Raw genomic sequence first — 57,671 nt, 5'->3', positions numbered from 1 at the left:
AAGAGGAACATCCCATGTAATTACCGTATATTCTTGTTTAAAGTATTCCACCTGTTTTTCAAACATGGAGTGATCAGCGGTTACACCATGCGTAAAAACGATACATTTTGTGTGCGGATTTTTGTTACGACTAATCCAATAATAAACAGTCCCTCTTCTTGTCTTTAACTCCTTACCATTCACCTTACACAACCTCACTTCCATATAAATAAAACATTACAATCATTTCAGATAAATTTACTATTTATCTTGTAAATCTATAGTTGAATCCAAGGAAAGGATGTCAACAGATTTATTACTCCTTTTATTGAATCAAGAATAAATTTCTTTATATTAATTTCGTCTTTACCAATCTCTATACCTTTTAACTTATTCTTTATTTCAATAAGTGTATTCTTTTTTGTTACATCATTATTAAATTTATTCTCTAAATTATCAATTATCTGTATCAATTCTTCTTTTCTTTCTTCTGTTATTGTTTTACCACTCTCAAGTTCAAAATATATCTTTTCCAATAATTCTTTATCTTCATTTAAATTATTCATATTATAATCCTCCAAAATCTAATAACTTAGTATGAAATTTTCTTATACATAACTCTCGTTGCATTTCAATTCATTACGTGTAATGTTTCCTTGAAATTACCTCATATCTCCTATCTAATATAACTTGAAACTTTTTATAATCCTTCCAGTGAAAATCAAACTCACAAGGAATCTCATTCAGTTCATTAAAAATAAAATCTATGTAATCTTTCAATAATTATCCTATTCTGTTCATCATTAATATTTTTAGGATCTATTTTCTCTGTAGAACAATAAGCCTTCATTGCTCTATCATAATAATTATCGTAACTATCGAAAGCAGCCATTACATCATTCATCCTTTCAAATTTACTATTTATAATACTTAACCTTACATTGGAATTTATTGTTCCCGCTTCAAATAGACCATATCAACAAGCTGTTTACCGTCTTCAAACATCGGATGATCATAGTTGTCCGTGAAAAAGTTTTGTATTCGATGTGATTCTGAAAATCCGCATTTCTGATAAAAACTGAGTGTAGAAGGAACGTCGCCTGTTCCGACAAGCATAGTATTACAATCGGTGTAATGTAAAAACACAAAATCTATCAGCATCTTTCCATAGCCCTTTCGTTGACAATCAGGTATAACCGCAATATTCTTAAGCTCATAAATACCGTCCGACTCTTTAGTAACAACGCATTCAGCTTTTACTCCATTGTCGTTAAGGACAAACATTTCACCACGTTCAAGGTACTTGTCTATCATATTTTCTTGTTCGTCAGCCAATAACAACAAGTCAATATATACTTTCTTATCATTTGAAACTTTCTTTATATTCACAAGTGGCCCCCTCCTATAGATTACTATTTATTATACTCAATCTTAAATTGGAATTTATGGATTAAAACTTTATTTAAGCAGATGAAATTATGGAAAATTATTCAAAATTCAGATGGTAGACATATTTACCCTCTGCCCTTGTGTAAATTTCCTATATGTAACTGCGCCAGATGACATTGCCTGCATAAATGCTTGTTCATCTATTTCATCTGATTTTAATGTATTTAAATTAAACAAATTCAAGATTCTCTGACTATTCACATACATCTGCCTTGCATACTCTTGCTCATCCTGTGCCTGCTGTTGTGTGTTTTTTTGTTGAGGCTTATTTACCTGTTCTTCCATTTTTTCATGACGTTTCTGGCACCATGATTTTTGATTACTCTTAGATGTAAGAAAATTACTACCATTATCCATTGGCACTGAATAGCCATAACATTCTGCTTCCGATGCACCAATAACCTGTATACAGTAACTTCTCTGCGGTAAACCATTCACAGAATACATTTTTCTAAGCATATTCAGCACTGTTTTTTCCCATTCCGGATCACTTTTCATTTTTTTAAATGCTTCTTCCTTAATTATTAAAGAACCTGAAAAACTTGCCTGATAATAAGAGCTAACTGGTATTTTTGACATTTCATTCATAATGTACTGTTTATACTCACCCATTGTCATTTCATCTTTTGATTTATTCAAAATAGCATTATCATAAGTGAGATTACTGTAATTAGGCGGCTGATTAATAATCATATCACCCTCAAATTTTGGAGTATAGACTGGAATGGCTGTATTTCCAATGTCCGATGCTCTTTTTACTTCATTTTCAAAACTTTTAATGTTTGTTGTTACCTTTCGATTCATATTCTTATAACTATACGAATTATCAACTACACTGTTCACTCCTAAACTACTCATATCACTGTCCTCCTTATATTTTGATACATTTTTCATTGTAATAAAGTTCTAAGCCACCATTTATTGAGTTGTTTTATATCTTTTATATTTCTCGTTGGTTTACTATTGTTTAATTATCACTATTTTAAAGTCAATAAGCATATTAAGAATATAGCGAAACAAATTACTATTTATATTACTTAAACTTAATTAAATTGAATTATGATAGATTTTTTTAAATTTGCCATATGGAAGTTTCTTATTTATCCCACATTTATTTCTTGAAAAGATTAATTATTTTTATACTGCCACAAAATTCATCTAGAAATTACTACTTATCTTTTACTAAATTATAACATAGTTTACAAATATCAAACTTTACTTTACTCCAATAAAAAACAAAGTGTATCCATAATGAAAAACACCCCAAAATTCAATTTATGAATAATGAGGTGTTAGAGTAAATTATTCGTTTTTTAATTGTCATGTTAAAAAAGAAGATTTCTCTTCTTTTTATTTTAACTTTCTGATCCAATTATTTTTTTTAATATTGCTTCTTCTTTGTCATTACATGCCTTAAGAACATTATCTCTATATACTGGATCGGTTATAAATTTTTCATCCATCTTAATTCCATTTATGTATCCAACATATATATTTGAAGTTCCTTCCTCTTTAACAAACTTAATTTCATCGTGAGCTCCATTACTGCTTGTCTTTACTTTCTCAGAATATTTTTGTTCTGATTCTGAAGAATTATTTTTTATAAGATTCTTTGTAGGATATTTAATATATGGATTTTCATTTCCTATTGTTAATCCCATTAATATTCCCTCCCTTCTTACTATTCTAATTAGTTTTTAAAACCTGAATATTTATATTTTATCATATTTGTATATTTTTTAAAATAAGTATAAAATGTTATAAATAATAATTAATTTTCCAATAAATATAAAGTAGTTTTATCTTTTAACACCACATTATTCACTTATTAAAGAAAATCACTCACATTTTCAACTTCAATAGTTATATCTAATAATTTTCAAATTTTAAATTAAGCTGCCATCAATCAATACTAAATAAGGCCTCTGCCTGCTTGTATACCTATCAAATTCCTCAAGAGCTTCGACTTCATCTTCTTTACAGCCACCAATAAGTTTTGCTCTAGCAGAATTTAGCAAGGACTTTATAATATCTTGATTATTGTTATTTATCAATTCATTATTCATAACATCAAAATCACTCTGAATATTTAAATCACTAATGAGTAACTTATCAATACTTTTTTATTTATTTTAGTGAAATTTTTATGTGGTAATATTTTCAAATTCGAGGCAACTTACATATACACGATCCATATTTATTTTTCTCCGTAAATTACCATTTTTATTATAGATACTTTGATGGTTTAGACAAAATTTCTTGAAAATCACTAAAGAACTGGCCACCATGTATTCCGTCAACCAATGCATGGTGTGCTTGTATAGAAAGTGCTAACTTAATCTTACCACATTTTTGACCTAATTCATCATAAATATCAATCATTTCCATACAATACAGTACCCCCACAAATTTACTATTTATAATTCTAAACCTTAAATTTCAATTTATTGCTTAGCTTTTATATCCCTTTGCAATAACTTTTTTCAAATCTTCTTTTAAATTATTGCTTTTGTACTCTCCACCATGGAAACATATAATTTTTTCAATATCCAGATTAAGAATTTTCTTTAGTGAATTTATTTCTGCCACTTTGTCTAACACAAATTGTTCATCAGCAATACATAATACACCATCTTCTAAAACTAACATGTCTCCACTTATTAAGGTTTTCATTGATTCAATATAAATAGAGATATGTCCTGGCATATGCCCTGATGTTTCAATAACTTTTACTCCATCACAGATAATTTCATTATCTGCTACTTCTAAAACAGAATCCAAATATTCTACACTTTTTATGGTTTGTATAAATCTATCATCTGCCCCAAATTTCTCTGCCTGTTCTAACCTAAGTGATTTCTTTTTTCCTAAAACATATGGAATTTGCTCTGCAGAACACTTCACCTTTACAGAAGGATATTTTTTTACAAGTTCCTTTACTGCTCCCATATGGTCATGGTCGTGGTGAGTTAAAATAACTTGTTGAAGCTTTCTGATATCTAACCCTTTTTTCTCAAAAGCTTTTTCTATTACTGGCAAAAACATAGGAAATCCTGTGTCAATTAAAATTAAATCATCATTATTTTTAATTACAACCGGATAAATGTAGAATTTTATTTCTCCCGCTTCAAACAATAATTGTAACGTTATTAGTTCAGTCATTTTATTTCCTCCTTTTTAAACAAATTACTATTTAGTAAATTATAACATACTTACAAATATCAAACTTTGCTTTATTGCAACAAAAAATAAAGTGTACCCATCTTAAATTTTCAATAGATACACTTTATATTTAAAATATGACGCAAAAACACCGCATAATTCAAAATTAAATAATGCAGTGTGCAGAAAAATTATTCGCTTTTTCGATTATTTCGTTAAATAAGAATTTAGTATTATTCCAGCAAAAATTTTATTCTAGGATCATCTTTTACAAAATCAAGTTTTTTGTCTTTTTTAATTCTCTTTTTTGCTAAGCTTTCATATTTATCTTTGTTCCAACTATTGGATGACTTCCATTTTTTATTCTTAAAAATTAACTATTGGTTAACTTAGTTTTTTTCTTTTGATTTTAAATATTTTTGTGTCCAAGGGCAGATAAACATACACTTTCCACAAATTCTTTCTTCTACTCCAAGTTTATTACTTCTTTTTCGGCCTTCATCTCCGCACTTAAAAGCATCGAAATAGTTATCTCTATCCATATTTACTTTCCAATTAACTCCTAACACAGCATTACTAGGACAAAAACTTGTACATATTAAACACTTACCGCATTTTGATTCATTTATAGGTGATCCAACATTTAGTTGTGCATCAGTTAATATAGTTGATAATCTTACTGCAGAACCAAATTCTTTTGTAACAAGTAACGCACATTTTCCAATCCAACCAATTCCAGCCCTAGTTGCTACAGTTTTGTGAGGTAAAATCGTTGCTAAAGTTGTTTCATCTGTTTTGATGCTTCTTTTTACTTTTGGTAATGCTCTAAATCCATGCTGTGTTATAATCTTTGCTGCATATTCATCAAGGTCATCTAGCAGATTATTTACTCTTATATATTCACCATAATAATCTTTTGTTGGTCCATTCTCTATTCCTGCAATTATATATGGATTCAATGCCACTGCAATTGAGATTCCGTATTTATAACTCTCCCTTTGACTTTCTGGAATATCTTTTAAGTCTGCGAATCTAACAATTGAGGCACCCTTTTCAATAAGACGTTTCCTAAGTTCTGTACTTAAGCAATCCACTTTTATCCCCCTTTTCATCAATTCCATAATTATACAATTAAAGAATATACTACATTAATGAAACTCTATGTAGAAAATATAAACTTCTTAAATAATTCAATAGTTTAAAAATAGTAATCTGACTTGTTTATCATATAACTTTCTATTTCAGGAATTACGTGAGACCATCCTGCTCCTGCAAATGCTACATTACAATTTCCACCAAAAAGTTTCTCCTTCTTTATACTTTTTGAATCCACAACGCTCTAAAATTTTTTGTGACGCCAAATTTTCTAAATAAGTTTCAGCAATTACACTTGTAACACCATTTTGCTTTAATGCCCACTCACACATTGCATTTACAGCTTCTGTCATATATCCATTATGTTCAAACTCTTTACCTAAGCCATACCCAATCTCAACTTCGCCATTTTCGTTAGGAATATCTTTGAAATCTGCTGAACCTACTACAACCCTATCATCCTTGCGAATTAATAGAAAAAAGCTATGCCATAAATAATTATTAAGATCTTTTTGGATTATTTCATACTGTTTCTTTACTATTTCAAGAAAAAATCCTTCCATTGCTTCTGCCTTATAAAAACAATCTAATTCTTTTTCAAGTTCAGTAATATCTTCAATCCATAGTTCTAATTGATTAAGTGTTAATGGAATAAGCTCCAAGCGCTCAGTTTGTATTATCATTTTGCTACCTCCATTAAGTAAAATTTTTCTGTAAAACATCTCTGCAAATTACTAATTTATCTTTTACTAAATTATAACATAATTTATAAATATCAAACTTTGCTTTAAATTAATAACTTCATTTCCAATTTTATTTATAACTCCTGCATGACAAAAATATTGTTGGTTGATGTTATCTGCCTAAAGCATTTTCCTGTACATTATCACCAATTAACTGCTTTGAAAATTTGAAATGAAAGTTATGCATACCTTCTCTAATATAAAAACGATGTGTATCCTTACGCAGTTGGTTGCAGTCCACTTCGATTTGTGAACAGCCGTTATCTTTTGCAATCTGACAACTTTGAGAAAGCATTTCTTTTCCGATTCCCATGTTTCTATATGTAGTGGCAACTGCAAATTCAAGAATTTCAGCTATCCTTTCTGCGTGATGCAGTTGATCTTCAAATCGCATGTTCAAAGCACCAATTACCATATTATCATGTTCCAAGACAAGGCAATAATAATTGAAGTCATTAATTTGATTATGATAGATTTTTTCAAATTTGTCATATGGAAGTTTCTTATTTTCCATGTCACATATTAGATCATAAACGGCTCTACAATCCTCTAAAGTACTTTTTCTATACACCATAAAATCACCTCTACAAATATTAATAAACTTAAATTTGAATTTTGTCTGTGCTTAAACACTAGTGTAAATTTTAAAATGTGAGCATAAGTCCTTTCTTATCATTCAAAGCAGATTGGAAAATGAAAATCAAATTTTCTAAAACACTTTTTAAATCTTTTTCCTCAATTTCAGTAAAGATTTTTGATTTCTTTATATTGATTTCATCTAATTTATTTTTAACAGTAATTAATTTTTGATAAAGTATAGGTATGTCTTCTGCATAAACTAATCCTAACCCGCATCGCCCAGGGTCTATTTTAAAATTTTCTTTTTGAATTGATTTTCCCAATATACAATACTCTGCTTCTATGAAATCTAACTTTTTTAAAGCTTTTAGCAGCATATCCCATTCATAGGACAGTCCAATATCTTCATATGGAGCATAATAACCTGTCAAAGCGAAATCTGCATACTCTTGTATATCACCTTTTTCTATTTCTTCACCCCAGTTCTCATCCAGTTCCTCACCAGTATAAGGGGATTTCATATTATCTAGATGTTCCTCAATGAACTGTCTAATAGCTGCAATGTCATCATTAGCACCTCTATCAACTATTAAATCATTCAACTGTTTCATATAATTTTTTGTATCAAAAACAAAAGCTTTATGTTCCATACTCATGATTTTTGCCCTTCTTGTACATTTTAACAATATTATCCCATATATATTTTTTGAAAAGATTAATTATTTTTATCCTGCCACAAAATTTACCTAGAAATTACTCCTTATCTTTTACTAAATTATAACATAGTTTACAAATATCAAACTTTACTTTATTACAATAAAAAATAAAGTGTATCCATCTTGAATTCTCAATAGATACGCTTTATCTTTGTTATGCGACATAAAAACACCACACAATTCATTGAATAATGCGGTGTTTCGATAAAATATTTAATTACTTAATGCTCTCACAATTATATCTGCAACTAATTTAAGTTTTGTTTTGTCTACAATTGAAATTTTATCTTCTGGTCCATTTATGTTTAAATTTTTATCATAACTTTGTCCTATACATAATGATGGTATTCTACATTTATCAAATTCAACATAATCACTTATTTCACGATTCATTTTTTTTATGATTATATCTTTGTTTTTAGAATTATTTTTTAATAATTCTGTAGCAAAATTTGATTTACCATCTACTGTAAAAATGTATGGATTATCATGATTTTTCTGTGCTATTGAGTCCATGTTTATATTGGCTTTTATATCTTTTTTATCATTATCTGATAACTGACTTAAGTAATATCTAGAACCAATAGATGCAAATTCTTCACCTCCAAAGAAAATAAATCGTAATTCATAATCATTGAATGATTTGTTTAATAGTCTAGCTACCTCCATAACTACAGCAACCCCAGAAGCATTGTCGTTTGCTCCCATAGAATCTTGTGCACAATCGTAATGAGCACTAACAATAATTGTGCCTTTACTCTGCTTTAAAGCACTTCTCTTAATTGCAATTAAATTCTGACTTTCTTCTATTTTTTCTTGTCCTTGCTCATTATGATATTTATATGGAACCTTTTGAACTTGAGTTTCATATCCATAAGATTGTATTTGATTTTTTAGAACTTCACAAGCTTTTTTCTCACCATCTGAACCAAATTTTCTATTAGTAGTACATATTGAATTAATAGTATCCATCATAATTTTTTCATCAGATAAACTTATCTCTTTATTGTTATTAATTGGTAACTCTTTTTTGTTATAAAAAAATGAATTACATCCTGTACAAAACTGAGAAAGTATTAATAAAAATAATACTAGTAATATATATACTTTTGTATATCTTTTTTTTAATATTTTCTTAATCATTTATTTACCCCCTAATAAATACAAATACGTAATATATTATAATTTTAAATTACATATTGGTAATTATATCATATTTTTCATATTGGTATATTAAGGCAAATCAAAATGAATAGAAATAAAATTATTATTAAACACCAAATTATTTAGTTGTCAAAGATCATTAATATATTTAGATTTATTGATTAATTCGTATAATTTTCAGAAAGAGTATATATCGTAAATTTAAAATAGATACAAATAGTCTTTGAAATGCAACACAAAAACACCACATAATTCAACTTTGAATAATGCAATATTTTTGCAAATTGTTCATTTTTTCAGTTGTTGCGTCAAATAACAAAGTTGCAACTTAACTCTAAGTTCAGGGAACTGTTTAAAGAGTGGGTTTATAGTGATACGTCATCCCTCTCTTCAGGAACAGACTCTAATACTAATTCGCCGTTAAAATCTCCAATTTTCCTTTTTTTAATCCATCTACTTATTTTAGCTAAAAATTAACTATATCTTTGCTAATTCTAAAGCATTTTCAAAGTTGTTAACCAAATCCATAACATCAGTAATGATTCCTATATCAGAGTATTGGGATAAGCCTAGTCCATTAAAATATATCTTAGGTATACTACCAAAACCACCATATAGTTCATTAATAAAATTATAGATCTCTTCATTTGTATATTCCTTCGCTTCTATAAACTTTTGGTTAAAGACATTTTTATGTTTATCCTTCACGTAAGTCATTACCATCATTCTGCATGTTTTTGAAATGCATACATAGCCATTTTCTTCATATGGAGCCACGAAAGGAAATTCTGATCCAAGAAGAACATTTTTTGCACCAAACAGCTTTCTAGCAAAGTCATCAAAAGCACGTTTTTCAATATCTGTAACTTCTGTTACATCATCTGGTATAAGTAAACAAATCTTCTTTCCAGAAACTATCTTCATGAAACTACTGCCAACATTTAAGTTTTTTTCAATAAAGGTCTTTAGATCTTTTATGATATTATCATTATTAAAAATTCCATAATACATAGGTACGTTAGGATATGTTGTTGGATTGTTTAAAGTATATTCTATAATCTTTCTACTTTTGTTGGACTTAATATAAATTTTATTACCCCTAAATAACATATAATACTTTTCCATCATCTTCACTCCAAATCTTTCTATTGTACTTATATTATTTAATAATCTGAGGTAACGTATGCATGATATCACAGTTGCATCGCAGCATAAGAAAGAGATAACACATTTTAAGGTACTGTTCCTCAAGGTGCATCATCTCTATTTACAATTGTGATATTATTTATATCACAATTGTATCATGTTTCCTAATATATTTTCACAATTATATAGAAAGTATATGTATCTTTAACACTGGAGTTGTCCAGGTTTTGTAGACACAAAGTTAAGTAAATTTAATGTTTATAGCGATAACGACATCCTTTAGGAAAAAGTTTCATGTTTCTCATTAGGCGAGATACTCTTTTTCTATTAACATGGTGTCTACTTGACAGGGTGCAGTTCAGAATAATACGGTGTTTTAAATTTTAATCTATTCTGTTTGAAACCCAAATTTAACTGGATCTTCTTCATCAATGACAAGATGATTGAATCCTATAATATATGCACTTCCAGTGATTTCAACAACAATTGCATTATGTTCTCCTACTTTTGTTTCCTCAATGATTTTTCCTTTAAAAGTAGTACCGGTTATACTCTCATTTACAAAAGTCTCACCAACTTTTAATTCTCCTTGTTCATAAATCATTGCTATTTTTGCACAAGTTCCTGTTCCGCATGGGGATCTATCAAACTGACCTGCCCCAAAGATAACAACACTTTGACTATTAGCCTCAGAAGTTTTTGGCGGGCCATAAAATTCAATTGAATCAACAGATTTAATATGTTTTTTCTCAGAATGTTCCACAGGTATCTTTTCATTTATAAGCTTTAGCAGTATCATTGCTTTTTCAATAAGTTTACCAATATTTTTTTTGTTAATCTTTATTCCAACTTCTTCTGCATTTATAACAGCAATAAAATTGCCTGCAAAAACTATATTAAAAGCAATAGTTCCAACATCAGCTAAATCAATCTTTACATTTCTCTTATATATAAATGAAGGAACGTTAACAAAGGATACTTCCTTTGCTTTACCATTCTCTACTTTAACTTTTGCAGTTACGAGACCTGCTGGTGATTCAATTTTAATTTCAGTATAAGGCTCTCTTACATCTACAATGCCTGTTTCCACTGCAACAGTAGCAACACCAATGATACTGTGACCGCACATATTCATATAACCTGTACCATCCATGAATATAACCCCAATATCAGCTTCTGGCATAGTTGGCTCAGTGATAATGCAACCGAACATATCTTTGTGTCCTCTAGGTTCTAACATAGTAGAAGTTCTAATATAATCCATATTTTTAGCAATATAATCTTTTTTTTCAGACATTGTATTGCCTATTATTTTAGGAGTACCGTTCACTATTATTCTTGTTGGCTCTCCTACTGTATGTGTATCTATTGCATTAATACTTTTCATGAATTTCATTTTACAATCCTCCCCATATCTTATAATCATGCATTAATCTAATAAGTGATAAAATAAAAAAAGCATTTCTGTTCTTAATTTAACACATAGTCTTTGTATTGCGACGAAAAAATACTGTAAAATTTAAATTCGAATAATGCAGTGTTTTTATAAATCATTTACTTTTTTTAATTGTTTTGTTAAATAAGAATATTATTATCATATCAATAATACTACTCATTTTGTTTGTAATTTTATCTTATTTATAAAATCACACTTTTTTATTGTAATAGGTGTAACTGGCTCACCATAAAAATCTATTGGTTCTTCTACTACTTTACAGCCAAATTGTTCTAACATTCTCACAGTTATATCCCTTGCTTCAACAAAAACTTTCTCTACATCAAGGTTAAAAATTTCATTTAACGACAATATAAGCATTTTTTTGCCTATTTCTAAGCCTCGTAGGTTTCTATCAACTGCAAATCTTCCCAGATGCCATTGATTATTTTCATTCCAAGCAGCTATCACTCCAACAATATCTTCCCCTACTCTTGCACACCACCAAATTTGACTCAACTCCGCATTTATAGGTATTAATCTTTCAGGAATATTTTGCTCATAAGTAAATACTTCTGTTGCTAGCTTAATTGCATCATCCATAAAATTTGATGAAACTCTTTCTATTTCTATTCGAGAATTATTTTTTATAAGATTATTTTTTAATGCAAGTATACGAAACTCTCTAAGTGATTTTACAATGTTATCATTTGCATCCGCATATCCTAAATCTAAGATTTGATTAATAAATTTATTCGCTTCACAATCTCCATTTATTATCGCTTCCATACCTAGTGATAGGATACTAATGTATTTCACTCTTTTATCAGTATGGGATTTCTCTATTTTTATAAATTCTTTAGCTTCTAAGTTATTAAGAATTCTGCTTAGAGAAGCTTTATCAATTCCCAATTGCATCACCAATTCGCTAAAAGAAACGATTCCATTTTTTTTAAGATAACTTAGTATATGTGCTTGAGATAATGTTAATCCTGAATTTAGACAATCATAATTAAGTAAACCTAATTCTCTTATAATTAGTCGTAATTCTTTCCTAACTATTTCCGCTTTATTCAATTTAACTCCCCCTATTTGTTGATATTATCAACAATTATACCATATCAAGATATACACCGCAATATATGAAAATATACACTTTTATTATTTAGGAAAGATTTATATAAAGACAATAGTTAAAATACTATAGATTTCTATTTTTTAACACTGCGTTATTGCATTTTCAAAGACCATCGTTCGTGTTTCCTTCTTCAGCATTTACGTCGTATAATTTTCAGAAAAAGTATATATCGTAAATTAAAAATAGATACAAATAGTCTTTGTATTACGACGAAAAACACCGTATTATTCATTTTCAAAGAGCATCGTTCGTATCTTCACTTTCAATAGTTACGTTGCCTAATTTTCAGAAAAAATATATATCGTAAATTTAAAATAAATACAAATAGTATTTGTAATGTGACACAAAAACACCATATAATTCAACTTTGAATAATACAGTGTTTTTTGAAATTGTTCGTTTTTTCAGTTGTTGCGTCAAATAAGAAGAGGTCGAAATTGACGAGCCTCATAAGAATGCGAAAACAAGCATCCTCTAAGATTCACACTTATTAAATATAAAAAGGAATACTAGGTGTTCCAAGGGATAATGAATATTTAGGTGTCTCCTCCAAAAAAAATTAAAAGGGATAGTAAATGACATTTGCCATTTACTACCCCTTTGTTTATAGCACCCAAGCACAAGCAATTTTTATATTATTTTTCATCTAACCATGTCTCAAAATTTGACGATAATTCCTGTACCTCATTAAAAAATCTGCTGGTATGGTAACCGTCGCAAACCGCATGATGCACCTGAATGGACATAGGTATAAAAATTTTATTATCCTGATGAAAAAACTTACCCATAGTAAAAATAGGGATTAGATATGTTGCATCGTTGTATATATTTAGGTTGAATCCGGTAAAATTCACCCATGGAATGCTGGACACATTAAATGTATTGCCAGGTTCATCTGGCTTAGGCATGAACTTTAAAACGTCGCCATAACTTTTGATATCATCAAGGTAATTATCGTAAAAACGTGGAAAGCTCTCGTCATACTCTGTCCAAATACTTGAAAAAGTTTCGTCCTCCTTATGAAAGACAGTATAACTTGGGCTCATACTATCCCAATATCCTAACTTGCGGTTTTCATCAAAACAAGTGCGGAACTCCTTGTGACGATTAATCACAGCTGTAATGATATAAATAAGCGTAGGATACAGTTTCAGCCCCTTAAGTTTAATTTCACGCAGTAACCCAGTTATCTCTATATTTGCAGTCATACTGTAAGTGCACCTAACTGCATTTAAATAGTGCTCAAAGTATGGTTTTCTATTCCAATTTTCAATATCTATCAAATTAAATTTCATAAATTAGCCTCCTAAAATTTTATTTATTAATTTTAGAAGGCCAATTTAACTGCCATCATCATCTTGCAACCTCCTGCTATCCAAAGCATCTTTATTTATAAGCAATCCTATCATATCCTATAAAATTATGTAAATTAATAAGTTAATAGCTCTATCCACTCTCTTTTCAGAATGGCATATTGGTAAGTATTTTCATAATACGGAGTTCCATCTGGGTTGTTCACAAAAGATATAAAATCAATAAAGAGTCCTTCTTTTCTCATTCCAAGTCTCTCACAAAGCTTTTGGGATGGAATATTATCGTCTTCAGCATAAGCATATATTCTCCTTGCATCCTTATTGAAGAGAAAGTCCATTAACGCTTTTGCCGCTTCAGTTGCATAACCACTCTTGCCATATTTCAAGTTAAAATTCCATCCCACGCTATATGTATCAGGCTCCTCTTTCATGGCAAAAACATCCCCTATAATTGAATCTGTATCGGACAAGCAAACAGCAAAGTGTTCACCTTCTTTGGCCCTTTGCTCTACTTCTTTTTCTGCTTCCTCAAGTGAATCTAATTTTTCACTCATGAAACAATGTACAGGTGGGTGCTGAAGATATTCATACAATCCCGCAGCATCTTTTTTATCAAAATCACGAATTATCAGTCTATCTGTTTTTAAATACATCTAGTAATTGCCTCCTCTAACTTCTAATTTTCACTTGAATTATATTCTGCATAGACACATCAAAATACAATCAACGAAGTTGTTAAATATAGTATAATGAGCTAGAAAAAAATGGGATAAGATCTTTTCGGATCTTATCCCACTTAAATAATCTTTTGATTACAAGTCCTCTGATAAGTTTAATTTATTATACCATATTCAGGCAAAAAAGCAACGACAAATTGGAGTTTGTTATTCACTTTATAACATCCTGATAAATTATATCCATTATTTCATTTAAACTTAATTCTTTATGCAGGCATACTCTACAGAACTCTGGGTTTTATTGTAGAGTTTCAGCTTCGTCATTTTAATTCTCCAAAATTAAGAAAAATATTGAATTTTAATTAAAAGCCCTCCAAAACTCTCCTCTTACATTTATAATATTCGAAATTTCTCTGTATGGAATCTTAAAAGTTGGAAATCCAGCAGCATACGGAGCTATTTCGTATGGTTCAAAATAAATATATAAAGCATTCTCATCTACATAAAAAGGTTGATCTTTCTTTATTCCTTTATAGCTGCCCGAGAAAACATAGAGGTGCTGCGCTTTCTTTATCTGCTCTCCTATGATATCGCTTAGTACCTGCACATAGTTGCTGCTTACTTTAAACAAATCCTTAAGTTCATAAAACCTCCCGGTAACAAGGTCTATATGTGAATAAATCTTTATTGGCATACCATGAGCTGCACACAAAGGATAACGATACCCATCAAGTTCCAAAACCAATAGCTTCTTTTTGAAGAACTCTATAGAAAAATCCCTGCCATAGCTATAATCAAGTTGTGCGTTAGGATCAACCTGCTTCACCTGTGATAACTGTTTTAACCTTTCATTAACGCTATTTTCTAAAACTAAATTTTTCATTCCTTCTACTTGAGGGTAGTATATAATATAGTTCTTGTTAGGCTTATATTCTTCTTCCCTTACTCTGTACATATAATTTAGTGGGATTATGATATTTTGCCTATAAAAGATCCTTCCGTTCATATCAAAGTAGGTAAACCTGTTATCTACAATAGCTCTAATCAGTTTTCCAATAAAGGCAAGGCTGCCGTTGCCTCTAACAATAGGCAGGCTCCTTACTAGTCTCCCTCTTTTATCTATGAAAAAAGTATTTTTACTATCATAGGCAGAAGCAAGACGATTATTATAGCTGGAAACACCTAAATAAATAAAATTGGTTAAAAAATCACCTTCGGTATCTGCAATGGCATATAGGGAGCCTATACATGGGTTTTCCTTTTCTATAGCTATACCTACAGCTGCTCTATTTTCACCCATAAGAATTATGTCATTGTATTCTGGCTTTATTTTATAATTACCAGCTTTATCTATGAGCCCATATTTACTTACAATGCTGTCAGATCTGGTGTTCACTATGGCTCTTTCTTGGCTAAAAGGCTGTGCCATGTTAAACTGTGGTTTTATTATTACTCTTCCTTTTTCGTCGATATAGCCAAATTTGCCGTCCATTTTTTCTTGAAAAACTAAAAGTCCCTCGCCCAAGCTGCCCACAAGGTAATATTTATAACTATTGAAGACTTCTCCATTTGGTCCTATTAGTGCGTAATCCTCATCCTTAATTTTAACTACTGCCTTTCCTTCCACAAAATCGCTGGCGGATTCATATTTGAGGGGTATTACCTCTTTTCCATCTCTATCTATATACCCATAAAAATATTTACCTTTCTCATCAAAAGCTGAGGCTATTGCCCTTCCGTTTTTAAAATTCCCTACGTAATCATATTTTTTTGTATTTAATATACTTCCGTTTTCATCAATTAATTTATATTCTCCATTATAAGAGGCTACTGCGCGACCTTCGGAAAATTGATTAATGTAATTGTACTTAGGCAACACAACAAAGTTCCCCGTGGTATTTATAATTCCAAAAGAATTATTAACACTTACTACAGCGAGTCCATTATCCTGAAAATCTTCGGCATAATCAAAATTGGGGCTGATTGCAAAATTCCCTCTATTGTTTATAAATCCCCACTTATTTCCTGCTAAAGTTTTTATCTTTACTGGATATAGGTTTATAGCTCTCATACAATACGAACAAATGAATCTAGGACGAAATCTTTGATTATAAATAGAAACCACCCCAATTTATATATTACTTTATCATAATATGTTTAAGTTTAATATTTGGTGAAGTAAAAAGCATTAAAACTTAGCTGCCTGAAAACATCTATTTATTTCTCTAGTGTACCTCGCTTATTCCAGGAGTCTTAAAATAACTTTTAAGATTCTGCAGGAATTGATCATATAGTTCTTTTTGTGATGAAGGATACGCAAATACAGGGGATTGAGTTTATGAAGAGATATTAAGATCACTTATTGATAACAGATGTTTTTTTAAAATATCCATTTTTTTTATCATGAGCTCTTTTAATTTAATTGGCTGTATGAATAATATATTCTGACCATAACCAATTAAATAAGTCGCAATAAATTCTTCTTCTCCCTTATTATAGAAACCTCGAATAAAATTTCTTTCCTCATCTATATAAAGCTTCATTGAAGGATAGTGTTCTTTATAAAATAAGTCCACTCCCTGTTTTGATATTTCAATTTCAAAATCAGTTGCATCAGGAGCTTTATATAGCATATCAGCAGTCTTTACAAATTCCATAAACGGTTTTGCTTCATACTTTGTGCTTTCCTTAACATCTAACACTTTATCACATCGAAATACTTGTGTACTATCCGTCTCAAAATTATACCCAGTAGCATACCATTGACCATATACCGATGAAATATCAAAAATTTGTACGATGTATCTATTCTCAATACCTTTTTTACTATATTTAATTTCGCAAACTCTTTCTTCCATAGCAAATTGTAAAATATCTTTTAAAAAATAGCTATAATTGTTATGTTGAATAGCACCTAAACTAAATATTTTTTCTATTCTATGTAGCATTTTCACCTTTTCAGTTGATAAACAATTTTCAAATTTATTCTTCAATTTCTCTATACTTAAATGAAAAGGAGTTGTTTCATATGCTCCTAAAGTCAGCATTGAAAAATACATAGCAAATACTTCATCAACAGTAAATACTATAGGTGAAAGCAATCGATTTTGAAGAATGCCATAATATCCATTTCTACCTGATTGGGAGTATATTGGCATGCCTATTGATTCCAATGCCTGTATATCCCTTATAGCTGTACTCTTTGATATTGAATACTTATCCATTAAATCCTTTAAGTTAAATAAATTTTTATCATTTAAAAATAGCATCATATCATTTAATCTTTCTGATTTATTCATAACCATTTCCTTTACTAATAAAATTTAATTGAAAATTAAAAGGTATCAGCATTTGACACCTTTTCAAAGTATACTATGATTATAAAAGAAAGAAAAGGGGAAATATTAATGATAACTAAAAATGATTTTATACGAATAATGGATACACAGAATGAAATTGCATTGGCAACAAGTCCAGATAACTGTCCCAATGTCAGAATAGTGAATTTTTATTTTGACAGCAATACAAACATTTTGTTCTTTACTACTTTTGGAGATAATAATAAGGTAAAAGAGTTTGAAAATAACCCTAATATTGCTTTTACTACAATTCCTCATCATGGTAATGAACATGTTAAAGCAAAAGGAATTGTTAAAAAAAGCTCTCGCACAATTTTTGATGTTGCTGATGAGTTTATAAGAAAAATTCCTGAATATAAGTATACCGTGGAACAAGTGGGACAATACTTAGTACTTTTTGAAATTGAATTTCATACTGCTGTAGTAACATTAGATTTTGAAAATATTGATACTATTATACTAAATAAATAAAATAAAGTGTACCCATCCTAAATTTACAATAAATACACTTTATCTTTGCATTACAATTATTTACTACAAAAGCTATACGAATAACGGTATTTCATCAATTGAGTGAAGTTTTGAGTTTCTTGACATTTCATCAATTAAAATTTCCTGTGAACCTTGACTTATAGCTAATAATGAATCATAGGCCACAGAATATGGTGATAACTTTTTCCCATTGAAGCTTGCCATCATATCTGTGTCAATAAAACCAGCATAAATAGCTTATACTTGAACCCCTTTGCTATTTAGGGATAATCTCACATCATTTGTCAATGAAAGTGCAGCTGCATATACTTTTTTTGCTCCCATCTCCAAGAGTACTTGAGTAAATGCAAATCCTCTATTTGCTCCTGTTACCAAAACTATTGAATCTTTTATTTTCATAACTAAAACTCTCCTTTTCATATTTGTAACTATAATAAATGATAGAATTTATACATTACTTAAACAAATAAATAATCTTTAATTCACATTTTTTTACTATTTTGCCTTTATTAATAGTGATTATATCATAACTTTTACAAATAAAAGCCGATTATATCCCAGCAAATACAAATAGTCTTTGAAATGCGACGCAAAAACACCACAAAATTCAACTTTGAATAATGCAGTGTTTTTGCAAATTGTTCATTTTTTCAATTGTTACGTCAAATAAGAAAATTATTCATTAAGACTACTCTACAAATTGAAATTTGTACACTACTATTCTTTTAAAAGTTCGTATGGTGCTTTTTTATATTCAATATCTCCAACAGCAAATTTCTTTGGATTCACTTTACTACTTAACTGTCTTGTCTCAATAAATTCTTTTGATACAGATACAAAATATTGTTGATTTTCTTTTTCAATCAAATAATACTCATTGCGGTCTTTTAGTTGATACGCTATATCAAAAATTCCAGGTTGCGTAATAAAGTCCAAAACATTTTCAATAGGAGTTAACTTCTTTTTACGCATAAGTGGATAAATAAAGTCTGCATCATTAAATTTATTTAATACCACCGCATCTTGCTTACATCTACAACGTCCACTTTTTATAAAGTCATCCAAATTGATTGACTCTTTGATTACTAGTTTATCTATATTACTATCATTGTCTAGCAAATAATCAATACTTATATTAAGCAAAGTTGCGATTGCTTTTAGATTCCCTATATCGGGCATCCCTTTATCTGATTCCCATTTAGTAACTGCTTGTCTAGATACACATAATTTTTCTGCTAATTGTTCTTGCGAGAATCCAACTCCTCTTCTTGCCTCTTTTAATTTTTCTCCTACCGTCATAATTATTACCTCCATATTCTAATTCCTACATAGACTCATTGTAGTAATTTCACAGTAAACTATGAGACTCAAAAGTACAAGAAACTGTTGTTTTCCTTAACGCAACGTATCGTAGCTAAAGATTTATGTTATAAAAGATGTTGTATCATAAATCCTTTACAATAATATAATTTCCATTTTATCAATATATATTCAAATTCTGATTTGTACATTTCATTTTCTATAAATTTTCTTCATAATTTATAACCAACTCGATACATTACTATTTATCGTTCACAATTTATTACAACTGCGATTTAATCATTATGAAAATTATACTATAACATTTACATATTTTCATTATTTTACAGAAAACATAAGAATTTTTAACACTGTATTATTCAATTATCAAAGACCATCGTTCACATTTCTAATTTAAAAAGTTGTGTCGCATAATTTTCAAAATGCCAAGCAAGGCTTCACATTTAATTTCAAACTCACCTATTGGTATATCTATTACTCAATAAAAAAACGCAATCCCAATATCTTTAAAATGAAATTTTACAATCTGTTACTTATTTTTATTAATTCATCACATATCTATTCAACTAAATTTTTCCCATCTTTAAATGCTCTTGAAGATAACTCATTAAACACCTCATCATTATTTCCACAGTAGTGGATGCAATCCTCTAATTTCCAACCAAATACAACAGCATCTGCCTCAGCAATAGCTTTATACATTGGTTGTAAATAATCATTACTAGCACATCAATCCTGGATGATTCATGTAACATATGGTTTATGTCTAGAATGCGTAGCAACATCATATCAATGTTTAAAGAACGTGAAAAATTGCGAAGCTCTTTCATTGTAAGAAAAGAAGACTGCCCACCGGAGATACAAGAAATGGCGTTCTTATTTACCGCTAATGCTTTAATCGGTACTATTGATTGGTGGTTAAAATCAAATTGTACTCCTGATTCAGAGAAAATGTCTTATTTATTTAGATCTTATTTTAAAAATGGCCATGTAGGAATGCTGAATAAAAATTAATGTTGTGATTCAAATTTTGCATAAAAAAAGGCTATACATTTCTAATTCACTTGAAATGTATAGTTTATTAAGTTCTTCTTGAAAAGTTTCACTATCTTTATTAATTATTGCAGCATATAAAACACTTAAATCCTTTGTTTTTATCTTTTCTTCAAACCACTTTAAGATTTTTGTTCTAAAAATATACTTCACTTCTCTATTTGGTATGCTTAATTCTATATAACGATTATCTTCCTCATCCATTCTTTCGCTTTGGATGCTTCTTCATATGAAATAACTTCATCTTCAAGAGTAAAATCATAAATAAGTATTGACTAAAAGTATAAGCGGGTATATTATAGATAAATACAGTCTGTAATATCTGATTAATGATACATGGAGGATTAATATGAAATATACCAAAGCTACTAATTATGCATTACATATAGTTGCATATATGATTAAGTATGATAAAAAAGATAACTTAAGTTTACAGCCTTTGGCAAATCATTTAAATATTTCGCCGAGTTATTTGTCAAAGATTTTAACACAGTTAGTAAGAGCTAACATAATTCAATCAACCCCAGGTGTAAATGGTGGTTATGTTCTGCGAAAAAACAAAGAAGATATTTCACTTTTAGATGTAATTAAGGCAACTGAAGGAAGTAGTCCTATGTTTACATGTGAAATGGATGAAAATCATGAGTGCAAAATCCAAAAAGCAATGGACGAAGCGGAGAATATAATGGAAACTTATCTCAAGAATAAAAAACTATTTGAAATTATATAAAAACGCCTTAATTTCATTGGTGTTTTTATAATTCAATTATAGATAAATACAGTCTGTAATGTATTTGATTAAAATAATTATATTTTTGTTATAAATAGCTTATTGACAATATTTGTACTATAAAATAAGGCTTATAGTAATAATAAAATTATAAAAAATTTTAAAGGAGATGTTTATATGTCAGAATTTTGGGAAAAAAGTTTTGCAGAAAAGCAAGCAATGTGGGGATTCGAGCCATCAAGCACTGCAATTATAGTAGCAGATTACTTTGCTGAAAATAACCTAAAGGATATCTTAATACCAGGTGTTGGATATGGAAGAAACATAAAACCATTTATTGATAATAACATGGAAGTTACAGGAATCGAAATTTCTCAAACCGCAATTAATATAGCAAGGCAAAATGGAATTAATAATAAAATTTATCATGGGTCAGTATCAAATATGCCTTTTGAAAATAAACTCTATGATGGTGTAGCTAGTTTTGCGCTTATTCATTTATTAAATGAAGATGAAAGGAAAAAATTTATTAATGATTGCTATAACCATTTAAAACCATGTGGATATATGATTTTTACGGCAGTTTCGGAAAAAGCTCCAATGTACGGTAATGGCACGAAGCTTGCTGAAAATTATTATGAAACAACCTATGGGGTAAAACTATTTTTCTATAATTCTAAGTCTATAGAGAAAGAGTTTGGAAATTATGGGCTTGTAGATTTTGTAGAAATTGATGACATACATAAGGATAATCCAGATAAACCTCCAGTAAACTTTTTAATGATAAAATGCAGAAAAGATTTATAAAGCTGATAAAGTTCTCAAATAAAACCTATGATAGGGTAATCATATAATAAAATAAAAAATAGAACTACCATTTGTTCTATTTTTTTATTTTATTTTAAATCTATCCGCTAAATTACTATTTTACTGCTGTTTTCCATAGTGGTACATCTATAAATGTAGTCTCTTTTACGTTTGGAAGAATATCATATATTGAGCACTTCATTTGTTGTTCAAAATACTCCTTCATTTCAAATGTTGCATTCCAACGTTCCACAGTAAAAGGAAATGTTCCATATCGTCTTGTTGTATTAACAAACCTCTTTTCTAACATACAAAAACCTTGAGCATCTGCAAGTGCATCACAAACAATAAGCAATCTATCATAGTCGTCATAAACTATGTCATTAATATACTTTCTAACAAATTCACTTTCTTCATCACTCATATCATTTTTCCCTATTTCTTTGTCAAAGTCAGGTACTGGGAATGAATGTGTCAAACAAATTCTACTCACTTCATCCCAACCTTTTTCCATCACAAATTTATATCCGTCAATACCATGTCTTCTTGCACTTATACCATATCTTCTACCAATGTCATGAAGAAGTCCTAACGCATATGCTTTGACTGGATTAATATTACTACATTTTTCTGCAATCATTTGAGCCGCTAATGCTACATTGATAGAATGTTCTATCCACGGTCCAGGATTTAATTGTCCTGCTATTTCTAATTCCTTTTCAGCCATTTCTTTATTTGGAAACATATTATCCTCCTTGTATAATGTAAATTAACGGGATCAATTAAGATTACTTCGTTATAATTTATACAATATATGTTTTCTATCTTACTCACTTACTCTTAATTAATTTTATAGTTTATAATTGTAATTCTTTCAATTCTGATATTGGAATAACTGGTTTTGGATTTGCAGAATGTTCTCCGATTATTTTCTCCATCCAAATCATATCATACCAGTTTTCGAACTTGTATCCACATTTTGAAAAACAACCTACTTTCCTATATCCTAAATGTTCATGAAAATACGTGCTGGCATTGGTAAGATATGCATTATCAGTAGCTGTATAAGCTATACATGCATTTAAGTTAAGGATATTTTGTCTCTTTAATATTTCTTCCAAAGCTAAATACAATTTTTTTCCTACACCTTTACCCCGACAATTCTGACTTAAATATATAGTAGTTTCAACAGCCCAATCATATGCAACTCGCTCCTTAAATGATGAGGCATATGCATAACCAATAATCTGATCGTTATCTATGGCTACTATATATGGATACTTTTTCAATATATTATTAATTCTCTCAGTAAATTCTTCAACAGATGGAACTTCATATTCAAAAGAGATTGCAGTATTTTCTACATAAGGTTTGTATATATTTAAAATTTCTTTTGCATCTGCTTTAGTTGCCATACGCATTGTAACATTTATCATTATATCACCTTCTTTTATAAAATTATTTTAATAATCTCTACAAATTATGACATTTAACTTTAAATTAGAATTCATAATAATAGAATCTAAATTCAAAACTTATCAACTTATTTTATATTCATTATTTTCAAGAACGTTTATTGCCTTCTCGAAATTTTCTTTTTTAGTAAATATGTAATCTGTATTATAAGTTGATACTGTAAATATTCCAATCTTATTTTCCGCTAATAATGTAGCTATTTTTGATAAAATCCCAATAAGAGAAAAATCTAATATACCTTGTATCCTGAATCCTTTCCAGCCATTATCACATTCAACTGTATTTTCAGGCACTAATTTTGTACTACACACTAATGATAATTCTTCGTCCGTCTTACCAATAAGACACATCCCTTTCAAATTACTATTTTATCTTTTACTAAATTATAACATAATTTACAAATACAAAACTTTACTACAAATAAAAAAAGTATATCTATCTTAAATTCTCAATAGCAACTATATGTTAATCTATTAATAAACCTTTGGAACTTTCAAATAGCTCCATTGTTTTTTGATAAATATGCATATCTCCATTAGGTAAATATTCTTCAAAATCATTAACAAATTCTAATACTGCAGAATTAATAACTTTCTTTCTTGCAATATCAATGAGTATTTTTAATATACTTGGAATATGAAAAAACACGGCACACATATTTGAATATTGAAAATCATCTGACCAATCTATTTTTATATGTTGTAATATTTTTTCAACATTTGTTTCTATCCAATCATTTGGAATCTGCCATAATAATCCTCGAGATGAAACCACCCAAATATCATTATCAGTGCTAAAACAGTTTTCCCATAAATACGCAGTCAGTAAAATTGCTTTTTCGTATGGGATACTCTTTATATTATTTAATTTCTTGATGCTTCCAGGATAAATATCTTCCAAATCTTTTTTTATTTTATCATGAATCCACATAAACCTCACCCCAACATTGAATACATAATCTTTGAAGCTTTCTATGTAAACAGTTTATCAAGTCAACAAATTTACTATTTATCTTTTAGTAAATTATAACACAATTAAAAATACCAAACTTTACTTTATTACAAATAAAAAAAGTGTATCCATACTTAAATTCTCAATAGATACACTTTATCTTTACCACTATTACAAGCTTAAATATTTTCTCAATTTTCTAAGTGCTTCTCTTCTCACCTTAATAGCCCTCCTGTAATTTATACCGCAGTCAGCTGCAGCTTTCCTTAAAGTAGTGCCTTTAATATATACACTTTCAATGATACTTTTCTCCATACCCTGAAGCTTGTACAAAGCTTCTTTAAGTTTTGCTGATTCCTCATATGCAATAACTTCATCTTCAAGAGTAAAATCATAAGCCTCCATATTAATAGCATTTTCATCTTGAATTTCTCTATAATGTTTTATCTGTCCTTTTAAAAGTGCCTTGAAATTATTTATAACTGCATTTGTGCAGTATGTAGTAAATGATCCTCCACCAGTATTATAAAGATTTACTGCTTTTATTATAGAAAGATATCCATGCTGTACTAAATCTTCAAAGTCATAAGATGGTATGCTGTACTTAGATGCTTGTTTAATTACAAAATACTTAAACTTTCCTATGATTTCATCCACTGCAGCTCTGTTTCCACTCCTAGCTTTTTTAACAAGTTCCTCTATGATAAACACCACCTTTATTTACTATTGCTATTCTTCTTAGCATCATTAATAACATTAGAAAGATTATTGATACTCTGAGTAAGTATTTCCATCTTACCTTCAATTCTCACTAGAAGGTATATAGATACTGCAATAGGGAACCCCACATTTCCAATCAAATTTACCAAATCTCCCAAAACTATTACCTCCATATTCTTTAATATACAATGGACAATCAATGCTGATTTTCATTACAAAAATCAACATCAATTGTCCATCTACAACAGCAAACTTTAAGTATATAAAATAACCTGCTGATTAGTTATTTTTATGAATAACCATAACTATTTAACTGATAAACTAGTTTTATTTCTGTCAATTATATGTGCAGAATCTATTGCTTTTAAATCTCCACCTGATGAGAAAAATATATTCTTAGCTATTATTACCGTTGCATAAACTCTATAAATGCATATAAAAACCTTATATAACTTTATAAATTTCACTTATGTTATTCATTACTAAATAACCTGTCCTATTCACAGAGTTCTATTTTGAATAATTTCTCATTCTACTTTAGTTTGGTGTAACTCTCCCAGGACTTAAATTCTCCCACAACGCAGGATACACATAGTATAATTTTTCAAAATCACCATTTATACTATTTTGTAATTACCAAGATTTATTGAAGCATTTTTATCTCTATCCATTTCTAATCCACAGATATCACATACATACATTCTATCTTTAAGTTTTAAATCTTTTTTAACATTTCCACAACAAGAGCAGGTTTTACTACTAGGGTAAAATTTATCTACTTGGACAAACTCTACTCCATTAAACTTACATTTGTATTGCATTTGCCTAATAAATTCAAAAAAACCTTGTTCTTGTATAGCTTTTGATAAATGTTTGTTTTTTAACATACCACTAATATTTAAATCTTCCATCACAACTCTATAAGGTCTTAGTTTTATTATCATATTAGTAGTTTGGTGTATGTGATTAGCTCTAATATTATTGAGCTTTCTGTATACAAGTTTGATAACTTTTTCTAGCTTAATAATATTATTGGTTTTATTATATTTACTATCTTGTCTATTTGCTTCATATTTTCTTGATACTTGTTTTTGCAATCTTTTTAATCTCTTTTTCAGTTTCCTAACCTTAGTACATTTATTAATGTTTTTAATAGGCTTATCTATACAATTTACTACAGCTAGATTAGAAACTCCTAAATCAATCCCAATAGATAAATCTTTATTAAGCTCAACTTGATTTTCGTTATGCTCAAATCCTAATGTTAGATACCAGTACTTGCCATCAAAATGACATCTTGGATTATTATAATTAGGTAAAATAGGTATATCATAATTTGTTTTACATTTTACTTTACCTATTTTTTCAATATAGACTATATCTTCTTTAAAGTATAGTCTATCATATCTAACATAAAAAGATTTTCTAGATTTTCTTTTAGTCTTAAACCTAGGGTATTTAGCTAATCCTTTAAAAAAGTTCTTATAAGCATTGTTTAAATCCTCAAAAGCCTGTGCTGTAATTTGACCACTAACTTCTTTTAACCATTTATAATTTTCTTGATTCTTGATAGTATTGTTAAATTCTTTTTTTATTTTAGCTTTTGAAGGTTCTAAGCTTTGCTTATATAACTCCTCCCATCTAGCTCTGCCCCAATTATAAGCAAATCTCATTACACCACAAGATTTAAACATTAATATTTCTTGTCCCTTGCTTGGAAATAATCTTATCTTTATTGCCTTTATCATCATTTCTCACCTCTCTTTCCATAATTTTATTATAACCATATAATAAAATCATATGAGATGATTAATTATGATTTTAAAAGATTGCATTTATTCTCTTTAAAAGAGTGTTGTTTTATAAAGTTATATAAAGTTTTCAAAGAACATTTATAAAGTTTATTGTATTTACCATAGAACGCTACTCTATGATGCCATTTCGCTTGCGCTAGTAGCCTCGACCTTTCGGATACGAGCGTAGACTATATCATTACCTTTTATACTGAACTAGTACAAATTAGGTATCCTCCACTTCCACTACCAATAGCTTGTAGTGTACTTCCTTTACGAAATAGTCGTTGAACTTTACTCTATTCGAGTCTTAGCTGCTGATTATCCATTGTTTTAACACTTAGGATTTAACCCTATGCCATCTTAACTATTTTTTCTGCTTTCGCAACCTTCACGGTTAGGCTTATTTCATCCTTACGTTGTAGTTAGTTAAGCTTTAGGAACTTCCAGCAATTCAAAGGATTTTGGTATCCTTGTTGGATACACTCCACACTCTTTACGAATGCGGGAGGCTTAGTTATAAAAAACTTCTAAAGTTTTTTAGACTTTATGAAAGTTTCTGTAACTGTTTAGTTACCCCCATAGCAGCTTTAACCTCGGCATCTGTTAAATCTTCCTTTACATTATTTACAGTTATAGAAGCTTTCTTCCCTTCATCAGTTAAAAAACTCATTGATAATGATTTTGCCATTTAAACATCCCCTCCTTTTAATTTTTAATTGCAGCATTTGATTTTTAAGCGTTTGTTATTCCGTTTTGATCAACTCTTATAAGCTCATCTAAAGTTTTGCCAATAAGAATTTCAATTGATTTTGCCACATCAAGAACATCCTGATCCACTGCTGAAGTCTTAACCTTTGAAAAATTTAGTTTCTTAATTTTGTCCTTTCCATTTTTGTCTGTTCCATCTTTGTATTTAAGAACCATTGAACTTTCAAGCTTTGTTGATTTTGCAGCCATATATATCAACCCCTTTCACTTAATATATATACTCTACTTGGAAAAATGGTCATGCCTAAAAATAATATTTTTCAAAACTATTAGAAAAGTTATATACTCAACTTTTACACATATAAAACTTTGATTTAATAATATTTATCACTAAAATAATTTAGGACCTATGATTAAAATTATAGATTTCTTCTTTGATAACTATGTTTAATTCATATAATTTTTGAATTACGTACAAAAAAATATCGCAAATTCATTATGAATAGTGCGATATTTAAACCTATTATTAATTCTTTGTATACTAATAAATATTTATATCTTTTAAATCTTACAAATTGAAGTTTAATTTACTTTGTATATGCTTGAACAAATTTTACAGGAACATCCATTCTTTTTGCTATTTCTTCTACAGTAAGTCCACTATCCAAAAAACGCTTACATACGACTTTCATATTTTCACCAACTTCAATGATATGCTTATCTAAATCATAGAAGCGAACCACCCTCTGTCCCCATTTATGTTCATAAACATGATGTACATATTCAATATAATTGAATGAATTTAATTTATTAATAAAGCTGTCAAAGTTATCTTCTTCAAAATAAAGTTCTGATTCATTTCCATTAAATCTAATTTCATTGTCATTTTTCTGAATAAAATCCTTCCAGCTTTCTTTTGTTTGCAGAGCAACACCACCTGTTAAAGTAACATTAGCTCCAAAATCCATAATAACTCTTAATCCTAAAACATCTTTATAGAATGTTTTTGCTTTTTCCATATCGGTTACAACTAACATAGGATTCTTAAATTTCATATATTTCATCCTTTCAAATTTGATTTATTTTTTAATAAATTATAACATATTTTACAAATATCACACTATTCAATTTTCAAAATCCGAAAGCTGAGTTATACATTTTTTGCACTAAAAAACCTCAAGAGTTTTATCTCTCAAGGCTGTTTTTCTCTATTTATAACTTTCTACAGTTTAAATTATAACATTGTTTTTACGATACATTCAATGGACACCCTTAGTCTTTCTTCTAACCGTTGCCTTACACACTTTAAGCCATTTTATTGAATTGAGTTCATAAGCTTAAAGAAATATTTTGGCTCTTGGGTTTTATAAAGATTGTACCAGGAATCTAAGGTTTCCGGTAAGAATACATCTAGAATTTTCAATATATGCAAAGCAAATTCAAGGGGAGCTATTCCAGAGGCAGTAATCAAACTTCCATCAGTTACTGCACATTCCTGCTTATAATACTTTTCTCCATGATAGCTTGGGCAGACCATTTTAAGATACCCCAGGTCATTGCTTGTATGAGCTCGTTTATCCAATACTCCCCCCATAGCAAGTCCTATTGTAGCACCACAAATTGCCCCTACAACAATACCTTTCTCTAAATATTTTTCAGCCATTGTTATAATGGGAGCATGAATTGCTTCTGTCCATGTATTCCCACCAGGTAGAATCAAAGCAGCAGCATCATGAGCATTACACTCCTTAAGTTCAATTTCTGGCAATACTTTCAAGCCTCCCATTGTAGTAATAGGGGCCTTGGTAATTCCTACAGTTACTACTTTTAGCGGCATTAATCCCTTTTTGTAGTACCTTCCTGAATTAATTTCAGCGCTTAAATAACCTATTTCCCAGTCTGCCATTGTATCAAATACATAAATATATACTATATTCTTCATTTTCTATTCCTCCACATTCATTTTATCTGATGTCTAGCTGATATAAGACTTCATCTCGATCTATTATATATTATCTTCACTGACAAACTCAGTCAGTGAAGATAATAGTCCATCAAATCTTTAAGAATTGCTACCATAGCATCTTTAAAACTATTTGGTTCAAGCACCTTTATTGATTTACCATATGGAAGTAGAATATGAGGAACATAGGTATGGATTGAGTTTTCATCCATTAAAAAATTAGCTCTGCATTCAGTTCGTTCTGTCAGATGATATCCTAAAAACCAATGTGCACAAAGGTCATTCAATGCTTCTGATTTGCCCTCAATTACTAAAGTACAAAGTCCTGCTTTGCTTTCTGTATTGGATAATAAATTTTTTGTAAAAAACTCACGTGCCGAAAAAGCTTCAGGACGCTTAAATGTATTTTTAGTGCTTATAATATTTACTATTCTATCTACCCTAAAGCTGCGAATTTCATTCCTAAGATGGCAAAATGCAATAACATACCACTTATCATTCCAGTAGAGCATGCCATAGGGGTCAACAACCCTATGCTTAGGATGTCCTTCATAACCTGTACAGTATTCAATTTCCACAGAGCATTCATTAGCAACAGCCTGCTCAATTATCATTAATATAGGTTTCACAGCTGGATCGCAAATACGACTCACTACTTCAAATCCCATTAAATGACGGTTGAGAACTTTTTCTTGTTCTTGATTGGAGAACATCTTTAACTTTGATGTTGCTCTATTTAGTGCTTCCATAAAAGGATATCCTGCTTCCATTGCAAAAGTGGCAGCATGCAAAAGTGATTTTTTCTCTTCAAGGTCAAAAAACAGAGGTGTTCGGATAAAGTTGTTAAGCAAACTATATCCGCCGTTATGACCAGGCTCCGATATTATTGGCACTCCACTAACACACAATGCATCCATATAACGATAAACTGACCTTATGTTTATTTCTAACCTTTCAGATATTTGCTTTGCAGTTATCTTTGCACCTGAATTCAGCATCCATAAAATTGCTAGCATATTATCATTTTTTGACATAATGCGTCCCACTTCCCTAGATTTTTAATAGTATCATTTACATTGAAATGTGACATAAAATATTTAATTACTTAATGCTCTCACAACTATATCTGCAACTAATTTAAGTTTTGTTTTGTCTACAATTGAAACTTTATCTTCTGGTCCATTTATGTTTAAATTTTTATCATAACTTTGTCCTATACATAATGATGGTATTCCACATTTATCAAATTCAACATAATCACTTATTTCACGATTCATTTTTTTTATAATTATATCTTTGTTTTTAGAATCATTCTTTAATAATTCTGTAGCAAAATTGGATTTACCATCTACTGTAAAAATGTATGGATTATCATGATTCTTCTGTGCTATTGAGTCCATGTTTATATTGGCTTTTATATCTTTTTTATCATTATCTGATAACTGACTTAAGTAATATCTCGCACCAATAGATGCAAATTCTTCACCTCCAAAGAAAATAAACCGTAATTCATAATCATTGGATGACTTATTTAATAGTCTAGCTATCTCCATAACTACAGCAACTCCAGAAGCATTGTCGTTTGCTCCTATAGAATCTTTATTTTCTATTAGTAGTACATATTGAATTAATAGTATCCATCATAATTTTTTCATCAGATAGACTTATTTGCTTATTGTTATTAATTGGTACCTCTTTCTTGTTATGATAAGAAGGACTGCATCCTGTGCAAAATTGAGAAAGTATTAATACTATTAATATATATATTTTTGTATACCTTTTTTTTAATATTTTTCACTAAATAAATACTTATTTATTGCCTCTATACCAGCATTTAATATTCTATTAGAATCTATATCATCTTTTTTAAATACAATTCTGTTTATAATTGAATTACTAATCTCCTCTATAATAATAATTGCTGAATCTATATCCGTAACTTTAATATCATTTTCGTGAAAACATAACCATTCCCTAATAATATTTCTTATTTTTTTATGTTGCTCATCAACCACAGATGCTACTTTAGTATTTGAATTATATAATATATTAAGTTCTCTGTTTAGGTCTTTTGAAGATTCATGAATCATTATAAGTTTATTTGCAATTAGAAGCATCCCTTCTTTTTTGTCACCTTTGCTTATTTCTGCAATATTTGGTATATTATTGACTATTTCTAAAAAATTTTTATTATACAAATCTAAAATTTCATAAAATACTGCATCTTTATCTTTGAAATAAGAATAAAAACATCCTATAGAAATACCAGCAATTTTAGCTATTTCAATAGAATTAGTTTTATAATATCCATTCTCACAAAAAAGCTTATACGCAACTTCTAATATCTTTTTTTTGGTATTAAAAGCTCTAGTTTGTTTTAAATTCCTAGATTTTCTTCTATTCTCCATGAAGATTTTCATTCCTTTCGTAGTTTTTAGCTAAATCATATACTTAATATTTTATCTTACAAAATATTTTTGTCAATAAAATGTGAATAATTATTCGATTTATATTGACATCCAATATTTTCTAAGATAAAATATATTTATCAATTAAAAGTGAATAATTATTCGATTTTACTCGTATCTATTATTCTTAGGAATATAAAAAAATCAACTTATCGCTATTATTGAAAGGAGAACAATAATTATGATGAATTTAGTTTTTAAAGATGATCAATTCGAATTCCAAACATTAAGGCTCCTTGGTGAAACAGCATTTGGTGCTGCTGATATAGCAGAAGTTATTTCTACTGCTGAAAAAATAGAAGAAGGTAATTATGCTAGCTGGTGTAATGAATGGAGTAAAACAGCAAAAAGACTTCATAAAATTGCTAATGACAATTATTTAAAAGGCCATACTATTAGTGCAAAGAAGGAATACCTTAGAGCTGCTAACTACTACAGAACAGCCGAATTTTTTCTTCACGAAAATCCTAATAATACAAAAATAGATGAACTATATAATGCAAATCTGGAATGCTTCTCGTACGTTATGAAACTTAACAAACCTTGTATCAAAAATATTGAAATTCCATATGAGAATACTGTACTTCCAGGACATTATTATCAACTAGAAAATTCAAATGAACCAAAACCAGTTTTAATAGCTATGACTGGTTTTGATGGAACTAAAGAAGAATTATATGGAATGGCAATGATAGCTCTAGAACATGGAATGAATTGCTTAACTTTCGAAGGCCCTGGGCAAGGTGAAGTTATTAGAAAAAAGAAATTATTTTTTAGACATGACTATGAAAAAGTCATAACACCTATTGTAGATTACCTTCTTACAAAAAAAGAAATAGATCCAAATAAAATAATTTTATGGGGACAAAGTTTAGGTGGTTATCTTGCTCCTAGGGCGGCAGCTTTTGAACACAGACTTGCTGCTTGTATAGCAAATGAAGGCATTTATGACTTTTTAGGAGGATTTATGAGCGAATTAAATGTTACAAGAGAACAATTCCTCAATTCTTTGCTCCTCAATACAGAGAAATTTAATAAATCTATATATGATCAAATGAAAATTAATTCAACATTACGTTGGGGAGTTTCACATGGAATGTATGTGTTTGGAGTAGATAGTCCTGCTGAATTTGTATTAAAAGCCAAAAATTATTACCTAGAAGAAATACCAGAAAAAATTCAATGTCCTACACTTATTACAGATGGAGAAAATGAAATTTTTTTTAAAGGACAAGCTAAGTGTCTCTATAACACTCTTACTTGCAACAAAGATTATATTTTCTTTACCTCTGAGGAGGGAGCGGGATCTCATTGTCAAGAAGGAGCAAAACTAATTGCAAACGAGCGGATTTTTAGTTGGATTGAAACAATTCTTTAAAATATATAGTTGTAAAAAAACTGATATTGACTCAGGTTACTTAACCTGGGTCAACTATAATATATATAAGAGGTAAATTTATGAAAAATTCATTATATAAATGCAATAAAAGAATTGGAATATTTTACAGTGCTGCAGCTTCTACAATTTGGGGATTCTTGCCGCTTTATTGGAAATTACTTAGGAAAATACCAGCTGATGAGCTATTAGCTCATAGAATTATTTGGTCTTTTGTTTTCGTTATATTAGTTTTAACATTCACCAAAAAGTTAAGAGTTTTTATAAAACAATTTTCAGACAAAAAGACAATCTTACTAATTTCAATATGCTCCGTTCTGATAAGTATAAACTGGTTTATTTATATTTGGGCCGTCAATTCTAACCATGTTATAGAAGCCAGTATGGGGTATTATATAAATCCATTGATTTCCGTACTGCTTGGAGTAATCATATTCAAAGAAAAATTGAACTTCTATCAAAAAGTATCTTTAGTTTTTGCTGCTACTGGGGTTCTTTTCATTATTATAGAATATGGTAAAATTCCATGGATTTCAATTATGTTAGCTATAAGCTTTGCTTCATATGGTTTATTTAAAAAGATGGTAACTATAGAATCAATAATTGGTATTGCCCTTGAAACACTTATTATGACTCCCATTTCTTTAATTTATATAATATTTAAACAAATTAATGGACTAGGATATTTAAGCATGATAAACCTACAAACTATGTGTCTACTTTTAAGTTCTGGAATTGCAACAGTTATTCCTCTACTACTCTTTGCAAAAGGTGCAAAGAGAATAGAATTATCAGTGATTGGCTTCCTCCAATATATATCTCCTACAATAAGTCTTATACTCGGTATATTTTTATTTCATGAAGAATTTACAAATTATGACATTGTAAGTTTTGGACTTATATGGATTGCTTTAATTATATTCTCTTTATCAAACTTTTTTACTGTGCAAAATAATCATTCATAATTTTATATTGGTGCTTCAAGAATAATAGGTATTTTCAAATTTATTATGTCTTACCCCTTATACCCAAATATCAATATTATTCAGGTTAATACCAGCAACTCTGTAACCAGGGGTAAAGTAAAAAAGTCCTTAAAGGACTTTTACTTTTAAAATACCTATTTTATTTTTCTAATAACTCTTTTACTTTTATATCAGTATCTGTTCCTGAAAAAGGAGTGTTCACAATCAACATTTGAGTAATCGAAGTCAGTCCAACTAGCAAAGAACTGAATAGTAGCCACCATATGTTTGAAGTAAAGGAGAGAGAAAGTAGTGCTATTGCCGAACAAAATAGCATTGTCATCATTAAGCTACGACGTTCTTTAAATTCTCCTGAATTACGAAACAAGTAAACTTTACTTTGAATTAATAACTTCATTCCTTATTTTATTTATAACTCCTGCATGAAAAAAATATTGTTGGTTGATGAATTGGTTAGTTTTAATTTTTTCATCTGATAAGGCTTGTACTCTCCATTGCTCATATATCCTTTTATTTTCATAGATAAGTTTAAGTTTCTTTTTCTCAGCTTTCTTCTTATCGTCATCATTATCGTAATATACTTTTTTGTTTTTTCCATTCATACAATCTGCACATACCCATGTTTCAATCTCTCCATCATCTCTTACTACTACCTTATATTCATATATTGTAGCATTACCAAATCCCTCTGGAACAGCAGCTTTCTTGATTTTTTTCATCATTTGTTCTGCATATTCAGGATCTTTTTCCATTTTTTCTAACACCTTAGATGAAACAACTATATCATGTTTAAATCCTGAATAATCATTTGGTTGACCCTTCCACTCTTCGCGATAATCTCCAACTTCTTTAGCAGTCATGGATCTTACTGTTACTGTTGTTTTAGGAAAACAATTTTTAAGATCATTGATATATGTATCAGATTTTTTTTCATTTTCAAGCTTTGTTGCAAATAAATTACTATCAGTACTTTTAGAGTTGATTGTCTTTTCAGTAGACAACCTCTGTGTATAACTAGTATTGTTAATACATGAAGAATATATCGAATTTAAATTAGCGCTCACAATATTACCTCCAAATATAATTTTACAATTCATTCCTAATATCGTGTAATTAATGTAAATCTTAACTTATTTAGTAACTAAAATATCTTATGTAACAATAATACCGGAATATGGACATAAAATCATTTCTTATGGAATAGAAAAGAAAACTATAAAATATAAGAATGGTATCAAGTTCAATATCGTTAAAACAATAGTTAAAATCAAACTTATTTTACCCAACTTACTGGGAAACATCTTTTTAGATATAAAAGCTGCAATAATCCCTAGTATACATATAAATAATGTGAAACTAGGTGTAATACCCTTAATAGTTTTGGCATGGAAGAATTCAAACATCATGGTAATAAATGTAGCTAGAGGAACTATAATAGCAACAATACTAAGTATTCTAGCACGGTTTTTAGTTAAATTTGTGTTATCCATGTTTTATCTCCTTTACATTAAAAAATTGGTTTTCTATAAACTTAATGGCTTCTTGTTCGATTCCATGATTTTCATAATATCTAATTAGGTATTATTTTTGTATTGTGACGCAAAAACACTGCAAAATTCAATTTTGAATAATACAGTGCTTAAATAAATTGTTCGTTTTTTCAATTGTTACACTAAATATGAAAGTTGCCAACTAAACCTTACTTCATTAAATTTAGTTTTTTCAGATACTTTAAAGATTCCAACTTATCATTTTGGTAGCCTTCCAAGATAAAAGCACCTTTATAATTAAAGCTATTTAAAAATTTAATTTCTTCATCCCATTTAATTGAGCCCAAGTCTGCATTTCCAATTGGCCAGTGGATATCAGTTAGTTGGTCATTGTCATGTGCGTGTATACTTCCTAGCCTATAGTAAAAATTACGAAGTATGTCAATGCCATTCTCATCTAAATTTCCATGTCCATAATCATAGCAAAGCTTTAACATTGAGGAGTCAATGCTTTCAAATATTTTTTGAAAATCACTTAATCTATCTCCAATTTTACAAAAATCACTATTCCTTTGTTCTGAATATAAGTTTTCTATGTGAATTTCTATATTGTTACGCACCCCTAAGTCTGTAATTTTATATAACACTGGTATTAATTTTCTTACAACTTCATCATGCTGTTTTCGTTTTCCAGCGTCAATGCCATAACCACAATGAAAATTTACAAAGACTGCTTCTATGTTATTAGCGAAATCAATAGTTTTATGGGCTAGTTCTATCCATGTATTCCTTACCACTTCAACTGATTCAGCAAAGTTGAACGGATAAGCATGAATACTAATTTCAATACCCGGGTTTTCAATTTTATATTTACTTATCATATTGCATATATCATCACTAATCATATCAATATTTGCTGGTAATGCAATTTGTATATGTTGAATATTATATTCCTTAAATATATCCTTAATTAAATGAAGTTCTTTAAATGAAACATTAATACCAATTTTCATTTTTATCTCCCCTAAAAATATGCTTTTTCAAATAACCAAATGTAAATGAACAATAATTTACTATTTTGGTTTTATTAATAGCAATTATATCATAACTTTTATAAATAAAAGCTGATTATGTTTCCAATAAATACAAATCATTTACTTCTTCACACTGTATTATTCAATTTTCAAAGGCCATCGTTCGTATTTTCGTATTCAATAGTTACGTCGCTTTATTTTCAAATTACTCATAAATTATTTAAGTATTTTCTCAACTTTATAAGCGCTTCTTCTCTCAAGTTAATAGCTTTTCTGTAATTTATACCACATTCAGCTGTTGCTTTATTAAAGTAATTCCTTTAATAAACACAGATTGATTTTTAACCAATTATTACTTTTGCGTTTTTCTTTAATTCATTAATACAAACATAAATTGATATTTACATTATTCAGCCTTAAATTGGAATTTGTCATAGTAAATACGAAATCAAATCCTTGTAATAGACTAAATTTACCTCCTACCTAAGGCTGTTAGTAAAAAAATATAATGTGTTTTGTAAGGCATAAGCATAGTAGAATGTGTTTCTACCATTATTTTGAAATTATCAAGTGAAACATATGATACCTCTTTTACTTCATTATCGTAGAAAGAGTAATCCTCTAAAAGAATATCCTTTCTATAAAGAAACACATCATCTATTTCATTTTCAATATATCCATCAACCTCACCATACTCTCGACACGAAAAGAGATACTGGAGTTTATCTATTTCTAAATCAATACCAAGTTCTTCTTTTCCCTCTCGTATAGCTGCTTCTAAAGATGTTTCACCGGCTTGGATATGCCCTGAAAATGAAATATCCATCATATTTGGGAACATAACTTGACTATTTCGGGTTTGTAGTAGTATCTCATCATTAGAATTAACAATCCATACACAGACACCTTTATGAATAAGTCCTTTTTTATGAGACTCGTACTTTTCCTCGATCTTACCACATTTTTGACCTAGTTCATCATAAATATCGATCATTTCCATATAATACAGTCCACCCACAAATTTACTATTTATAATTCTAAACCTTAAATTTGAATTTATTGCTTAGCTTTTATACCCCTTTGCAATAATTTTTTTCAAATCTTCTTTTAAATTATTGCTTTTGTACTCTCCACCATGGAAACATATAATTTTTTCAATATCCAGATTAAGAATTTTCTTTAGTGAATTTATTTCTGCCACTTTATCTAACACAAATTGTTCATCAGCAATACATAATACACCATCTTCTAAAACTAACATATCTCCACTTATTAAGGTTTTCATTGATTCAATATAAATAGAGATGTGTCCTGGCATATGCCCTGATGTTTCAATAACTTTTACTCCATTACAGATAATTTCATTATCTCTTACTTCTAAAGCAGAATCCAAATATTCTATACTTTTTATCATTTGTATAAATCCAGCATCTGCCCCCAATTTTTCTGCCTGTTCTAACCTAAGTGATTTCTTTTTTCCTAGAACATATGGAATTTGCTCTGCAGAACACTTCACTTTTACAGAAGGATATTTTTTTACAATTTCCTTTACTGCTCCCATATGGTCATGGTCATGGTGAGTTAAAATAACTTGTTGAAGCTTTCTGATATCTAACCCTTTTTTCTCAAAAGCTTTTTCTATTATTGGCAAAAACATAGGAAATCCTGTGTCAATTAAAATTAAATCATCATTATTTTTAATTACAACTGGATAAATATAAAATTTCATTTCTCCCCTTTTAAACAATAATTGTAACGTTATTAGTTCAGTCATTTTATTTTCTCCTTTTTAAGCAAATTACTATTTATTTTTTAGTAAATTATAACATACTTACAAATATCAAACTTTACTTTATTGCAATAAAAAATAAAGTGTATCCATCTTAAATTCTCAATAGCTACACTTTATCTTTGAAATGTGACTCAAAAACATCGCAAAATCCAAGTTTTAATAATGCAGTGTTTAGATAAATTGTTCGTTTTTTCAGTTGTTACGCTAAATATGAAAAATACATCTCTTCTCATATTATGATTTTTAAATGATTCTGCTTATTATCTACTCTAATTAAAAATAACACCATTATTTGCTTCAACAAAATCACTTATAGCATTTGCAATCCTGTATATTTGCCCATAATCTAAAATATCTGGTGTATCTGTAGGTTTATGAACTAATTTTTCTATACCTTCTTGTACAATAAAAACATTAGGTATACTTGCTCTTTGAAAACTCATGTGATCACCCGAACCTTTTACCGCAGTATCACCAAATCCAATATTGTCTTTTTTCAAAGTAACTTTTATAGAATTATATAGCTTACCAGATATTTTACTTTTATCCTTTAAAGCAAGATTAGTTCCTCCTTTTTTACCACCTATACAATCTATGTTGATATTATACATGTTACTGTACACAGATTTCGATTTAATGTCGTTAACAAAGGCTCTACTTCCTGATAAAGCTTCTTCTTCTCCATTAAAAGCACACAGAACTATATCCATATCAAATGGTTTCTCTTTGGAATATTCCTTTAATGTGTGAGCTATTTTAATTAAGGCTGACATACCAGAAGCATCGTCTAATGCTCCTCTAATAATCTTTCCATCTTCGTATCCTACATGATCAAAATGCGCTGATATAAATACTGCATCTTTACTATCCTTACCTTTTATAACTCCTATAACATTATGAACTCCTTTATTTTCTGATTTATCATTTTTATCAATTACACCATATTTTTTATATACTTCTTGTGCATAGGGTTCATAATAGCTGTCTCCAAATAATGAAGTTAACCCAATATCTTTAAAAGTCTTACTAATATATTCTCCAGCCTTCTCATTTCCCTTTGAGACAACTAACCTACCTTCAAATTCATCTGAACACAAAGTATTAACTGTTTCTTCAATAGTTGGAATCTTTACAGGAGCTTGAACTTGAACTAATTGTTCGTTACTTTTAGTTTCTTCTTTAGTATTTTGCTTAGATACCCCATAAGAGCAGGATGAAAAAGCCAAAGATATAGCTATAATAGTACCTAATTTTAATATGAGTTTCATGGTAAATCCTCCTAAATAGTTCATGACTATAATTCTTTATTACTATCACTATAGCTATTCAAAAATCCTGAAGAATATTCTTTATAAATAAAACTAATACCTTTGCTTAAAAGCTGTTTCATACTAAAGTTAAAGTTATTACATAATAATTTATGATTGTGATTTAATAGATATAAAAATTGTACCCCATTTTTTCATGTATTTTCACGGTTATATAAAAAGTATAGGTGTCTTTAACACTGCATTATTCCATTTTCAAAGATCATCGTTCGTATTTCAATTTTCAGCATTTACGTCGCATTTTTTCAAACTACGAAAGCTAAGTTATATATTTTTTCTACTGAAATACAATTAAGGAAGCATTTCTTACTGATAAATGATATTCTGATCAATTGTCAAAACATATGTTTAAAAGGACTAATATTTATAAGGTTGCATCGTAATATTTTTAACCTCTGAAAGTTGAATTATTTATACTATTGCTGCCTTAAAATATTTATTAAATCATAGAAATAATATTTTTTATTTCTGCTCTTGCCATCTGAATAAATAATTTGCTTTTCTTCTAACTTATTCAAATACACTCCTAACGTACTACTTGGTATATCAACCATTTCTAATATCCTTTTCTTATTAAATATAGGTAGTTTAAACATTACATTAACTATATCTATTAATTTGTTTGAATTTATTATTTTTCTGCTCTCATCTATAGTTATATTATATAATTCATCTATCTTCTCAATTAATTTTATATTTTGATTTGCTTGATTTATAATAGCAGTTATGAAAAACTTTATCCATGTATTCCATCTTTGTGATGCTAACATTTTGCATTTATCATCCTCATTACAAACTTCAATTCTTATATCATTTAACAACTTATAATACTTAAACTTATCTTTTTCTAAGCTTTCACTTATAAAGAAATTTGGTGAATCAATAACACCCTTATCAAATAAATATAATGGTATAAGTATTCTTCCTATTCTTCCATTACCATCTAAAAATGGATGTATAGTTTCAAATTGAGCATGGATAATTGCTATTCTTATTAAATCATGTAAATTGTCCTTAGGTTCATTTATGTATTTTTCTAAATTACTCATATATTCAGGAACAAGCTGTGGTTCTGGTGGTATATACGAAGCAGTTTGAATTGTACATCCTTCTGGTCCTATAAAATTTCGAATTCTTCTAAATTCACCAGGATTTCTATTTTTTCCTCTTACATCACCAGATAATAATATTTCATGCATTTCCCTAATTAATCTTGTTGATATAGGTATTCTTCCTATCAAACCTTCACCAACTCTTAAGGCTTCAGAATAATTTAATACTTCTTGAATATCATTTGTTTTTTTATTTTCATCAGCTCCATATTCAAGCATGTCATCTAAAGTAACCTGAGTTCCTTCTATTTTAGTTGATTGTATTGCTTCTTGTAATGTTATAGGTGTTAATAACAATTCTGGATCTATTTTAGATCTATTTAATAACACCTGATATACTCCAACTAATTTGTTTGCTTCTAATAATTCATTAATAAATTCATTAATGTTAATTAAATTATCTATGGGTGATTTGAAAGGCTCATATGCTTTTGCCATATTCTCCACTCCAATATAAATTTCTTGATTTTTATTATATACTATATATATTATAATATTTGCAACAAAAATAAACCTTTTTTGTTGTAAAATTTAAATTTCATCTTTTTAAAACAGTATTTATTAAAAGACTGGTAATTAACTCACCAGTCTACTCAAATTAAACATAGCTGTAATTTCATCAATACCTTTATTTTTATACTTGTTTAAAGTTTTTTCAAATTACTCATAAATTATTTAAGCATTTTCTCACTTAATAGCCTTTCTATAATTTATACCACATTCAGCTGCTGCTTTTTTAAAGTAATGGCTTTAATACACAAGGATTGTCTTTTTTTCAGTTGTATCACTAAATTAAGAAGTTTTAGAAACTATCTAGCATTTCCTTAACGGATTTAACTGCTAACTCAAGATTATAAGCTTTTATGCCTACCATATTAATAGAAATATTATTTTTACATAATTCATCCTTTAATAGTTTGATAAACACTCCATTTTCATTAGTTTCTATGCCTTCTGCCCATGCTGTTTCTATACCACAGGTAGGAGAACCATTAATCCCTATAAGTCCAATTACTTCAAAGTTATGTTTTTGGTATTCTTTAATCTGATAAACAATATTATTAGCAATTTTTTTGCATAATGCTTGTGAGTTATCTTCAGACATACGTTCAAATACTCGAGAATCCTCTGACTCAACAGTAGGCTTTGTTGATTTATCTACTTCTCTATCGAGTCCTAAATAAAGCATTTCAGGACAAGGCATCTGTATTATACCAACTCCATTATTTATCAAAATCTCTGCTACCTCCTTAATAGCACCAAGATAATGAGCACATTGATCTATTTTAGCATTTTGATTTAATACACAATGTGCAACAAGAACAACTTTTTTGCCTCTCTTATCATTAAACATAATACTTCATTCCTTTCTTCATACGCTAGATTTCTCTGATCTTATAAAATAAGTCAACATAATTGAGGTTTAATTAATAAGAAAATTATACCACAATATTCTATATTTTTTATTAATTTCACAAAAAACATTCTATATTTTTATTGATTTTTCAAAAATTGCATAAATCCTAACACCACATTATTCGATTTTCAAAAATCATCGTTCGTAGTTCCATTTTCAGCACTTACATCGCATAAATTTCATAATGCAAAGCAAAGCTTCACAAGTTAAGAATTAATAATGAAGAGTTAATAGTAAAGGATGATTTTTAGCTATCGCAAAAACACCACATAATTCAACTTTGAATAATGCAGTGTTTTTGAAAATTGTTCGTTTTTTCAGTTGTTGTGTCAAATATAAATATTGTAAATTAATTAGGTAATCTTTTAAATAGGTAATGCAAAAATAAACTTGCTACTGCTAACTTATATTTTTTCTCAATGGAAATAGAATTGGTGTCGTTCATAAAATTTTGAACATCCTCTAATTTAAGTTTTGCACATATCGCTAAAGTTTCATATTTAATTTCAAACTCACCTATTAGTATATCTATTACTCCTTTAATTCTGTCATCTTCACTTATCATCAATACCCCATCAGATAACATAGGAATTATATTTAATAAATATGTAGGGTTTGAGGTATTTGAATTATTATTCTCATTAAAATTCTTTAAATTTATAAAAAAGTCGAAGAAAATATTTTTTCCATCCATAAACTCTTTTAACAATATGTCATCTATTCCAGTTATTTTGCTCAAAGATTTTAGTTCAATTTTATAGTTTTTCATTAGATTCTGTATATCTTTCCTAATAATATCATCAATTTGATTTAGATTCTTACTTACACTTTGTCTTATAATTTCAATATCCATATATTTTCACCTTAACTTTCATAATATATTACAATTGTTCATAGATAAAAGAAAAACTAAAATTTATTATCTTTGTCTTCCTTATCCTCTAATTTATTTAAAATAACATCTATATATTTATATTTATACATTTATATTGTATTTACAACTAATAAGTGTATTATTAGAAAATTTTAATAAAAATGGACAAATTTAAATATTAAGTTTATATATTTGAAATATGCTTAATTAAAACTTTATTTTAAATCTACATTGTGTTTTTTAATCTATTAAGAACTCTCTCATGACAAAAATAGTTCCCATAGCACTTATAATTATTCCAATAAGAATGAAGCTCCATGACATTATGGTAAGTATAAAATAAGGATTTATAGAGATAATAAACATTGTTGATAAATATGGATTTACTTGTTTATATATATAACTGTATAATAAATAAATTATTATTACTGCTAAAATTGAACCTAAAAATCCATTTATCACTTCTTCAAGAATAAATGACCATCTTATAAACCAATCTGTTGCACCAATATACTGCATTATACCAATCTCACTACGTCTTGGGTATATAGCAATCTTTATTGTATTTTTAATTAAGAAAAATGATACTACTATAAACATAATAAGAAGTATTGCTCCTACCAATTCACCTATTTTAGAAAGTGCTAAAATTCTTCTTGGAACACTTTGTCCACCTTTAATTTTATTTATACCTTGTAATCCATTAATTTGAGAAATTATTTTTGGTATATCATCTGGTCCATTTGCTTTAATTATATATGATACTGATGTAGTAAAATTATTTTCAAGAGTAATATCAATTGCACCATTTATCTTCTTTATTTTATTATATATTTTTTGCTGTTCTTCAGCTTTTATATTATCTTTTAAAGTTACCTGCACTTCAAACTCAGAATATATTCCAATCATTCCTGCTTTAACATTTAACATGAATAATAAGAATAATTCTAAAATAAATAATGTTAAGGTAACTGTGACAATGGAAGAAACACTATTATTAGCATTTCTTCTAATACTTTTTAAAGCATTTATTAAAAATAAATTTAAATTACTAATCTTCATAAATTATTAATACCTCTTTTTCCGCCTTATCCTAACATTTGATTTAATCAACTGTAATCTTTAACTTTTATAACGATATTATGTTTATCAGCAAAATGTTTAACAATATCTATAGTTCTTTTATATGGACTCGACAAAACTATTTCTATGTTTTTATCAAAAAGATAATTTGTAACAAGTTCACGATCAGCCAAGCTTGTGGTAATTGACTTTATCTTATTACAAATACAAAAATTGAAAATCCAAAAATAATTATCGCAGCACATAAACTAATTTTAGCAACCGATTTATTTTTCTTCCAATTCTGAATGGTCTGAATTACCATTAACACACCCAACAGTGGCTCAAATACATTTATTGCAGTTTTCCAAACACCTAAAATCTGCATACATACCAATATTATTATGCTTATAGAACAAATACTGCTAAGTATATACAGCACTTTCTCATCTGTTTGTTTTTGATCCCATCTACCTATCACTTTTTTAATTGTACCTCCTATATATTCCAATTTACAGCTTACAATTTAAAACGATTGTTTAATACCATATATTATTATTATAAATAATTTATGAATCATAATTCTAGTAGTTATGTAAATAAAATCAATCTTATTTACATATTGGTTGTCTTGTCTTAAAACCCTTAACCATAGTATAACTATGTGGTATGTTACTGTGAACTATCAAATTTTTAGTTTAGATTGTTTCTCTTATATTTTATTACTTTTCCATTGTCCATTACTAATTAACTTACCAACCTACTCAAATTAAACATAGATGTAATCTCATCAATACCTCTATTTTTATACTTATTTAAAGTTTTTTCACTAATTGAACATTTTTGACATACATTACTCCATGAAAGCTTTTCCATAAATATTTTCTTTATAACTTCTCTAATCTTCGGTTCTAATCTTTCTATACAATAATTCAATCTTGTAATCTCAAACTCTGCAGCCTTCATCATCTTATAAATTTCTTGTCTGCTTTCCTTATTCATTCTCTTTGCAACCTCATTATATACTAAAGCTATCTTACAGGTTTTATCTGAAATATTACTTGTTATAACTCTATCACCACTTGCTGATGAAAAATTAAGAACTTCTATAACTTCCTCTGATTCTAAATCCTTAAATGCTTTGTACTCAAACTTTAATTGATCTATATCTTTCAATATTTCATTATAATTTTTCAAAAGATACTCCACATATTCTCTAGTTTCCACACTCTCATCCCCCAATCTCTAACTTTATTTTTTAACGCAACTTTCACAGTTTTTTCAAATTACTCATAAATTATTTAAGCATTTTCTCACTTAATAGCCTTTCTATAATTTATACCACATCCAGCTACTGCTTTTTTAAAGTAATGGCTTTAATACAAAAGGATTGTCTTTTAACCAATTATTATTTTTGCTTTGGACAATCTTATCGGATGTGACCCTGGAGGAATACTCCATTACTGCAGCTAATAAATTTGCCCAAAGCTTTCTTAACTTTAATAAACAAACCTCAATAATATAATTTCTTTTAGGCTCTACTAATTAATGGGAAGAAAATTTAAAATTTACAATAAGTACACTTTATATTTGTTATGCGACGCAAAAACACCGCAAAATTCAAAATTGAATAATGCAGTGTTCATAAAAATTATTCGCTTTTTCAATTATTTCGTTAAATAAGAATATAGCAAATCAACTTTTCATGGATATTTTCTCTAATTTATTCAAAAACTCAACTTAGCTATTCTCTATCATCTATTCTGAATGGGAAGTGGTGCCTTAATGTATTTTTTCGCTTCCTCATATTTATCAGGAGGTATTGGTATTATTAGTCTCTTTATATCCTTCACATTCAAATACCGTTTATTAGAGTATTTATCTGAATATCTAGCAGGAACTGCATATTCAATTTCAATATTGCCATTCCTTATTTGCTTTTTCATCAATTCTTTTTTTAATGGAATATCTAAATTGAAAATCTCTCCGTTTATAATAATAGTGCCTCCCATCAAGATAACGTTGCGGTTTGTGAATAATATATGGTCAATCATACTTATTTTATTTCTAATCATTACTGGTATAAAATATATAAGAAAACTTGCAACTGCAATTAATATATAAACTACAATACGCTTTGTATCTTTAATGTTTGTTAAAAAATATAGCAAAAAAGCAATAAATACAACAACACTAAAATATACTGCGGCTTTTTTAAAAGACTTAACTTCAATCCTAGTATTTACTTTATAATTATTATTAATAAAACTTGTCCATTCACCTCTTGAATAATGCCATTCACCATAATGCTTTTCTTTATAATAAACCTTATCATATCTTACTGCCTTAACTATATGATAAATAGAGACTGCTATACATGGAATTATAGCTAATATGATAAAGGTAACGATAATGACAAGAATTATATCACCAACACTTATGTTCCTTATATCTCCAGTTAGTAAGTGATATTTTCTTACAAAAAATATTACTAGTACCATCATTGCAGTATAAAAAAAGTATAATATAGAAATTCTAATCTCTCTTAAGTTTATCAATTAATCACCACCATAGTCTTTATTAAATACCTTTATAAATGAAATAATCGAGTTAACTTTGTTAAAAAATATTTTACAACTGCGATTTAATTAACATGAAAATTATACCATAACATCTATACATTTTCATTACTATATAGAAAGATAGGAATTTTTAACACTGCATTATTCCATTTTCAAAGACCATCGTTCGTATTTCTTTCTTCAGCATTTACATCGTATTTATTTCACTTTACGAATTAAAGTTCATTATAAACTTTCTCTCCTACAGACTTTTCTAATACATATTCAACGCCTTGTCTACTTAACCAAAAGTATATGCAACCATTATTAGGTTCTTTTTTACTCTTAATCGCCAATCCTTTGTCCACAAGTTCATTCCAATCTTTATCACCTGGACAAGTACAAAAATAATTTCTATATGGTTTTTTCTTGTAGTCTAATCCTATACAGTGCTTCATTAGTTCTAATTGATATGGAGTTACTTCAATCCACAGATTTTTATATAATCATGAAAATGTTTCAGCTTTTTCTTTTGTATTAATCATTGGATATCTACCAACTAAATATTCTTTTTCAAAATTATAATGGTGATTATCTACACCATATATAGGTGGTGATGTCCAATAACTATTTTGCCCATGAGTTCCTATCAAAACAGTTATTATATAGCCTCTATTTCTTTGTTCTTTAATAACCTTCAATTCAATCACTCCTTCACATACTTTTCATATTGTGAAGCAACTTTTAAAATATAGACCCCTCTACCAAATGGTATCCACATATCCATAAAACTCCTTCTCTATTACCCTTACCCCTATATAAATATAAGGTATATACCTATTTCTATATTTCACATATCTCTATATAATAATAATAAGGATATATAGGATACCAATAAGCCCAAATTCCCTGTATTTACTAGCTTTCAGGCGTATCCTTAACCGTATCCATGCTGCATTTTATGGATACTATATTTTTCTTTAAGGATACGTTTTTATAAATGCTCTTTGCAATCCGTAGGTTTTTCCAAATTTAAGTTTTCCTGTTCCTTTACAATAAGGTTTCCATCCTTCAATTTTTCTTAAAATATCATTAATTTCTCTTGCTTGAACAGGTGTCATCTGTTTTGGATCTGCTTGAAAAAGCTCTACCCATATTTCCATAGCACATACCTTATCCCTTTGAATAGTACCTTCTTTAGCTTCTCCAAAATCAGTACCATGGATAAAAAGTCTGCGTGCTCCAATATCGAGATCTTTCCAGTTTTCAGGTAGCCTCCTATTAAGATATTCTCTAATTAAGCCTTCCTTAGAACTTTCTTCTGTATGCTGTGCTTGAACCTTAACAGCTTCTTTTTCTATATCGGGTGCAAGGAATAAATCCTCCCCATCCTCCCAAAGCTTCAAAGCTTCTGCCCATATTTGATCTATTTCATATTGATTCATTTCTTTCCATAAATTTTTATTAATTTTATTTATTCCTACAAGCACAGGCCAATAACGTCTATTTCCTGTCTTATCTCTTAAAAAATCATTATCATTAGTAGTTCCAAAAAATACACATTGCCTTGGAAATTTTGTTACACGCTTACCATATGCAACTCTGTAAATATCCTCTCTTTTAGATATAAAATGTTTTACAGCTTCCGTTTCTGCTCTTTTAGTAGCAGAAAGCTCTGCCATTTCAATAATCCATGCATCTTGAAGCTGTTCATAAGCTTCCTTTCCCTGCACTGTATGAAAAGAATCTGAATACCAATTTTTACCCAGCAAGCTTATAATATGACTTTTTCCTATTCCCTGTCTGCCAACTAAAACAAGCATATAATCAAACTTTATTCCAGGTACAAACACACGGGCAACTGCTGCAGCCACAGCTTTTCTTGTCACTGTTCTTGTATAAGAACTATCCTCTGCACCAAGATAATCAATAAACAAGGTCTCAACCCTCCTTGTCCCATCCCATACAGTTTCTTTAAGATAATCCCTTATTGGATGATATTTATTTTTTTCTTCCACAATTAAAAGTGCATCATCTATTTTTGTAGGTGAAGTTATTCCATATATTTTTTCACTGTAATACCTTAATGCAGCATCATCACTATCTTTCCAGGGATCACCCTCTTCTGTATTATTTAACTTATGCCAGGGAAGATTCCCTCTTATCATTGTTCTGTGTGAAAACTCATTTAAAGCTATTTTTTCTTTTAAATATGGATCATTTTCAAGAATTAAAACTAAATTATCTATGGTTGGTCTATAAAAACCTCTTTTATCAACCTCAAGAAGCTTCAACCATTCTGTGTCCATATGTTCTAAAGCTTCCATGTCTGTAAAATCTTCTTTTGCTGCTTTTAACCTTTCTTCTCCAATGGTGCTCTTTACTTCTTCATCCTTTCTACTAAAATCCATCATAGCTTCATAAGAAGGCAGCTTTCCGGCTGGTGTTCCTTCTTTAACATCTTCATCTAAATGTCCAAACTTATGAATTCTTACTAAATCAAAGGCATTGCAAAGTTTACCTGATACCGGGTCTGTTCCATGATGTGAATAAGCAAAATCACCCTTTTCATAAATAACTAAGCCTCCACTTGTTGAACCCTTTCCATAGGTATATCTATTTTTATCATCACAGGGTACATATATATCACTTAGAAACTTTTCAATGACATCCACTACAGAATAAGTTCTGCAAAATGCACCTACAATTCCATCTTTCTCCCTTGGATTTCCTTGTTTATCTGCTGACTTTTCTCTAATTTTTATGCTTCTTGAAGACTCAGGCCACAAAGAAACCTCCTGCCAATTTTCATATCTACTTAAAATATAATCAGGATTTAACCATGCTTCATCTTGATATTTAAAAATAAATTCTCCATCTTGTGATGTGGATGGCCAATACATAAGTCTTGAAGGTTCATAAGTTGTATCATCAAAATAGTCAATTCCTATATCCTCTGCAACTTTCCTTGCCACTGCTCCATATTCTTCAGAAGTTACAGTCCTGCTTAATGGAATAAGTAATCTGAATCTTGGTTTATCTTTACTGTGTTTATGGGTTGTATACATACAACATCCAAAATTAAATAGCATTTCTATAGTATCCCATAAGCCTTCTTGTCCATAATCAACATCTAAAGTAAGAATACTTCTGTTTAAAACAGCATCACCTTTTCTCCTGCTAGATCTTAAAGCTCCACCAACAAAACCACCCACATCTTTTATATCATCCTGCTCATTTTTAGGCAGCTTATTGTATTGTTCATAAGTTTCTGGTGTTCTTACGGTTTTACTTACCTTATCTAAAAATTCGGACCACTTCATCTCTTTATTTTTCCACTTTAATTCCTTACGATTTCTACCTACCGCAATTGTAATAACACCATCATTTTTCAATGTGCTCCACCTCCAAAATTCTCGTAGAAGAAACCTGAATGTCTGGTTAATCCTTCTTATAATAATCAGTTTCAAAACCATCAGCTTTTAATGGAAGTCCTTTTGCCCATTCAATAGGTTTACCCATGATTTCATTTACTTCCTTTAAAGAACCAAATCCATTTGGCACATCTAATATAACTTCATCATGAACATGAAACACTATTTTATAACCTGCCTTATCCAGCCTGAGCATTGCATAAGCTAGACAATCTCTGGCAATTGCTTGAACTATATTTTCTGTAAGTTTTCCTCCATAAGTGTTAAGTCTTCCCCAGGCTTTAGTTCCCTGCTCTATTCCTTCATAAGTAAGTTTTAGTTTATTGAACCTAAAATCCTTTTCAATTCTAGGTCTTACATAAGAAAGACTTCTCCCTGAAGGAAGCTTGATAAATAAAAACTCTTCACTTCCAAAAAACTCAAGTCCATACTGCATTTTCACTACTTTCTTTTCTGTTACTGCTTTTATTGCTGCATCCTCAATTTTTCTCCACAGCTTTACTATGTTAGAATTTGATTTTCTCCAAGCTGCAACAATGCCTGGAAGTTCCTCTTCCTTCAATCCCATCTTTACAGCTCCCATTGCTATAAGCGCACCTGTACTTCCTTGATAACCACAAGCAAGGGTTGCCACTTTTCCTTTCTGCCTTAATGAGTATTCCATATTACCTTTAACTATCTTTTCAATTGGCACCCCAAACATCCTGCTTGCTGCCATTTCATAAACTTTTCCACTGCCTTTAAAAGTATCTATAACCCATTTTTCTCCTGCAAGCCAAGCTATGACTCTAGCTTCAATGGCACTAAAGTCTGATACTATAAATCTTGAATTAAAAGCTGGAATAAAGGCTGTTCTTATAAGCTGAGATAAAACCTCCGGCACACTATAAAATAAAACCTCCAGCATTTCATAATTTCCTGATTTAAGAAGCATACGTGCAGCTTCTAAATTGTCCATAGTGTTTCTTGGCAAATTTTGAGCCTGAACTAATTTTCCTGACCATCTGCCAGTTCGATTTGCTCCATAAAATTTCAAAAGTCCCCTTACTCTTTCATCTTTGCACACAGCTCTTTCTATAGCTTCATATTTTTTTACTGAAGTCTTAGACAGCTCCTGCCTAAGCTTAAGCACTCTTTTAACCTTGCTATCTTCTACTTCTTTTAATAATTCTTTTACCTTTTCCTTTGATAAACTTTCAGCTTTTACCCCCTTAGTTTCAAGCCATGCTTTTAACTGCACCTGACTATTAGGATTTTCAAGACCTGTTAAAGCTGCAGCTTCTTCTTTTTTTTTACTTTGACAGGTTTTATCGCATTCTATGGCATTATGCACCAATACTTTATCTATCCTAACTCCACTATCATTTATTTTTTGATCCAAAGCCCAAAGTTCCCATTCCTTTTTTGTTACTGGATACTTTTCTAACTTCTTTCTTACAGCTCTTTCAACTTCCACATCCTGCTTACAATAAATTTTAAATACCTTCCATTTTTCTATATCATTCTGAGGTAAATTCCGCCTTCTTCCACCATTCACCTTAGTAGGTTTACAGGGCATAGAAAAGTACCTTATAAGAGCCTTTCCTTCATTCATTTTCTGCTGCTGCAAATTTAAACCTTTAGCAGCTCCTTCAAGACTTGCTCCAAAGCCTAAAGTTAATGCATGAACAGCGCTGCATCTCCACTGCTCCGGCGGCATAGGTTTATTTAAATATTTTGCTAGACAGGTTCTTTCAAAGTTAGCATTAAAAGCTGTTTTTATAAGCTCTGGACTAGTTAAATCTTCTATTATACTTTGTGGTAACTTTTCACCAAAAGCTAAATCTATAATATTTATTTCTTCATCATCATAAGCATAGGCAAATAATAATATTTCAAAATCTTCTGCCTCCGTATATGCATAAACTCCAGATTTTGTGATGTCAACACTTGAATAGGTTTCTATATCAATGGCCAGCAAATAATCATCTCCATATGATTAAAAATTAATCTAAAAAGTTGTCTGATGCTGCATTAAAATCATCTTCAGCTCTACTGTGTCCGCCAAGTGACTCTCCATCCTCTAGTTTTTGAAGGTTTTCAAGTCCGCAGGCTATACCTTTGTTTCCATCAACATTGTAAGCATAAAATGTAATACTGGCTCTTCCATAGCATCCGCTGTAAAATTCACTTTTATCTGTTATAGTTTGTACATTTTTATCCACTATTCCAGGCTTTGTACTGCTGTTTGCATTTATAAAATAGCTGTCTTTATAAGCTTCTTCCTCTACCCTATCAACATCCCCATCCCTAAGGGGCATTTTTAAGTTATCTGGTATACTGCCTCCTAATTTAGATATTCCTTCTTTTTTAGCAGCTTCAATTGCTTCTTTCACTTTATTTATGGTAACTTTATCAGCTTTAGGTATGATTAAACTTACTGAATATTTTGGATCACCTCCATTAATGCTCTTAGGCTCCCACACATTTGCATAACTGAATCTTACTTTTCCTGTTATAACTTTCATAGATAATTCCTCCTAATTTTTAAAATCTGCATATATTCAAGCATTTCTAAATCACCTCAGCCTCTTTTAAAAGTTCACCATATTTTTCCTTTGAAATATCCGATAATCTTTTGCCACCAAATTTTTCTATAAGTGCTTTTACCTTCTGCTGTTTTCCAGCTTGTGAAAGCTTTGCAAGAAGTCCTCTTACTTCTTCTAAAGTTACTACCTTATTTTTTCCTTTTGGTGCTTGTACTTCTTCAGGCTTTATCTGAGTTTCTCCTTTTATTTCAGCTCCTGTTTTTATTTGTGCTAATGCTTCTGATAAAGCCAATAAGGAATTCATAATATCTGGAGAATCAATCCTTATGTTTATATTAATATCCATCTACAACACACCTCTTTCTTAATTTTTCTTTGTATCAAATAAGGACTCTATTGTTTCCTCTGGAAAAGTTCTAAGAAGTCCTTCTATAACTTTTCTGCCAGCTCCTCTTTTATTATTCATGATCCTACTTATTGTTCCTCTGGCAACACCTACTCTTATTGCTAGCTCATTTTGGCTCCATGAATTTTTCTTTAGTTTTTCCTTTAAAACTTCATTTCTAACTTTCATATATAATTTGTCCTCCTTTTTGCCGTTAACTCTATTTGGTTCTGTTTCTATCTATTAACTATTGTCACCATTTAGCAACATAATTTATAAAAAAAATAGCTTATCTATTGGCTCATTAGGAAAAGCCCTAATTATGCCAGCTATTAATTCTGCCCCTGCTCCTCTCTTTCCATTAACCCATCTACTTATTGTAGTCTTTGAAACTCCAGCCTTCATGGCAAATTTGTTTTGTGACCAATTACTTTTATGAACGAGATCTATGATATATTTTTTATTAGGTTGCACTTTTCATCCCTCCATTTTGTTTCCATTGGGTTACAATAAAATTGTACTAAATTGTGTAACCGTTTGTCAAATATATACGAATATTTCTATTGCCAAGTGGCAACACTTATTATATAATTAAATTTGGGAGGGGTTGTCTATTATGAAATTTGGTGAATTTTTAAAAAATCTTAGAAAAGAAAAGGGACTTTCTCAAAGACAGCTTGCTGATCTTTGCAATATTAGCAATACAGAAATTTCACGTATAGAATCTGGGAAAAGACAAAAGCCATCTCCAAATATACTAAAGGCAATAGCACCCTACCTTGGAATAAGCTACGGTGAATTAATGACTAAAGCAGGTTATATTGAAGAAACAATCGATCATGAAAAATATACTGAGCTCATTTTTAGAACTGAAGACGGTGAATTTGCAGATACTCTGAAAATGGCAAAAAATATTCACAATAAAGATTCTGAACTTTTAACTATTATGAATAGAGTTACATCTGAGTTACCTATTGAAGACATAACCGCCATAAAAGAATTTGCAAACTTTTATTTAAATAGAAACAAGAATAAATAATTATTTGTTCTTGTTTTTTGTTTACTTGGTAATAATTTCATATTATAATTAACTTGCAGAACATTTGTTCCATTTTATGATGTGGAGGGATTATATGTATTGTTCTAGTAAAGACAGTTATTATACATTAGATAAAATACCCCAACATAGGATTGAATATATTACTAAAAGGGTAAAAGACTTTATAAAAGATTTTGAATTAAAATATTGGCCTATAGATTGTGTTAAACTTATATTAAAAATTCAGGAAGATCAATGTTTGCCCATTCATATGAAATCGATTTCAAAATTATCTCATAAAACAGATGCAGCAACAGTGTATTCAAGAGAATTGGACAATTTTTTAATAATCGTTAACAAAAATAAAATTCATTATCCTTTTGAAGTGTCCAAGCATCGGAGACTTAATTTCACTTTAGCTCATGAAATAGCTCATATTTATCTAAAACATTATGAACTTCCAGATAAATATAAAACAGAAAATGATTTATATATAGAAGAACTAGAAGCTGATGAATTTGCAGGTAGAATACTTATGCCTGAAAGTAAAATATGTACCTGCAATTTTACATCTTTAGAAAATGTAGCAGAACACTTTAATGTTTCAGAATGGGCTGTATTAAAAAGGTTAAGTAACCTTAAGTGTTCTCATTTAAGATTTTCTAAAACGTTTTTAGTTTGTGAAAACTGTGAAAACGTAGAAGTACATTCAACAGATAACTACTGTAAAATTTGCGGAATGTTTCTTAAAAATGGTGTTAGGGGGATAACGACTATGCAATATGATGACGGTTTTAAAATAAATGAAAATACTATGAAAGTTTCTGTTTGCCCCAAATGTGGTAACAGTGTTATTGGTGACTCTGATGAATATTGCCCTATATGTGGACAATATCTATTTAACGAATGTACAAATGATTGCGGCGGCTACCACACAACAGCTCCCGGTAATGCTAGGTATTGTCCTAAGTGTGGAAATGTAACTACTTTTTTTAATAGTAATGTACTGCATGACTGGAAGCCAACACGTGAAGCTCTGCTAAATAAAATGCAATTTGAAGAAAACCTAAGTGGCACATTAAATACTGCTGAAGATATTAAGGATTGGGATACAATTGGATTTACGTTATTCCTTGAAGGCTATACTTTATTAAGTACTCTTTTAGAAAATTCAACTGCAAAACAATGTGGTGAAACTCTTGTTGTATATGTTAAAGACACTTACATAAAAGATAGAATTTTAAATTGTAAAAATGTTGGAATTCTAACATCACTGGCTAAGTCTCAATTTAAAATTACAGTTAATGATATCAAAATTACAGCACTTGAAGATTTTTATCCTGTGGTTGAAGAACCCGTTCCTATTGATGATGAAGATATTCCCTTTTAGTAAAAAACAGCAGTTGGCTTAAACTTAAAGCTGCTGCTGTTTTGTGTTTAACTTTCAAAAGATAACATTTTCTCTTGTCTCATTTCATGCAAAGTCTTATCACTACCTTTAATCATAGCCCAACAATAAATTCTAATTGTAGACCATCCAGTAACTTTTTGTCCCCATTTATTAAACGTTAGCTTTTCACCATTAAAATCAACATACTTAGCATCAATAACTGTAGCTTCTGAATTATCTATATTTTTAATTACAACAATGTCTCCACTTTTAATAATTCCCCACTCAAACAACTTGTCCATTCCAGGAAGTGTGGTTCTAGTAATGGGTACATCCCTCTTAGTTATATATGTAGGTAGTTTTTTACTATCCACCTCAACATAAAAATCTTCTAAAGATGGTGGAGGAAGTATTCTATTAATATCTATAAAATAATTATCCTTTATTTTAATTGGACTTAATTCAAAGCAGCTAATATCAACATTATTTCCTATAAGCCAAGCTGCAGCTGATAATGTTTGCTTATCAAAGGATGATGCTATAAGTATTATCCTTTGTTTTGAGTTAAAGGTTTTTAATGCATTATTCTTTTCAAGGAAATCATTTAAAATCCTTGATGCTTTTTCATAAGCAGTTAATTCTCCGATTTCAAATTCATCTTTATATTTCTCAATATAAGATGCAAATATTTTATCAACTAAATCATCAGGAGTTTTAATTTTTGCATAACTTGCAGCATACCTTATAGCTTGAAACTCAAAAGCTTCTTTTCTTTGACTAATATCTTGAGTTTCTACGGAATACTTTACATTTATTTACAAGCACCTGAACCCTTTGAGAGGACATGCTTTGCTGGACTCACTTGCTACAAAATCCGTTTCCTGCATCATCTGTTTCTAGCGGAAAAGTCAGTCCGCAATCAGGGCATGTAAAGCAACTTCCTACACAGTTATCGCATACATATCCACCTTCTGAATACTGGTATTCAACACCCTCTTTTACACATAATACACACTCAGCCATCCTTATTACCTTTCTCAATAGAATTTAATGATAATATTTCAAAAATCATATGTTAATTTTCCTCACTTGCCTTGTTCATTCAACACACCTCAATATTTCTCATATACATTTACATCAGTTTTCATGATCCACTTAACATTTTTAATCTTTTTATTTGCTATATCTTTATAAAGCCAAACTCCGAGTAAACATGGAGGATCATCCAATAAATCTTTCAATTCGAACTTGCCAACAGGACGATTAGATATTTTATTTAAAGCTTGATTGTATAAAGTTTTATAGTGGTTCATATCTTATTCCTCCTCCAAACTGTTAATTACCTGCTCGAGATGTTCTTTATCTTCAAGATTGAGAATAAGAGAGATTGCTTTAAGTTTAAGT

Annotated in this window: 73 protein-coding genes (2 of these 73 cut by a window edge); 8 read left to right on the top strand and 65 right to left on the bottom strand. The window is 29.3% G+C overall.

The features are described from left to right. The 21 genes from EG57_RS0221025 to EG57_RS0220935 form a co-directional block, all read right to left on the bottom strand. Positions 1-198: the 5' end (the start) of an alpha/beta fold hydrolase gene (locus tag EG57_RS0221025; protein WP_341350125.1), read on the bottom strand. The gene continues 630 nt to the left of window position 1, outside the view; the window shows 198 of its 828 coding nt (coding positions 1-198); it begins with the start codon at positions 196-198; the stop codon falls past the left edge of the window. Between the two features lie 59 nt (positions 199-257). Beyond that, positions 258-545 (bottom strand): hypothetical protein, encoded by a 288-nt coding sequence (locus EG57_RS0221020; protein ID WP_032079046.1) that lies wholly within the window; start codon positions 543-545, stop codon positions 258-260. 185 nt (positions 546-730) lie between these two features. Next, positions 731-871 carry a hypothetical protein gene (locus EG57_RS26850; protein ID WP_169748486.1) on the bottom strand — a complete coding sequence of 47 codons (141 nt, stop codon included), beginning with the start codon at positions 869-871 and terminating at the stop codon, positions 731-733. Between the two features lie 56 nt (positions 872-927). Then, a complete protein-coding gene (locus EG57_RS0221015; RefSeq protein WP_032079045.1) occupies positions 928-1,368 on the bottom strand; it encodes a GNAT family N-acetyltransferase in 441 nt (146 codons plus the stop codon). 108 nt (positions 1,369-1,476) lie between these two features. After that, positions 1,477-2,286, bottom strand: coding sequence for a hypothetical protein (locus EG57_RS0221010; RefSeq protein ID WP_052038031.1), 810 nt, complete (start codon positions 2,284-2,286; stop codon positions 1,477-1,479). 497 nt (positions 2,287-2,783) lie between these two features. Next, positions 2,784-3,089, bottom strand: a complete 306-nt coding sequence (locus tag EG57_RS0221005) for a hypothetical protein (RefSeq protein ID WP_032079044.1) — start codon at positions 3,087-3,089, stop codon at positions 2,784-2,786. Between the two features lie 225 nt (positions 3,090-3,314). Continuing rightward, positions 3,315-3,494 carry a hypothetical protein gene (locus EG57_RS0221000; protein ID WP_032079043.1) on the bottom strand — a complete coding sequence of 60 codons (180 nt, stop codon included), beginning with the start codon at positions 3,492-3,494 and terminating at the stop codon, positions 3,315-3,317. Between the two features lie 160 nt (positions 3,495-3,654). Next, the gene (locus EG57_RS26575) at positions 3,655-3,816 is read right to left on the bottom strand and encodes a hypothetical protein (protein WP_161782727.1); all 162 of its coding nucleotides are present in this window, start codon (positions 3,814-3,816) and stop codon (positions 3,655-3,657) included. Positions 3,817-3,879: 63 nt separating this feature from the next. Continuing rightward, positions 3,880-4,590: an MBL fold metallo-hydrolase gene (locus tag EG57_RS0220995; RefSeq protein ID WP_032079042.1), complete on the bottom strand. Its 711-nt coding sequence runs from the start codon at positions 4,588-4,590 to the stop codon at positions 3,880-3,882. A 389-nt stretch (positions 4,591-4,979) separates the two neighbouring features. Further along, positions 4,980-5,684 carry a 4Fe-4S binding protein gene (locus EG57_RS0220990; protein ID WP_032079041.1) on the bottom strand — a complete coding sequence of 235 codons (705 nt, stop codon included), beginning with the start codon at positions 5,682-5,684 and terminating at the stop codon, positions 4,980-4,982. Between the two features lie 189 nt (positions 5,685-5,873). Then, the gene (locus EG57_RS0220985) at positions 5,874-6,368 is read right to left on the bottom strand and encodes a GNAT family N-acetyltransferase (protein ID WP_032079040.1); all 495 of its coding nucleotides are present in this window, start codon (positions 6,366-6,368) and stop codon (positions 5,874-5,876) included. 172 nt (positions 6,369-6,540) lie between these two features. Then, positions 6,541-7,002: a GNAT family N-acetyltransferase gene (locus EG57_RS0220980; protein WP_032079039.1), complete on the bottom strand. Its 462-nt coding sequence runs from the start codon at positions 7,000-7,002 to the stop codon at positions 6,541-6,543. Positions 7,003-7,072: 70 nt separating this feature from the next. Beyond that, a complete protein-coding gene (locus tag EG57_RS0220975) occupies positions 7,073-7,663 on the bottom strand; it encodes a hypothetical protein (protein WP_032079038.1) in 591 nt (196 codons plus the stop codon). A 273-nt stretch (positions 7,664-7,936) separates the two neighbouring features. After that, the gene (locus tag EG57_RS0220970) at positions 7,937-8,866 is read right to left on the bottom strand and encodes a DUF4910 domain-containing protein (protein ID WP_032079037.1); all 930 of its coding nucleotides are present in this window, start codon (positions 8,864-8,866) and stop codon (positions 7,937-7,939) included. A 498-nt stretch (positions 8,867-9,364) separates the two neighbouring features. Further along, positions 9,365-10,012, bottom strand: a complete 648-nt coding sequence (locus tag EG57_RS0220965) for a hypothetical protein (RefSeq protein WP_032079036.1) — start codon at positions 10,010-10,012, stop codon at positions 9,365-9,367. 409 nt (positions 10,013-10,421) lie between these two features. Next, a complete protein-coding gene (locus EG57_RS0220960; protein WP_032079035.1) occupies positions 10,422-11,429 on the bottom strand; it encodes a proline racemase family protein in 1,008 nt (335 codons plus the stop codon). 216 nt (positions 11,430-11,645) lie between these two features. Beyond that, positions 11,646-12,545 carry a GNAT family N-acetyltransferase gene (locus EG57_RS0220955; RefSeq protein ID WP_032079034.1) on the bottom strand — a complete coding sequence of 300 codons (900 nt, stop codon included), beginning with the start codon at positions 12,543-12,545 and terminating at the stop codon, positions 11,646-11,648. Positions 12,546-13,241: 696 nt separating this feature from the next. Continuing rightward, a complete protein-coding gene (catA, locus tag EG57_RS0220950) occupies positions 13,242-13,901 on the bottom strand; it encodes a type A chloramphenicol O-acetyltransferase (RefSeq protein ID WP_032079033.1) in 660 nt (219 codons plus the stop codon). Positions 13,902-14,035: 134 nt separating this feature from the next. Then, complete coding sequence (locus tag EG57_RS0220945) at positions 14,036-14,572, bottom strand: GNAT family N-acetyltransferase (protein ID WP_029163166.1); 537 nt, start codon at positions 14,570-14,572, stop codon at positions 14,036-14,038. A gap of 382 nt (positions 14,573-14,954) precedes the next feature. Beyond that, on the bottom strand, positions 14,955-16,667 hold the full coding sequence (locus EG57_RS0220940) for a WG repeat-containing protein (RefSeq protein WP_052038029.1): 1,713 nt from the start codon (positions 16,665-16,667) through the stop codon (positions 14,955-14,957). A gap of 265 nt (positions 16,668-16,932) precedes the next feature. Further along, the gene (locus EG57_RS0220935; RefSeq protein WP_032079032.1) at positions 16,933-17,895 is read right to left on the bottom strand and encodes a helix-turn-helix transcriptional regulator; all 963 of its coding nucleotides are present in this window, start codon (positions 17,893-17,895) and stop codon (positions 16,933-16,935) included. Between the two features lie 108 nt (positions 17,896-18,003). Between EG57_RS0220935 and EG57_RS0220930 the strand changes: the two genes are divergently transcribed. Continuing rightward, complete coding sequence (locus EG57_RS0220930) at positions 18,004-18,426, top strand: pyridoxamine 5'-phosphate oxidase family protein (protein WP_029163164.1); 423 nt, start codon at positions 18,004-18,006, stop codon at positions 18,424-18,426. Between the two features lie 258 nt (positions 18,427-18,684). On the opposite strand, the gene EG57_RS26845 is transcribed toward EG57_RS0220930, so the two are convergent. The 3 genes from EG57_RS26845 to EG57_RS26570 all read right to left on the bottom strand — a co-directional run bounded on the left by EG57_RS26845 (position 18,685) and on the right by EG57_RS26570 (position 20,469). After that, positions 18,685-18,846, bottom strand: a complete 162-nt coding sequence (locus EG57_RS26845) for a hypothetical protein (protein WP_200880591.1) — start codon at positions 18,844-18,846, stop codon at positions 18,685-18,687. Positions 18,847-19,164: 318 nt separating this feature from the next. Continuing rightward, the gene (locus tag EG57_RS0220925) at positions 19,165-19,746 is read right to left on the bottom strand and encodes a helix-turn-helix domain-containing protein (RefSeq protein ID WP_052038028.1); all 582 of its coding nucleotides are present in this window, start codon (positions 19,744-19,746) and stop codon (positions 19,165-19,167) included. A gap of 579 nt (positions 19,747-20,325) precedes the next feature. Beyond that, entirely contained in the window at positions 20,326-20,469 is a 144-nt protein-coding gene (locus EG57_RS26570) for a hypothetical protein (protein WP_161782726.1), read from the bottom strand. Positions 20,470-20,634: 165 nt separating this feature from the next. On the opposite strand from EG57_RS26570, the gene EG57_RS26840 reads away from it, so the two are divergent. Beyond that, positions 20,635-20,781 carry a hypothetical protein gene (locus EG57_RS26840; RefSeq protein WP_200880590.1) on the top strand — a complete coding sequence of 49 codons (147 nt, stop codon included), beginning with the start codon at positions 20,635-20,637 and terminating at the stop codon, positions 20,779-20,781. Between the two features lie 9 nt (positions 20,782-20,790). Here the strand turns inward: EG57_RS26840 and EG57_RS0220915 are convergent, their stop codons facing one another. Further along, the gene (locus EG57_RS0220915) at positions 20,791-21,024 is read right to left on the bottom strand and encodes a hypothetical protein (RefSeq protein ID WP_032079031.1); all 234 of its coding nucleotides are present in this window, start codon (positions 21,022-21,024) and stop codon (positions 20,791-20,793) included. A gap of 145 nt (positions 21,025-21,169) precedes the next feature. Here EG57_RS0220915 and EG57_RS0220910 point away from each other — a divergent pair, with 145 nt between their 5' ends. After that, complete coding sequence (locus EG57_RS0220910) at positions 21,170-21,550, top strand: RrF2 family transcriptional regulator (protein WP_032079030.1); 381 nt, start codon at positions 21,170-21,172, stop codon at positions 21,548-21,550. Between the two features lie 177 nt (positions 21,551-21,727). Further along, positions 21,728-22,357, top strand: a complete 630-nt coding sequence (locus EG57_RS0220905; RefSeq protein WP_032079029.1) for a class I SAM-dependent methyltransferase — start codon at positions 21,728-21,730, stop codon at positions 22,355-22,357. A 115-nt stretch (positions 22,358-22,472) separates the two neighbouring features. Here EG57_RS0220905 and EG57_RS0220900 read toward each other — a convergent pair whose 3' ends face one another. The 15 genes from EG57_RS0220900 to EG57_RS0220845 form a co-directional block, all read right to left on the bottom strand. Then, entirely contained in the window at positions 22,473-23,102 is a 630-nt protein-coding gene (locus tag EG57_RS0220900; RefSeq protein ID WP_032079028.1) for an HD domain-containing protein, read from the bottom strand. A gap of 112 nt (positions 23,103-23,214) precedes the next feature. Then, on the bottom strand, positions 23,215-23,793 hold the full coding sequence (locus EG57_RS0220895; RefSeq protein ID WP_052038027.1) for a GNAT family N-acetyltransferase: 579 nt from the start codon (positions 23,791-23,793) through the stop codon (positions 23,215-23,217). Between the two features lie 102 nt (positions 23,794-23,895). Beyond that, positions 23,896-24,183 carry an ACT domain-containing protein gene (locus tag EG57_RS0220890; RefSeq protein WP_046066009.1) on the bottom strand — a complete coding sequence of 96 codons (288 nt, stop codon included), beginning with the start codon at positions 24,181-24,183 and terminating at the stop codon, positions 23,896-23,898. A gap of 115 nt (positions 24,184-24,298) precedes the next feature. Further along, on the bottom strand, positions 24,299-24,763 hold the full coding sequence (locus EG57_RS27130) for a hypothetical protein (RefSeq protein ID WP_242859901.1): 465 nt from the start codon (positions 24,761-24,763) through the stop codon (positions 24,299-24,301). A gap of 192 nt (positions 24,764-24,955) precedes the next feature. Next, positions 24,956-25,441, bottom strand: coding sequence for a sigma-70 family RNA polymerase sigma factor (locus EG57_RS0220880; RefSeq protein ID WP_242859900.1), 486 nt, complete (start codon positions 25,439-25,441; stop codon positions 24,956-24,958). Positions 25,442-25,500: 59 nt separating this feature from the next. Beyond that, on the bottom strand, positions 25,501-25,662 hold the full coding sequence (locus EG57_RS26050; RefSeq protein ID WP_084572280.1) for a YvrJ family protein: 162 nt from the start codon (positions 25,660-25,662) through the stop codon (positions 25,501-25,503). A 147-nt stretch (positions 25,663-25,809) separates the two neighbouring features. Next, positions 25,810-25,971: a DUF2922 domain-containing protein gene (locus EG57_RS27125; RefSeq protein ID WP_084572279.1), complete on the bottom strand. Its 162-nt coding sequence runs from the start codon at positions 25,969-25,971 to the stop codon at positions 25,810-25,812. A 150-nt stretch (positions 25,972-26,121) separates the two neighbouring features. Continuing rightward, complete coding sequence (locus EG57_RS0220875) at positions 26,122-27,252, bottom strand: RNA-guided endonuclease InsQ/TnpB family protein (RefSeq protein WP_029163156.1); 1,131 nt, start codon at positions 27,250-27,252, stop codon at positions 26,122-26,124. Positions 27,253-27,844: 592 nt separating this feature from the next. Beyond that, positions 27,845-27,988 carry a DUF2922 domain-containing protein gene (locus EG57_RS26040; protein ID WP_242859899.1) on the bottom strand — a complete coding sequence of 48 codons (144 nt, stop codon included), beginning with the start codon at positions 27,986-27,988 and terminating at the stop codon, positions 27,845-27,847. 44 nt (positions 27,989-28,032) lie between these two features. Continuing rightward, positions 28,033-28,257 (bottom strand): DUF1659 domain-containing protein, encoded by a 225-nt coding sequence (locus EG57_RS0220870; protein WP_032079026.1) that lies wholly within the window; start codon positions 28,255-28,257, stop codon positions 28,033-28,035. Between the two features lie 338 nt (positions 28,258-28,595). Beyond that, a complete protein-coding gene (locus EG57_RS0220865; protein WP_032079025.1) occupies positions 28,596-29,063 on the bottom strand; it encodes a VOC family protein in 468 nt (155 codons plus the stop codon). 260 nt (positions 29,064-29,323) lie between these two features. Next, complete coding sequence (locus EG57_RS0220860; RefSeq protein WP_032079024.1) at positions 29,324-29,950, bottom strand: type 1 glutamine amidotransferase family protein; 627 nt, start codon at positions 29,948-29,950, stop codon at positions 29,324-29,326. Positions 29,951-30,042: 92 nt separating this feature from the next. Next, positions 30,043-31,005: a helix-turn-helix transcriptional regulator gene (locus tag EG57_RS0220855; protein ID WP_032079023.1), complete on the bottom strand. Its 963-nt coding sequence runs from the start codon at positions 31,003-31,005 to the stop codon at positions 30,043-30,045. A 63-nt stretch (positions 31,006-31,068) separates the two neighbouring features. Beyond that, on the bottom strand, positions 31,069-31,563 hold the full coding sequence (locus EG57_RS0220850; RefSeq protein ID WP_278246490.1) for a M28 family metallopeptidase: 495 nt from the start codon (positions 31,561-31,563) through the stop codon (positions 31,069-31,071). 192 nt (positions 31,564-31,755) lie between these two features. After that, positions 31,756-32,379, bottom strand: coding sequence for a TetR/AcrR family transcriptional regulator (locus tag EG57_RS0220845; RefSeq protein WP_242859898.1), 624 nt, complete (start codon positions 32,377-32,379; stop codon positions 31,756-31,758). Between the two features lie 241 nt (positions 32,380-32,620). Here EG57_RS0220845 and EG57_RS0220840 point away from each other — a divergent pair, with 241 nt between their 5' ends. Beyond that, a complete protein-coding gene (locus tag EG57_RS0220840) occupies positions 32,621-33,817 on the top strand; it encodes an alpha/beta hydrolase family protein (RefSeq protein WP_032079021.1) in 1,197 nt (398 codons plus the stop codon). 80 nt (positions 33,818-33,897) lie between these two features. Next, complete coding sequence (gene rarD / locus EG57_RS0220835) at positions 33,898-34,800, top strand: EamA family transporter RarD (protein ID WP_032079020.1); 903 nt, start codon at positions 33,898-33,900, stop codon at positions 34,798-34,800. A 395-nt stretch (positions 34,801-35,195) separates the two neighbouring features. On the opposite strand, the gene EG57_RS0220825 is transcribed toward rarD, so the two are convergent. The 21 genes from EG57_RS0220825 to EG57_RS0220730 form a co-directional block, all read right to left on the bottom strand. Further along, positions 35,196-35,885, bottom strand: coding sequence for a DUF6033 family protein (locus tag EG57_RS0220825; protein WP_032079018.1), 690 nt, complete (start codon positions 35,883-35,885; stop codon positions 35,196-35,198). A gap of 129 nt (positions 35,886-36,014) precedes the next feature. Next, positions 36,015-36,311, bottom strand: coding sequence for a hypothetical protein (locus EG57_RS0220820; protein WP_032079017.1), 297 nt, complete (start codon positions 36,309-36,311; stop codon positions 36,015-36,017). 209 nt (positions 36,312-36,520) lie between these two features. Further along, entirely contained in the window at positions 36,521-37,324 is an 804-nt protein-coding gene (locus tag EG57_RS0220815; RefSeq protein ID WP_032079016.1) for a sugar phosphate isomerase/epimerase family protein, read from the bottom strand. A 493-nt stretch (positions 37,325-37,817) separates the two neighbouring features. Continuing rightward, positions 37,818-38,345, bottom strand: a complete 528-nt coding sequence (locus tag EG57_RS0220810) for an NUDIX hydrolase (RefSeq protein ID WP_032079015.1) — start codon at positions 38,343-38,345, stop codon at positions 37,818-37,820. A gap of 63 nt (positions 38,346-38,408) precedes the next feature. Then, the gene (locus EG57_RS0220805) at positions 38,409-39,119 is read right to left on the bottom strand and encodes an MBL fold metallo-hydrolase (protein ID WP_032079014.1); all 711 of its coding nucleotides are present in this window, start codon (positions 39,117-39,119) and stop codon (positions 38,409-38,411) included. A 287-nt stretch (positions 39,120-39,406) separates the two neighbouring features. Beyond that, the gene (locus tag EG57_RS0220800) at positions 39,407-40,405 is read right to left on the bottom strand and encodes a M28 family peptidase (protein ID WP_032079013.1); all 999 of its coding nucleotides are present in this window, start codon (positions 40,403-40,405) and stop codon (positions 39,407-39,409) included. A 476-nt stretch (positions 40,406-40,881) separates the two neighbouring features. Further along, entirely contained in the window at positions 40,882-42,015 is a 1,134-nt protein-coding gene (locus EG57_RS0220795; protein WP_032079012.1) for a Fic family protein, read from the bottom strand. Positions 42,016-42,379: 364 nt separating this feature from the next. Beyond that, a complete protein-coding gene (locus EG57_RS0220790; RefSeq protein ID WP_032079011.1) occupies positions 42,380-42,931 on the bottom strand; it encodes a CD3072 family TudS-related putative desulfidase in 552 nt (183 codons plus the stop codon). A gap of 412 nt (positions 42,932-43,343) precedes the next feature. Continuing rightward, complete coding sequence (locus EG57_RS0220785; protein ID WP_032079010.1) at positions 43,344-43,847, bottom strand: HTH domain-containing protein; 504 nt, start codon at positions 43,845-43,847, stop codon at positions 43,344-43,346. A gap of 261 nt (positions 43,848-44,108) precedes the next feature. Next, complete coding sequence (locus EG57_RS0220780; protein WP_032079009.1) at positions 44,109-44,930, bottom strand: FtsX-like permease family protein; 822 nt, start codon at positions 44,928-44,930, stop codon at positions 44,109-44,111. Positions 44,931-45,141: 211 nt separating this feature from the next. After that, complete coding sequence (locus EG57_RS0220775; protein WP_032079008.1) at positions 45,142-45,411, bottom strand: hypothetical protein; 270 nt, start codon at positions 45,409-45,411, stop codon at positions 45,142-45,144. Positions 45,412-45,677: 266 nt separating this feature from the next. Beyond that, positions 45,678-46,157, bottom strand: coding sequence for a hypothetical protein (locus EG57_RS0220770; protein ID WP_032079007.1), 480 nt, complete (start codon positions 46,155-46,157; stop codon positions 45,678-45,680). 527 nt (positions 46,158-46,684) lie between these two features. Further along, positions 46,685-47,488 carry a hypothetical protein gene (locus tag EG57_RS0220765; RefSeq protein WP_032079006.1) on the bottom strand — a complete coding sequence of 268 codons (804 nt, stop codon included), beginning with the start codon at positions 47,486-47,488 and terminating at the stop codon, positions 46,685-46,687. A 239-nt stretch (positions 47,489-47,727) separates the two neighbouring features. Next, on the bottom strand, positions 47,728-47,949 hold the full coding sequence (locus tag EG57_RS27120) for a hypothetical protein (RefSeq protein ID WP_242859897.1): 222 nt from the start codon (positions 47,947-47,949) through the stop codon (positions 47,728-47,730). A 48-nt stretch (positions 47,950-47,997) separates the two neighbouring features. Further along, on the bottom strand, positions 47,998-48,192 hold the full coding sequence (locus EG57_RS27115; protein WP_242859896.1) for a hypothetical protein: 195 nt from the start codon (positions 48,190-48,192) through the stop codon (positions 47,998-48,000). Between the two features lie 279 nt (positions 48,193-48,471). Further along, on the bottom strand, positions 48,472-50,886 hold the full coding sequence (locus EG57_RS0220755; RefSeq protein ID WP_032079005.1) for a virulence-associated E family protein: 2,415 nt from the start codon (positions 50,884-50,886) through the stop codon (positions 48,472-48,474). Positions 50,887-50,932: 46 nt separating this feature from the next. After that, on the bottom strand, positions 50,933-52,885 hold the full coding sequence (locus EG57_RS0220750; RefSeq protein WP_032079004.1) for a DNA polymerase: 1,953 nt from the start codon (positions 52,883-52,885) through the stop codon (positions 50,933-50,935). Between the two features lie 25 nt (positions 52,886-52,910). After that, complete coding sequence (locus tag EG57_RS0220745; RefSeq protein ID WP_032079003.1) at positions 52,911-53,432, bottom strand: DUF2815 family protein; 522 nt, start codon at positions 53,430-53,432, stop codon at positions 52,911-52,913. A 46-nt stretch (positions 53,433-53,478) separates the two neighbouring features. Further along, positions 53,479-53,799, bottom strand: coding sequence for a hypothetical protein (locus tag EG57_RS0220740; RefSeq protein ID WP_032079002.1), 321 nt, complete (start codon positions 53,797-53,799; stop codon positions 53,479-53,481). Positions 53,800-53,817: 18 nt separating this feature from the next. Then, positions 53,818-54,027 carry a helix-turn-helix domain-containing protein gene (locus EG57_RS0220735; protein ID WP_032079001.1) on the bottom strand — a complete coding sequence of 70 codons (210 nt, stop codon included), beginning with the start codon at positions 54,025-54,027 and terminating at the stop codon, positions 53,818-53,820. 84 nt (positions 54,028-54,111) lie between these two features. Next, positions 54,112-54,312, bottom strand: a complete 201-nt coding sequence (locus tag EG57_RS0220730; protein ID WP_032079000.1) for a helix-turn-helix transcriptional regulator — start codon at positions 54,310-54,312, stop codon at positions 54,112-54,114. A 142-nt stretch (positions 54,313-54,454) separates the two neighbouring features. On the opposite strand from EG57_RS0220730, the gene EG57_RS0220725 reads away from it, so the two are divergent. Together EG57_RS0220725 and EG57_RS0220720 are read left to right on the top strand one after the other, a co-directional pair. After that, positions 54,455-54,877 (top strand): helix-turn-helix domain-containing protein, encoded by a 423-nt coding sequence (locus tag EG57_RS0220725; protein WP_032078999.1) that lies wholly within the window; start codon positions 54,455-54,457, stop codon positions 54,875-54,877. A gap of 94 nt (positions 54,878-54,971) precedes the next feature. Further along, entirely contained in the window at positions 54,972-56,267 is a 1,296-nt protein-coding gene (locus EG57_RS0220720; RefSeq protein WP_032078998.1) for an ImmA/IrrE family metallo-endopeptidase, read from the top strand. 47 nt (positions 56,268-56,314) lie between these two features. Here the strand turns inward: EG57_RS0220720 and EG57_RS26835 are convergent, their stop codons facing one another. From EG57_RS26835 to EG57_RS0220705, 4 genes are all read right to left on the bottom strand, one after another. Then, on the bottom strand, positions 56,315-56,641 hold the full coding sequence (locus EG57_RS26835) for a hypothetical protein (RefSeq protein WP_242859895.1): 327 nt from the start codon (positions 56,639-56,641) through the stop codon (positions 56,315-56,317). Between the two features lie 484 nt (positions 56,642-57,125). Beyond that, the gene (locus EG57_RS26565; RefSeq protein WP_161782725.1) at positions 57,126-57,290 is read right to left on the bottom strand and encodes a hypothetical protein; all 165 of its coding nucleotides are present in this window, start codon (positions 57,288-57,290) and stop codon (positions 57,126-57,128) included. Positions 57,291-57,379: 89 nt separating this feature from the next. After that, entirely contained in the window at positions 57,380-57,580 is a 201-nt protein-coding gene (locus EG57_RS0220710; protein WP_052038026.1) for a hypothetical protein, read from the bottom strand. A 3-nt stretch (positions 57,581-57,583) separates the two neighbouring features. Then, on the bottom strand, positions 57,584-57,671 hold the end of the coding sequence (locus EG57_RS0220705; RefSeq protein ID WP_032078997.1) for a hypothetical protein. The gene runs 407 nt beyond the window's last position; 88 of the gene's 495 nt are visible here — the last part of the coding sequence; its start codon lies off the right edge, out of view; its stop codon occupies positions 57,584-57,586.

The organism is Clostridium drakei (assembly GCF_000633595.2).
Lineage (GTDB): Bacteria > Bacillota > Clostridia > Clostridiales > Clostridiaceae > Clostridium_AM > Clostridium_AM drakei.
This window is presented reverse-complemented; position numbering and strand designations above follow the sequence as displayed.

Excerpts from the sequence above, each read along its gene's own strand:
- EG57_RS26040 (WP_242859899.1), bottom strand. The coding sequence starts at position 27,988 with ATGGCAAAATCATTATCAATGAGTTTTTTAACTGATGAAGGGAAGAAA.
- EG57_RS0220815 (WP_032079016.1), bottom strand. The coding sequence starts at position 37,324 with ATGAAAATTGGTATTAATGTTTCATTTAAAGAACTTCATTTAATTAAG.
- EG57_RS0220965 (WP_032079036.1), bottom strand. The coding sequence starts at position 10,012 with ATGGAAAAGTATTATATGTTATTTAGGGGTAATAAAATTTATATTAAG.
- EG57_RS0220745 (WP_032079003.1), bottom strand. The coding sequence starts at position 53,432 with ATGAAAGTTATAACAGGAAAAGTAAGATTCAGTTATGCAAATGTGTGG.
- EG57_RS0220780 (WP_032079009.1), bottom strand. The coding sequence starts at position 44,930 with ATGAAGATTAGTAATTTAAATTTATTTTTAATAAATGCTTTAAAAAGT.
- EG57_RS0220840 (WP_032079021.1), top strand. The coding sequence starts at position 32,621 with ATGATGAATTTAGTTTTTAAAGATGATCAATTCGAATTCCAAACATTA.
- EG57_RS0220995 (WP_032079042.1), bottom strand. The coding sequence starts at position 4,590 with ATGACTGAACTAATAACGTTACAATTATTGTTTGAAGCGGGAGAAATA.
- EG57_RS0220970 (WP_032079037.1), bottom strand. The coding sequence starts at position 8,866 with ATGATTAAGAAAATATTAAAAAAAAGATATACAAAAGTATATATATTA.
- EG57_RS0220960 (WP_032079035.1), bottom strand. The coding sequence starts at position 11,429 with ATGAAATTCATGAAAAGTATTAATGCAATAGATACACATACAGTAGGA.
- EG57_RS0220940 (WP_052038029.1), bottom strand. The coding sequence starts at position 16,667 with ATGAGAGCTATAAACCTATATCCAGTAAAGATAAAAACTTTAGCAGGA.
- EG57_RS0220810 (WP_032079015.1), bottom strand. The coding sequence starts at position 38,345 with ATGGAAATGATCGATATTTATGATGAACTAGGTCAAAAATGTGGTAAG.
- EG57_RS26840 (WP_200880590.1), top strand. The coding sequence starts at position 20,635 with ATGGCGTTCTTATTTACCGCTAATGCTTTAATCGGTACTATTGATTGG.
- EG57_RS27120 (WP_242859897.1), bottom strand. The coding sequence starts at position 47,949 with ATGAAGCACTGTATAGGATTAGACTACAAGAAAAAACCATATAGAAAT.
- EG57_RS0220890 (WP_046066009.1), bottom strand. The coding sequence starts at position 24,183 with ATGTGTCTTATTGGTAAGACGGACGAAGAATTATCATTAGTGTGTAGT.
- EG57_RS0220805 (WP_032079014.1), bottom strand. The coding sequence starts at position 39,119 with ATGACTGAACTAATAACGTTACAATTATTGTTTAAAAGGGGAGAAATG.
- EG57_RS0220740 (WP_032079002.1), bottom strand. The coding sequence starts at position 53,799 with ATGGATATTAATATAAACATAAGGATTGATTCTCCAGATATTATGAAT.
- EG57_RS0220915 (WP_032079031.1), bottom strand. The coding sequence starts at position 21,024 with ATGGATGAGGAAGATAATCGTTATATAGAATTAAGCATACCAAATAGA.
- EG57_RS0220900 (WP_032079028.1), bottom strand. The coding sequence starts at position 23,102 with ATGTTTCCAAATAAAGAAATGGCTGAAAAGGAATTAGAAATAGCAGGA.
- EG57_RS0220820 (WP_032079017.1), bottom strand. The coding sequence starts at position 36,311 with ATGGATAACACAAATTTAACTAAAAACCGTGCTAGAATACTTAGTATT.
- EG57_RS0220870 (WP_032079026.1), bottom strand. The coding sequence starts at position 28,257 with ATGGCTGCAAAATCAACAAAGCTTGAAAGTTCAATGGTTCTTAAATAC.
- EG57_RS0220980 (WP_032079039.1), bottom strand. The coding sequence starts at position 7,002 with ATGGTGTATAGAAAAAGTACTTTAGAGGATTGTAGAGCCGTTTATGAT.
- EG57_RS0220800 (WP_032079013.1), bottom strand. The coding sequence starts at position 40,405 with ATGAAACTCATATTAAAATTAGGTACTATTATAGCTATATCTTTGGCT.
- EG57_RS0220895 (WP_052038027.1), bottom strand. The coding sequence starts at position 23,793 with ATGATAAATGTTACAATGCGTATGGCAACTAAAGCAGATGCAAAAGAA.
- EG57_RS0220710 (WP_052038026.1), bottom strand. The coding sequence starts at position 57,580 with ATGAACCACTATAAAACTTTATACAATCAAGCTTTAAATAAAATATCT.
- EG57_RS0221005 (WP_032079044.1), bottom strand. The coding sequence starts at position 3,089 with ATGGGATTAACAATAGGAAATGAAAATCCATATATTAAATATCCTACA.
- EG57_RS0220930 (WP_029163164.1), top strand. The coding sequence starts at position 18,004 with ATGATAACTAAAAATGATTTTATACGAATAATGGATACACAGAATGAA.
- EG57_RS26565 (WP_161782725.1), bottom strand. The coding sequence starts at position 57,290 with ATGGCTGAGTGTGTATTATGTGTAAAAGAGGGTGTTGAATACCAGTAT.
- EG57_RS26850 (WP_169748486.1), bottom strand. The coding sequence starts at position 871 with ATGGCTGCTTTCGATAGTTACGATAATTATTATGATAGAGCAATGAAG.
- EG57_RS0220790 (WP_032079011.1), bottom strand. The coding sequence starts at position 42,931 with ATGTTTAATGATAAGAGAGGCAAAAAAGTTGTTCTTGTTGCACATTGT.
- rarD (WP_032079020.1), top strand. The coding sequence starts at position 33,898 with ATGAAAAATTCATTATATAAATGCAATAAAAGAATTGGAATATTTTAC.
- EG57_RS0220985 (WP_032079040.1), bottom strand. The coding sequence starts at position 6,368 with ATGATAATACAAACTGAGCGCTTGGAGCTTATTCCATTAACACTTAAT.
- EG57_RS0221010 (WP_052038031.1), bottom strand. The coding sequence starts at position 2,286 with ATGAGTAGTTTAGGAGTGAACAGTGTAGTTGATAATTCGTATAGTTAT.
- EG57_RS0220735 (WP_032079001.1), bottom strand. The coding sequence starts at position 54,027 with ATGAAAGTTAGAAATGAAGTTTTAAAGGAAAAACTAAAGAAAAATTCA.
- EG57_RS27130 (WP_242859901.1), bottom strand. The coding sequence starts at position 24,763 with ATGTGGATTCATGATAAAATAAAAAAAGATTTGGAAGATATTTATCCT.
- EG57_RS0220975 (WP_032079038.1), bottom strand. The coding sequence starts at position 7,663 with ATGAGTATGGAACATAAAGCTTTTGTTTTTGATACAAAAAATTATATG.
- EG57_RS0220845 (WP_242859898.1), bottom strand. The coding sequence starts at position 32,379 with ATGGAGAATAGAAGAAAATCTAGGAATTTAAAACAAACTAGAGCTTTT.
- EG57_RS0220935 (WP_032079032.1), bottom strand. The coding sequence starts at position 17,895 with ATGAATAAATCAGAAAGATTAAATGATATGATGCTATTTTTAAATGAT.
- EG57_RS0220925 (WP_052038028.1), bottom strand. The coding sequence starts at position 19,746 with ATGACGGTAGGAGAAAAATTAAAAGAGGCAAGAAGAGGAGTTGGATTC.
- EG57_RS0220905 (WP_032079029.1), top strand. The coding sequence starts at position 21,728 with ATGTCAGAATTTTGGGAAAAAAGTTTTGCAGAAAAGCAAGCAATGTGG.
- EG57_RS26570 (WP_161782726.1), bottom strand. The coding sequence starts at position 20,469 with ATGTATAAAGCTATTGCTGAGGCAGATGCTGTTGTATTTGGTTGGAAA.
- EG57_RS0220860 (WP_032079024.1), bottom strand. The coding sequence starts at position 29,950 with ATGAAGAATATAGTATATATTTATGTATTTGATACAATGGCAGACTGG.
- EG57_RS0220795 (WP_032079012.1), bottom strand. The coding sequence starts at position 42,015 with ATGGCAAAAGCATATGAGCCTTTCAAATCACCCATAGATAATTTAATT.
- catA (WP_032079033.1), bottom strand. The coding sequence starts at position 13,901 with ATGAAATTTAATTTGATAGATATTGAAAATTGGAATAGAAAACCATAC.
- EG57_RS0220720 (WP_032078998.1), top strand. The coding sequence starts at position 54,972 with ATGTATTGTTCTAGTAAAGACAGTTATTATACATTAGATAAAATACCC.
- EG57_RS0220855 (WP_032079023.1), bottom strand. The coding sequence starts at position 31,005 with ATGTCAAAAAATGATAATATGCTAGCAATTTTATGGATGCTGAATTCA.
- EG57_RS0220865 (WP_032079025.1), bottom strand. The coding sequence starts at position 29,063 with ATGAAATTTAAGAATCCTATGTTAGTTGTAACCGATATGGAAAAAGCA.
- EG57_RS26575 (WP_161782727.1), bottom strand. The coding sequence starts at position 3,816 with ATGGAAATGATTGATATTTATGATGAATTAGGTCAAAAATGTGGTAAG.
- EG57_RS0220725 (WP_032078999.1), top strand. The coding sequence starts at position 54,455 with ATGAAATTTGGTGAATTTTTAAAAAATCTTAGAAAAGAAAAGGGACTT.
- EG57_RS0221020 (WP_032079046.1), bottom strand. The coding sequence starts at position 545 with ATGAATAATTTAAATGAAGATAAAGAATTATTGGAAAAGATATATTTT.
- EG57_RS0220945 (WP_029163166.1), bottom strand. The coding sequence starts at position 14,572 with ATGTATTTAAAAACAGATAGACTGATAATTCGTGATTTTGATAAAAAA.
- EG57_RS26845 (WP_200880591.1), bottom strand. The coding sequence starts at position 18,846 with ATGAAAATAAAAGATTCAATAGTTTTGGTAACAGGAGCAAATAGAGGA.
- EG57_RS0221000 (WP_032079043.1), bottom strand. The coding sequence starts at position 3,494 with ATGAATAATGAATTGATAAATAACAATAATCAAGATATTATAAAGTCC.
- EG57_RS0220910 (WP_032079030.1), top strand. The coding sequence starts at position 21,170 with ATGAAATATACCAAAGCTACTAATTATGCATTACATATAGTTGCATAT.
- EG57_RS0220875 (WP_029163156.1), bottom strand. The coding sequence starts at position 27,252 with ATGATAAAGGCAATAAAGATAAGATTATTTCCAAGCAAGGGACAAGAA.
- EG57_RS0220785 (WP_032079010.1), bottom strand. The coding sequence starts at position 43,847 with ATGGATATTGAAATTATAAGACAAAGTGTAAGTAAGAATCTAAATCAA.